We start from the raw sequence: 57,671 nt of genomic DNA on the forward strand, positions 1-57,671 counted from the left end.
GGTAGCCGAAAGTGTACAAAAAGAGTGTCTTGGAATACCCGATATTTAAACCTTGTCGAGAAAAACTTGACACATACATCCATCACGTCCCGTTTTACAACCTTTTTAAATTATGTTATAAAGAGGGTATTCAAAGTTTCTTATTTGGCTACTTCAAAAAGACGGGAGCATAAAAAGATGGAGACGACAACGGAAAAAAAACCGTACGGCACGGTGCTGATCCGTGCGAAAGATATACTGGACTATCTGGAATACCGGGTGGACCCGGTGAGCCTGCAGGAAATTTGCACGGCTTTAAATACGAGCAAATCCACGGTCTTAAAAATTTTAAATACCCTTTGCTCGATTGATTTTGTGAAACGGGATGAAGAGACAAAGAAATATACGCTCGGTACCGCGCTTATCCGTTACGGGGAAACCGCCCGCAAATCTTTTAATATTGTAAACGTGGCGGAAGCGGTGCTCGAAGAACTGAATGACACCATTGGCGAAACCGTCCACCTTGGTATTTATGAACAGGATCATGTGGTGTACGTGAAAAAGCTGAACGGAAAAGGGCAAATCATTTTAAGCTCGCAGGTCGGGCATACGCTGCCGCTGTATTGTTCTGCGATGGGAAAAGCGTACTTGGCTGAACAGAGCGAGAAAGATGTGCGTGATTATTTGTCCCGGATTACGATTGAAAAAAGGACTGAAAACACGATTACGGACCCGGAAAAACTGATTCAAGATCTCCAGGAAGTCAAACAGCGTGGGTATGCAATTGACAACCAAGAAAATGAAAAAGATATTTACTGTATTGCGGTGGTTATCAAGCGGAACGGAAAGATCGAAGGCATGATGAGCGTTAGTGCCCCGCGGTTCCGGATCACAGAAGAAAAGAAGCAAAAAATGATTACAAGCATCTTAGAGGCACGACAAAAAATTGAAAGCAAATTGAATGGCTAATGGAAAAAACTTGTTCCGACACGGGGCAAGTTTTTTATTTTCTCTTTCATGAAATGGTTTACATAGGAGAGAGTGTGTTGTAAAATGAAATTGAATTTATTATTCATAAATAAAGTTTATTATATAGAAATTAAAAGGAGCGTGCACCATGAAAAAAATGCAGACTTTGCAGGCGTTAGAAAAAAATGGAATTGTGGCCGTGCTGCGTGCAGACTCCGTTGAAAAAGCTTTGCGTATTACGGATGCACTGATTGCCGGCGGGATCAAAAGCATCGAACTAACTTTTACCGTTCCGAATGCGGATGTTGCCATCAAAAAATTGACGGAACTGTACCAAGACCGTGATGATGTCCTCGTTGGAGCTGGCACTGTCCTGGATGCCCAGACCGCCCAGACCGCGCAAATGGCCGGGGCAAAATTCATCGTCGCGCCGACATTTGATCCGGAAACGGCTGCTTTTTGTAACCTTTATCAAATCCCTTATATCCCGGGCTGTATGACGGTAAATGAAATGAAAGCGGCCATGCAGGCAGGGGCAGAAGTGATTAAACTGTTCCCGAGCAATATTGTCGGGCCGGCATTTGTAAAAGACGTAAAAGCTCCGCTGCCGCAACTTGAAATCATGCCTTCAGGCGGAATCAGTCTGGACAATATGGGAAATTGGATCAAAGCAGGCTGTAAAATCCTTGGCGTAGGCGGAAGCTTATTGAAACCTGCCGAAACCAATGATTTTGCGAAAGTGACCGAGACAGCAAGAGCGTTTGTGGACAAATATCAGCAACTAACAGAAGCCGTGCATCAGCAATCGAGGGGTCAATATGCCTAAAATTTTAACACTTGGAGAGATTTTGCTGCGCCTTTCCACCTCCCCGGGAGATCTTTTATCCTGCAGCCATTCTTTCAATGTAAACTACGGCGGGGCGGAGGCGAATGTTGCCACAACGCTTGCCAGTTTCGGGCATGACGTTGCGTTTGCGAGCAAAGTGCCGGATTCCCCTTTGGGAGCGGCTGCAGTGAGAAGCCTCCGGGCAAGCGGTATTGATACTTCCCGTCTTCTAATGGGCGGCAACCGGCTCGGCATCTATTTTTTGGAACAGGGGGGCACATTGCGCAATTCCAAAGTGATCTATGACAGGGAAAGTTCCAGCTTTTCACAGATGGATATTGGCGAGTGGGATTTTGACCGGCTTTTTGCGGATGTGGCCCTTTTCCACCTGACTGGCATTACCTTTGCTGTGTCCGAATCATGGAAATATTATGGGCAAATTCTCGTTAAAGCGGCTTTTGATCGCGGCATTCCGGTCAGCTACGACATCAATTACCGGCCGGCAATGTGGACGATGGAAGAGGCGAGGGCAGCCATTATCCCGATCTTGCCGATGCTCACTTACTGCTGTGCCAACTATCTTGATGCCCGAAACTTTTTTGGCATTGATGCATCGGTGGCTGTGCCCGGCAATATGGAAGCATGTTACCGGGAAATCAGCCGCAAGTACCCGAATCTCCGCGCACTCTATGCGACAGACCGGAACGTCATCTCCCCGACCTGCCATGAATTGCAGGGCATGCTCTGGACTGGCGGTGTTTTTATACAATCCAGGCGTTACCGTATGGAGCAGATCGTAGACCGGATCGGCGGCGGGGATGCCTATGCGGCGGGGATGCTCCACGGCTTCTTAACCGGGATGGATCCGGAAGAAACCGTACAATTTGCGACTGCCACCTCTGTGTTGAAACATTCTGTGAACGGGGATGCGCTGCCGCTTTCAGCAGACGAAGTCCGATCATGGGAAGGCGCTTCCGGCCGGGAAGTCGTTCGGTAAACAAGTGCTCAAAAAAACCAAAAAAACTATTGAATAAATTTGAAAGCGGATTATAATAAGGAGTGTAAGAACAAATAAGAAACTTGATTTCCAAATAGGAAATAAAGGAGGGGCGAATTTGAAAAAATTATCTTATTCATACGTGAAAGACCTGCAACGGTATCCAACCAAAGCCATCCAGTTTGGAGAAGGAAATTTTCTTCGGGCTTTTGTCGACTGGCAGATTGAGCAAATGAACAAACGCGGACTTTTTCAAGGTGGGGTGACAATTGTACAATCATTGCCACGCGGTAGAGTAGGGCAACTTGCTGGACAGGACTTTTTATTCACAGTCATGCTGGAAGGAATGCAAAATGGAAAAGCAGTCCAGTCCCATGAGATTATTTCATCTGTAAATAGCGGGATCAATCCTTATGAAGATTATGACGCCTATTTACAACTGGCCCATGATGACAACATCCGGTTTATTTTTTCCAATACGACGGAAGCCGGCATCGTCTATCGTGAAGGAGATGCATTAACCGACCGGCCTCCTGTCAGTTTCCCGGCAAAACTTACGGCACTGCTCTATGAAAGATATAAGGCCGGAAAAAAGGGGTTTTACATCATTCCTTGCGAGCTCATTGAAAATAACGGCAAGGCACTGAAAGAAATTGTGCACCGCTATGCGGATGAGTGGAAGCTTGGCGAAGATTTCAGCAGCTGGCTTGAATCAGAAAATACTTTCTGCTCCAGCCTGGTCGACCGGATTGTCCCGGGCTACCCGAAAGACCGCGCAGAAAAACTTTGGGAAGAATGGGGCTATGAAGATACGTTAATTGCAAAAGCAGAACCATTTCTCATTTGGGTGATTGAAGGGCCCAAGGAGCTGGAAGAAGAACTGCCGCTCAAAAAAGTGGGGCTGAATGTCGTGGTCACCGATCATTTAAAACCGTACCGCGACAGGAAAGTATACTTACTAAACGCCCCCCATACAACAATGGCCTGCCTGGCGCGACTTGTCGGCATTAAAACAGTCGGCGGGGTAATGGAAGATCCCGATTTTTACCGGTTGATTGACCGCGAAATGTTTGCGGAAATCATCCCGTCATTGGATTTGCCAAAAGAAGAGTTGACAAGTTACGCGGCGGGAATTCAGGAACGTTTCAGAAACCCGTATATGGAACACCAGCTGGACGCGATTGCTTTAAACAGCGTTTCAAAATTTAAGGCACGCCTCCTGCCCATATTGGCGGAGCATGTAAAAAGGTTCCACAAAATCCCGTCAAGAATTGCGTTAGCTTTATCCGGGCTGTTGAAAATTTATGGAGAGCAGAATCCTGCCTCTGCTAAAGCAATTGATTTGCCGGATGTTTTGAAAGAGTTTTCAATGGCGTATCACTCCGATCGCTATGTTTGGGACATTTTAAGCAACGAAACCTTATGGGGAATGGATTTGACAAAAATTGACGGCCTGCCCGCTCAAGTTGAAAAAGGCTTGCAGTTGATAGAAAAAGAGGGCGTTCGCAGGGCAGTGCAGCAGGCCAACGAGGAGGCATTACCGATTGAAAAATAAAACCATTCAGCTAAACCCCCGGGATAATGTACTCGTTGCTCTTCAGGATTTAGAGCCGGGTGATGTCCTTACATCAGGGGATAGGGCGATCACCGTAAATGAGGCAATAAAAAGAGGACACAAAATTGCTTTAGAAGATATCGAGGAGAACGCGGACATTATAAAATACGGGTCACCCATTGGACATGCGACAAAAAAGATTGAACAAGGCAGCTGGGTCCATACCCATAACGTGAGCACCAATCTTTCCGGAAAAGTGGAATACGAGTACAAGCCGGAACTGCATCCCCGCATCTTTCCGAAAGACAGCCGCACTTTTAAAGGTTATTTGCGGAAAAACGGAAAAGCCGGGATACGCAATGATTTATACATCATTCCGACTGTTGGGTGCATCAATATGATCGGTGATCTCCTCGTTGACCAATTTAAGGCGAATCACCCTGATAACGGCGCATTTGATGAAATTATATTGTTTAAACATCCATACGGCTGTTCCCAGCTGGGGGATGATTTGCAGAACACCCGCAAGATTTTAATGGATGCGGCCGCCCATCCAAATGCCGGCGGTGTGCTCATCTTCGGGCTTGGCTGTGAAAACAACCAGCTAGATGAAATGAAGGCACAAATGGGAGAGTTTGATGAAAAGCGCGTAAAGTTTATGATTTGCCAGGATGTTGAAGATGAAGTGGAAACAGGCTTCCAACTACTGGAAGAATTGAATGAAGCTGCAAAAGAGGACAAGCGGATCGATCTGCCTCTATCAGAATTGAAAATTGGATTAAAATGCGGCGGCTCAGACGGATTTTCGGGCATTACCGGCAATCCACTGCTTGGAAGATTTTCAGATTTTGTCATTTCTCAAGGCGGCTCCACTGTTTTAACGGAAGTCCCGGAAATGTTCGGTGCCGAAAAAATGTTAATGGCACGAGCAAAAGATGAAATCGTATTCAATAAAATTGTGAAGCTCATTAATCAATTTAAAGATTATTTTGCTTCTTACGGGCAGCCAATCTATGAAAATCCTTCTCCGGGCAATAAGGCCGGCGGGATCACCACTTTGGAAGACAAATCGCTCGGCTGCACGCAAAAAGCGGGGACATCGGCAGTGGTCGATGTGCTGGAATACGGAGAAAAACTAAAGGAAAAAGGGTTATCCCTACTTCAGGCACCCGGAAATGATCTTGTTTCCTCAACAGCGCTTGCAGCGGCGGATTGCCAGATGGTCCTGTTCACAACCGGCAGGGGCACACCGTTTGGAACCTTTGTGCCAACTGTGAAAGTATCGACGAACACCGAACTTTATGAAAAGAAAAAGCAGTGGATTGATTTCAACGCGGGACGGCTGCTTGATGAAGAAATGGACGAAGTAGTAGAACAATTTATTTCTTTTATTCTTGAAGTCGCGAGCGGGAAGAAGACGAAAAATGAGATCCGCCATCTGCATGAGATTGCGATATTTAAGAACGGCGTTACTGAATAAACCATTATTCCATTCCAAAAAGAAGGTATAGAACATGTTCTTAAATCAAGATTTTCTTTTAACAACAGATTTTGCCAAGAAATTATTTCACAACCATGCCGAAAAAATGCCGATTATTGATTACCATTGCCACCTGAACCCGAAGGAAATCTACGAAAATAAAAATTTCAGAGATTTGGCACAAGTGTGGATCAATGAAGGGCATTACGGTGACCATTATAAATGGCGTTTAATGCGCGCAAACGGTGTCCCGGAAAAATATATTACGGGTGATGCTGACCCTTACGAAAAGTTTTTAAAATGGGCGGAAACGATTGAAAAATCAGTGGGCAATCCACTTTATGAATGGACGCATTTGGAGTTGCGGCGTTTCTTTGAAATTGATACGATTTTAAACCGCAAAACGGCACCGGCTATTTGGGAAAAGGCAAATCAATTGCTGGCGACAGATGATTTTAAACCACGGAATTTAATTAAAAACAGCAATGTGAAAGTGGTTTGCACAACAGATGACCCGGTGGATGACCTTCAATACCATAAATTGTTACAGGAATCCGAGACGGAAAATGGTTTTAAGGTGCTGCCGGCTTTCCGGCCCGATAAGGTGCTGAACATCCAGAATAAAGAATACGCTGATTATGTCCACAAATTAGCAACTGTTTCAGGCGTTTCAATCCAAAATTTCTCGGATCTCGTTTCGGCTGTTCGAAACCGAATTGAATATTTCCATGAAAGAGGCGGACGGTTATCCGACCATGCCCTGGATACTTTTACGTATGCAGAGGCGGCGCCGCAACAATTGGATGCGATCGTTGAGAAAGCGTTATCACAAGAAGCGTTGAGTTTAAATGAAATCAATCAATATCACACAGCGCTGTTAATAGAACTTATGCACATTTATCACGAAAAAGGCTGGGTCATGCAATATCACATTCATGCTTACAGGAACTTAAATGGGCCCATGTTTGAAAAACTGGGGCCTGATACGGGGTATGATGCATTGAATGATCGATGTATTGCAGAATCTTACGGGAAATTATTTGCCCGTGCAGAAAATGAAGATATCATTCCAAAAACGATTCTTTATTCTTTAAACCCGAACGACTGGCTCCCGCTTGTCACAATGATGGGCTGTTTCCAAAAAGATACGGTTCAGAAATTGCAGCTGGGATGCGCCTGGTGGTTTAACGATACAAGAAGCGGGATGCGCAGGCAATTGGAAATGTTTGCAGAAGAAAGCCTCCTGCCAAATTTTGTCGGCATGTTAACCGATTCACGCAGTTTCCTGTCATACCCGCGCCACGAATATTTCCGCAGGGTACTATGCGAGCTATTTGGCGAATGGGCAGAACGGGGACAAATCCCCGAGGATGAAGAACAGATCGGGAAAATCATTGAAGATATTGCTTACCATAATGCTTATCGATATTTTGGTTTTTTTGAGTAATAAGGCTTTTGTATGTTCCGGAATTGGAGGATTTCGCACTTTTTAATAAAAATAGGTGGTGCAGAAACATGGCTGAAAGCGTTGTAAAAACGACCGCGGAAAAGATAATTGATCCGCAGCATGCATCCAAGCGTATTTCGTTAAAAGAAAAAGTGAGTTACGGTTTTGGTGATTTTGGGAATGGTTTTATGTTTGATTTGGGGCAATCTTATTTGACCAATTTCTATACGGATGTCGCAGGCATTAGCGCTGCGGCAGCCGCCGGTGTTTTTTCGATTACAAAAATCTTTGATGCATTTATGGACCCATTAGCCGGATCCATCATTGATTCGAGAACCCCCGGAAAGCGCGGTAAGTTTCGTCCAGTTATGATGGTTTCTTCTGTATTGCTAGCGATTATGACAGTCATTATCTTTATAATGCCGTCCGGTTTATCACCAACGATGAAGATCGTTTACGCATATGCAACATATATGGCTTGGGGTGTTTTGTATTCGTTTACAAATGTGCCATACGGGTCTTTGGCTTCTGTCATGACAAGAAATGTAGATGACCGATCCTTCATGGCTTCTACACGGCAGGCCGGCTCAATTGGCGCCCAATTGGTAACTGGTGTTGCTTTTGTTCCAATTATGCTGTTGTTCTCAAATACAAAAGTAGGTTATGCCGTTACTGCAGCTATTATGGCTTTCATTGGTATATGCGGTTTCTTTATATGCTATATCAATACAAAAGAACATATTCATGCTGAAAATTCACGAAGCAAAGAACGCGAAACGATGAAAGATTATCTTCGGGTCGTATTTACGAACAGGCCGCTGTGGAGCCTGATTTTAATGACATTATTTACAATTTCTGCTATGAATACAAACAACCAAATGATGATTTATTTCTGTAAATACAATCTGAATAACATCGGTTTGCAACCAATTATTAATTTTATCATGATGGGCTGCTCTGTTGCAGGGATTACACTCATCCCATTTTTGGTAAAAAAGTTTGGCAAGAAAAAAACAGCAATTGGCGGGCTTATCATTGGAGTCGTTGCGGACGCATTGAATTTTGTCATTCCAACAAACATTGTAACATTCATTATTTTAGTTACGATCGGGTATGTGGCTTTAGCCATTCCGAACGGTGTTACCTGGGCTTTTGTATCTGATACGATTGACTACGGCCACTGGCATACAGGTGTACGTAAAGAAGGGATTACCTATGCTGCCTTTAACTTCTCGAGAAAAATTGCCCAATCTATTGCAGCATTGGTTTCAGCAGGTATTCTTGCTGCAACGGGATATATTGCGAATGCCCATCAATCATCAACAACATTGCTTGGAATTAAAGGGGCAATGACGATTTATCCGGCTGTCGCTTTACTACTTGCTGCAATTATTATCACCCTTTTATATAATTTGCCTGATGATAAATTTAAACAAATTGCAAATGATTTGGAAAACGGTCGTTGGGAAAAGGGTACATTTATTCAAGGATAAAAAGAAACAGGGGATAGAAAACACAGCAGTTTACTTGGTATAATCATAAAATTTTGATAAGCGGCTGCTTTCTTAAAATTCAAGAAGGCAGCTCTGTTCATTTAGTAATGAGGTTTTATAGGTGTATTTATTGGTTCCATTTAGATCATCTTTCGCTGTGTTTCGACGAATAAGCTGTGAATGCAAGTGTACTATTCTGTCATACTCTGCCGCATGTCGTTTTACAGGGCTTCCTTTTAGGAACGGGAGATCGGGATAAGGAACGGCTGTCATGATTTATCTTTCTATATTGCTCTAAGTTATTGTTGCGTCCAGCATAGCGCGGGAAATGACAGATGATCGTGAATTCGCGGGGCAGATTGTACTGTCGGCATTCAGTTTTTTTTATAATTTCAATTATTAGGAGGCTTTCACATGGATCTAGACGATTTCACCCTTGACTTTTTCAGTTTAAAAGGCAAAGTGGCGGTGGTAACCGGGTCGGCGACAGGGCTTGGGCAGGCATATGCCGTTGCGCTGGCGAAAGCGGGGGCCGATTTGTATTTGCCGGTGCACCGGTCGAGCGGCGAGGAGACGAAGTCTCTCATTGAAAAACAGGGCAGGAAAGCCGTGCTCGTAAAGGCAGATTTGAGCGGGAAAGAAGCAGCAAAGAAAGTGATTGATGGCTGCATTGAAACGTACGGCAAGATTGATATTCTTGTGAACAACGCTGGCATTATTAAACGGGCGCCGCTGTTGGAGTATAAAGATGAAGACTGGGAGAACGTTCTTGATGTGAATTTAAATGGCGTCTACTACTTAAGCCAGGCAGCCGCAAAAGAAATGGCGAAACAAAAAAGCGGGAAAATCATCAATGTTGCTTCTATGCTTTCTTTTCAGGGCGGGAAGTTCGTTCCGTCCTACACGGCCAGCAAGCATGGTGTTGCAGGCCTTACGAAAGCGTTTGCCAATGAATTAAGCACGTTCAATATCCAGGTCAATGCGATTGCCCCAGGATATATTGAGACTGCTAATACTGCCCCGATTCGTGCGGACGAAAACCGGAATGAAGAAATTTTAAGCAGAATACCGGCGGGCAGATGGGGACAACCTTTCGATTTAATGGGCGCCATCATTTTTTTAGCAAGCCCTGCATCTGACTATGTGACCGGCCATATTCTTGCAGTAGACGGTGGCTGGCTCGTGCGGTAAATCAACTTTGATTTATAAAAAATTCACAAGGAGTGATTGAAATGTCCCAAACCATGGAAACAAGATATACCCACAGCCCGGAAGACATCCGGCATTACACTACAGAACAGTTACGGAAAGAGTTTTTAGTGGAAAAGATTTTTGTTCCCGGCGAAATCATGCTGACTTATACCCATAATGATCGGCAGATTTTCGGTGGGGTTACACCGACAAATGAGCCGCTAGAGATCCGGCTTTCAAAAGAACTTGGTGTAGACTACTTTCTGGAAAGAAGGGAACTGGGCGTCATCAATATCGGAGGGCCCGGCAGTATCACGATAGAAGACAAAAAAGACCCGATGAAAAAACAGGACGGCTATTACATAGGAAAAGGGACAAAAGACGTCGTGTTTGAATCGGACGACCCCACTAACCCGGCGAAGTTTTATGTTGTTTCAGTGCCCGCGCATCACAAATATCCAAATGTGAAGATCAGCATTGACCAGATTACGCCGCGTGAAACAGGCGAAGATCTGTCTATGAACAAGCGGAAAATCTATCAATATATTCATCCGAATATTTGCGAGTCCTGCCAGCTGCAAATGGGTTACACTGTGCTTGAACCGGGCAATGCCTGGAACACCATGCCAAGCCATACGCATGATCGGCGTATGGAAACGTATTTGTACTTTGACATGGAACCGGATACACGGGTATTCCATTTTATGGGCAAACCGGATGAAACCAAGCACCTTATCCTATCTTCAGAACAGGCGGTGATTTCCCCGAGTTGGTCGATCCATTGCGGGGTAGCGACGAGCAATTACACGTTCATCTGGGCAATGTGCGGGGAAAATATCACCTATGATGATATGGATTTTGTCCCAATGGAAGAGTTGAAATAGAATGTATAGCAATAAGCTTCTCTTCTCCAAAGAGGAGCTTTCTTTTTTTACAAAAACAATACCGGAATTTCTTGACCAATCGCCATAATCCTCTATAATGAAATTGTAATACAAATAGTAAACTTAATTTCTTATTTAGAAATTATATGGAGGCGAATCAAATGAGCGAGATCATCACTGCCGGTGAGCCGCTTGTGTTGTTTATTGCGGATGAAAAGGGGCCGCTCCATGCTGTCCGGCATTATACCCGTTATATGGCCGGTGCGGATGTGAATGTATCTGTCGGGGTTTCCAGGCTCGGGCACACGGTTTCGTTTTTGACTCAGATTGGGGAAGACCCTTTCGGCGTATATGTGAAAAATTTCTTAAACAATGAGAACATTGATACCACCTATGTTTTTTCAACACCAACATATCCAACGGGTTTCATGTTAAAAGGGCTGTCGGAGATTGGCGATCCGGAAACCGTTTATTTCAGGAAGAACAGTGCTGCTTCTAAACTAACAAAAGAAGCTGTTCGCCAGGTTGATTTTTCAGAAGCAAAGATCCTCCATCTTGGCGGTATTTTGGCGGGATTAAGCGATAGTGGTTACGAGACAACTTTGGCGCTGATTGAAAAAGCCCGGAAATACGGCCTTACGATTACGTTTGATCCGAATTTGCGTCCGGTAATTTGGGAATCGGAAGAAAAGATGATGGAACGGACAAATGAAATCGCTTGCCTTTGTGATGTCGTCATGCCAAATGCAAAAGAAGCACAGATTTTAACCGGCGAGCATGAAAAAGAAAAGATGGCGGATTTTTACTTATCCAGAGGTGTGCGGCAGGTGATCATCAATTTAGTGGAAAAAGGTTCGTATTCAAAGAAAAAATTCGAAGATGGTTCATTTGCTGAAGCGGCAGTGCCAAAATATGAAGTGAAACATTTGGTTGACCGCATTGGGGCAGGTGATGGTTTTGTATCTGGCATTCTGGCCGGCATGCTGGAGCATCTTGACGATCAGGCGCTTTTAATGCAGGGCAATGCGATTTGCTCCATCCAGATGCAAAGCCTCGGGGACAATGACGGCCTGCCGACGCGGGCAGCATTGGATGCGTTTATGAAATCGGCCGCCTTAGTAGCCACACGGTAAAAAGCCTAGCATTCCTGTTTCAGGAGCCTCATAGAATAGAAATCGTCCGGCACTCTTGTTTTTTCCTGGAGTGCCGGGCTTTTTCCCTTTTCAAACCCTTTTGTGTGAGAAATACAAAAAGTACTTGACCAAAAATGAAACTGTCATATAATTTTTAATGTAAACCATAAATTATTTTAGGTTGACATATAAAAAGGGGTGACGGTAGTGGATTGGTCGAAATTGGCAGAAAAGGTGATTGAAGGGTATGTGATAAGGGAAGAAGAGGCCAAGGAAATTTTAATGGTTCGTGATCATGAAGTATTGGCACTTGTCCATGGAGCCTATCAGATTCGCCGGCATTTTTATGGAAAAAAGGTAAAGTTGAATTTGATTATTAACGCCAAAAGCGGACTTTGCCCTGAGGATTGCGGCTACTGTGCACAATCGATTAAGGCAGCAACAAAAATCGACCGGTATCCTTTGGTCAACAAACAAACGATTGTGGAAGGGGCAAAGGAAGCGAAAAAGAATAAAATTGGTACATATTGCATTGTGATGAGTGGGCGCAGACCAACCAACCGTGAAGTGGATGCAGTGATTGCGGCAGTTGAGGAAATTAAACGTGATGTGGAACCATTAAAAATTTGTGCCTGTTTGGGACTCGTTACTGAAGAGCAGGCGTTTAAGCTGAAGGCAGCGGGTGTGGACCGATTTAATCACAATATTAATACGAGTGCAAATCACCATCCGAATATTACAACCACACATTGTTATGAAGATAGGGTCAACACCATTGAAAACGTAAAAAAAGCAGGAATCTCCCCGTGTTCCGGTGTGATTTGTGGCATGGGGGAAACGGATCAGGACATAATTGATATGGCATTCGCGCTCAAGGATTTGGACGCTGATTCCATTCCGGTCAACTTTCTGCATCCTGTTAAGGGAACAAAACTTGAAAATATGGACGAATTGACACCGATTCGTTGTTTAAAGAATTTGTCCTTGTTCCGGTTTATCAATCCCACAAAGGAAATTCGGATTGCTGGCGGGCGGGAATATCATTTGCGCTCTTTGCAGAATTTAGGGCTATTTATTGCCAACTCCATTTTTATTGGTGATTATTTAACGACAGAGGGCCAGGACGCAAAAGAAGATTACCAGTTAATTGAAGATCTCGGATTTGAAATAGAAGAAAATCCGTTCGAAACAGAAGGCCAGCAGTTCACTTTGTATCATTCGTAGATACGCTTCACTCTTAAACACCCCTAATTCACGCTTGGCGACCTTTTTTCATAGCAAATGAAAAGCATTCTTTTTTTGGTACTGATCCACTTGCCAAAGGAAAGGAATGCTTTTTAGCTATGGAATGGTAAAAACTGTGGCGCCCCCCAAACCATTCTTTTTATCATTCTCTCGTGATCTCGCGGAAATATTTCAGTCTAAATGGTTTAAATCTCAGTTGCTGCGGATAAATTTCTTCTCTCAATCCAGGCAATTCTCCGTTTTGGAGTGGTTTTTGCAATTTTTTTGATCGATCCCCTTTCAAATAGGCAAAATGTAACCCTGTATAGGTATATAGACTCATTTAGAATGATTGTTCACTATTTTTTTCAAATTCGGGATAAAATTTACGAGATTTATTGATTATAATGGTGTTTGATACATAGAACAAAAGGAGGAGACAGATTGCGAAGATTGATTTTTTTGGGGGGTGCGGGTTTTTTATTGCTGTTTGCGCTAAGTTTTGTGAAGCCTGCTTCAGCCGCCTCGTCTACCATGTATACGTGGACACCGTCGAAGCTTTATAAAACGGCGTCCGGCGCGGCTTACTCCAGAAATGTGAACAGCGGGACAGCGGTAACCGTCTACAGCAAGTCAGGCAAGCGCTATAAGGTGAAAGCAGGTGGGAAAACAGGTTACATTTATGCTGATAACCTGACAAGGAGCAAAGTGAAAAAAGAGGACTATTTTGGTTCGAAAATTTATAAGCAGGCGGCAGGCGGCCCGTATGTTGCTTCCGTACCGGCGGGGAAGATGATGTATATCAAAATGGAAGCAACGAAAAACGGCATGTATCTGGCCCACGTGATCGGAACCGGGTACAGCGGCTATGTTGACAAAACCCATTTTATTAAACCGGTTGTAAAATATACGTGGATGCCGTCTAAATTATACACATCCGCAACCGGAAATTCGTATAACAAGACGATTAAAGATGGGCAAAAGGTGTCGGTTTTTAATGGGTCGCACGGTCGTTACCAAGTGAAAGCAGGCAATAGCTCCGGATATATTTATGCGAACAACTTAACCGGCTTGCTCGCGAAAAAAACGGTCTATGCTTCTTCCAAACTGTATACATCTGCATCCCATACAAAATATACGGCTGTTATTAGACCGAATCAGCAGGTGTATGTGAAAGAAAGCACCCAAAATATGTCCCATATCTGCGTCGTTGGGACAACCCAAAGTGGCTGGATTTATACGAGCCACTTCACAAAACCTGCACCGGCAGCGGGTGGAACAACAAGCACAACGACGGGAACAAGCCAAACGGGGTCTTCCACAGCGGGTGGGAAAACGACGGGAACGGCAACCGGCAGCACGTCCGGATCTACAGGGTCTGCCGCAGCAACAAGTGGCACGACCACAACGGGCAACACTGGATCAGGTTCTGCATCCGGAACGACTACAACGGGAAACACCGGATCGGGTTCTACGTCCGGAACGACCACAACGGGCAACACTGGATCAGGTTCTGCATCCGGGACAGCTGCAACAGGCAACACCGGATCAGGTTCTGCATCCGGAACGACCGCAACGGGCAACACTGGATCAGGTTCTGCATCCGGAACGACCGCAACGGGCAACACCGGATCAGGTTCTGCATCCGGAACGACCACAACGGGCAGTACCGGATCAGCCACTGCATCCGCCACGACGACAAAGGGACTGGATGTCAGCCATTATCAAACTCTGACACAAGACAGTTTTAACCTTATGAAGAGCCAGGGCTACAATTTTGTCATTCTGAAAGCAACAGAAGGAAGCGGATATACGGATTCGAAGTTTTATACCTATTATAAGTATGCCAGAAACGCCGGCTTGTCGGTCCATGCTTATCATATGATCGGCAATTCCACCACCACTTCCGCACAGCATATTGCAGAAGCCAAGCATTTTTATCAAGTGCTGGCCCAAGCAAAGGCGAAAACCGGCTATGCGTTTACGGGCTACGCTTTCGAAGATATAGAACCTACCGGGACGAATAGCATTACAACAACTTGGTGGGCAAATGCGGCCCCGGCTTGTGCTGGCTATTTCTTAAATGAAATGCAGACGCTCGGGCAGGCGAAAGTGGGCATTTATGCCGGCTACTTTAATTGGAAAAGCTATCTTGAGGGCCATACAGATTCTTGGCCTAGCAATACCAAAATCTGGCTGGCACGATATAACATCACGCTCGGTACGAATGCAGACGTTTGGCAGTACACCGAAACCGGAACGATCGATGGCATCACCGGCCATTTTGACCTTGATATCAGCTATGATCCTGATTTTTAAAAGATGTTCTCAAAAAAAAACGGCGAGAAACTGCTCTCGCCGTTTTGATTTGGCTTCCATCAGCATTGGAACATCCGGGCCAGCGCGCGGTATGATCGCAGAAATTTTCCCCGCCCGCTGGTTCAGGCCTCCACAAGCTTCCCGTTTGTTGCCGGCTCAGGTCTTTCGCATCTGCCAACTTTTCTATTGGTCAAGCGCCGGGCTGCCAAACGGCTCAGGCGGGGAGATTTTGATCAGGCATCCGCAAATTCGCGGATTTTTTTAGCTGCTTTTCTGCTTGCCCCTCCCGGCAGGACAGTAAGCCCATAGAGTAAAAGCATAAAGAAAGCACATCCAAACAGCCATCTGTACAGGTGCCGGTTTATATGGGGACCGGTAATCTGTTTTGATACGGTAAACGTAAGGTCTGTTTTTGCCATCGGTTTGCCGTTTTGGTAAAATTGGCCCCCTCCGTACAAATCCATCTGCTCAAAATGTCCGCTTGGGCCGTTCGCATGAAGGAACATCCGGGCATGCGCCGGTCCGTAGAGTTGTTCGACCCGGAGTGCATAATGCCTGTTTTCACCGGGCAAGGCTTTTTTCAAAAGAAATGCCTTATAGCCGTTTGTTTTTCGCTTATGGTTTGTAAATTTTCGTTCAAACACCATTTTTTGCCGCCCGCCGCTTTTATGCCATAAAGAAACGCGGTATGCGGCTTTACCGTGGAATCGGGCAGGCATAAAAGCGACCCGGTCGAAAGCTTTGTCTGCGATAAACGTTTGGGTAACGGTATGATGCCGGTCAACAAGCGCAACAGGTTTTCCTCTGGCCGCCTGCTGGTTGACGATATAATCCTCGTATTTTTCGGTTGTTCCTGTGAATGCTTTTTCATTCCATTTGGCGCAAACGGCGAGCAGGACAATAAGGCTTAAAACGAGCAGCCAGTTTCCTGCTGTTTGCAGTTTCCATCTTTTTTGTGCCGGCAGCCATTTTTTTGCTTCCAAGAACTGATGCATCTTTTCAAGACCCCGTGCAGCGCAAAAAATCATCAATGGCGTGAACAGGAGGGAGTAGCGCGGTTCTGCTTCCCAAATAAAAATGAAAAACAAGTAGCTGCCAAATAAGCAAATTTGCATGAGTAATTGAACATCAAATCTTATTTTACGGAAGAACGTTAAGCCCGAAACGGCCAGCAAAAAGAGCGTTGCGATATGAAATACCTGGATGATAAACAACAGCACTTGATTCTGGTCTCCGTAAACATAACGGTATGCGGCGTTGTAATGGTCCATCCGCTGATTGTACTTGGCGTAGGCCTGATCGCCTTGTGAAAATGTGCGGAAGGCTTTTACCGCCCAAAGCTTGAGCAGACCGGATGTACCCCTCGTTTCGATCCGCTGTTTGATCAGTGCATAATCCGCCTGTTTTTTTGCCTGTTGGGTGGGAAGACTTTCTGACAATCTCGTATCCGCGACATTGTATCGGCCTTCATTTGAAAGGCCAAGCGCCAGCCAGTGGGTTACCGGTGCCTTGATGGTCGCGTTTTCCCGGTAGCCGAGATGATGGTAATACGCCTCTGCCCCAAAAGTGACAGGCAAAAAAACAAGCATAATGAACGCTATTCGCAGCACGGTTTGTTTCAGCCGGAGCGTGTAGAGCATGTAGATCAAAAGGGCAGGCAAAAGCAATACCATATTTTCCCTTAATTGGCATCCAACAGCAAGCACTGCACCAAGCAGAAAAAGGTATACCGGGCGCCCCGTACGGCTGTGGCAGTACCAAAAATACACCGCCATGGACGGAAAGGCGATCGCAAGGCTTTCTGTATAAAAATACGGGATATAAAGAAAGAGCGGCAGCCATGTGATTGTGAAAACAAGCAGTAAATTTCCCGTTTTGCGGCCGGATGTTTTCACCGCTAGCAGCCAGAGAAAAAAGATCCCAATATTCAGGAACAAAGCCGCTGCCAGCTTATCAACAATCAAAAACCAGTCCGGATTTCCAAACGCAGCATAACGGTAAAGCAGGTAACGGGCAATGGTAATCGGTACATTGTTCGGGTACAGCTGTAAATAGTACTCATTTCCGAGCAATGTCCCGTGCTTTAATAAATACAAAGCTTCCAGATAAATATGGCCACCATCCACCTTGGGCGGCTGCACCCCGTGAAACAGGATAAGAATCGCCGTTTCAATAGACAAAATAACGGCAAACAAAAAGGCTGCCATTCTTTTCAGCCCTTTGTCTGAAAGCCTTGCAAAAATGCGGCAACAGCCAAGATAAAACAGGATGGCCACTACGGAAAAGAGGAACAGCGCTGCCATCTGCCCCGTTGAAATATTCCATTTTCCATCAAGCAGCACGAAATGCGGGTCATCTTTTTTGGCCCACAGCGGTGCGATAAAGAAACTGCCGATTGTGATAAGAGCGCATGACACCGTAAATATGATACTAAAAAGACTAATGGTTATCTTCTTCACGAACATGGAGGACTCACCTCATGTAATGTTCTTTACGCATAGAATCCATTCTCTGGCATGTAATGGGTTGGTGGTGCATGAAAACAGTCTTTTTTATCATGCCCCGCCGCCTGCACTTCGTATTCTTGCATAATTTTCCAGATTTCTCAAGGGACCAGTATAGCGACTTATTCTGAATAAACCGTGAGAATTCAATGAAAAAACCCACAGTTTTTCAGCGACCAATGCGGCACGCGGGAAACTGGCGACAAGCCGGCCGGTGATTTACGTGAAAGGTTTTCCGAGCGAAATACCGCGCAGCACGGTTCTATATAAGTTTTTACATCAAGCCCGAGCACCAAATTGCACGATGACTGTTTTTTACAGCAGGCAACAGAACTGTGATATATTCAGAAAAAATTATCGGCTGATTTCCATCCTTTTGCCAGGCTTGCATACAAAACAGCAAGGTGATGAAATGCTGGTCAAAACGCCCTTTAAAAGCCGTGCAGGCGGCTGCTGCTCAAAATACGGCCAATATTGGCAAAATACTTGTTGTAAGACATCCATCCGGTATACAATTCAATTGTTTAAAATCTGCTTTTTTGGTAAAAAACAGAATGAACTTCCCGGCAATTGCGGAAGTCTATTTATTGTAAAAAGAACAGGCTTCCGGAAAAGGAGGAAGACAGCTTGGCTAAAGTGCTCATTTTACCGCTTTTAAAAATGCCGTCCGGCCATCATCAGGTCGCAGAGGCGTTAATGCATAAATTGAAATGTATGGACAGTACCATTGAAATGAAAAAAGTTGATTTGATTTCCTATACGAGCGGGACGCTGGAGAAAATCGTCACGAAAATGTATTTGAAATGGATCCAGAAAGCACCGCGGACATACCAATGGGTGTACAAACATTTTATTTATGCGGATGCCGACCAGACCGCATTAATGAAACTCTATGAACTCTCTTTTATTAAGCAAATGGAAAAACTGATTGCCGAGGAAAATCCGGATCTTGTCATTTGCACGCACAGTTTTCCGTCGATGCTGCTCAGCCGGCTGAAGTCAAAAGGAAAAATTGATGTCCCGGTTATCAATGCGTACACTGATTTTTTCGTCAACGGCTTGTGGGGAAAGAAAGAAATTGACATCCATTTTGTGCCGAACCAAACGATCAAAACGACGCTCATCTGTAACGGCGTTCCCGAACAAAACATTTTTGTCACCGGCATTCCGATTCATGAAGCGTTTAAAGAAAGAACGGTTTTGCGCCATACATCACGGAAAAAAATCTTAATATCCGGTGGCAGTAGCGGCCTCGGCGATCTGTACCGCCTTCTGAAGGCATTAAAACGGGAACAGCCGGGCAGGGCCGATTATTATGTGTTATGCGGAAAAAACGAAAAGCTGTATAACAAGCTGAATGGATGGGGGATGAAACATATCATCCCGGTTCCCTATATCCAGTCCAGAAAGGAAATGAGCCGGCTGTACGATGAAGCGGATGCGATCATTACAAAGCCGGGCGGTGTCACGATCAGCGAAGTGATTCAAAAAAAGTTGCCGATTTTTATCCACTCCGTCCTCCCCGGTCAGGAAGAAATCAATCTTGCTTTTTTGAAACAACACGGGCTTGTCTTTGAACTGGACTTCACCAAACCGGTGGAGGAACAGGTGATGGAAATTTTGGAAGACGGGAAGCAACTGGCCCGGTTTTACCGGCGGCTGCGCCAATACGGGAGCGAAATCGAACTCAGGGGGAAAGAATTTGATGTATTGATCCGCGGTCTGCTCGGCCGCAAAGCAAACCAAACGCCGGATAAAGTGCTGAAGGACCAGTACTATGTTTCAACCTCTTATTGATTTTTTTGCGGGGCGTCTATGGGGCCGTATTGCTGGAAAGGACTTGTCGTTTTTGTTTCCGGGTACTTTTACCATCTTCCTGCCGTGGAGTTCGGGCGCATGTTTCAGGCCGGCCCAACGCTTGCATCGGCTTTTTGCCGCCCGTTTTCCGGCCGGTATGGGGTACTCCTATCCAAATGAGGCGCTAAGCGGATGAAAAAAACTTCCTGATGGCGGAAAGGAAAATATGCCATAATGAACATGGAATGAAATGGGCAAGTGCACCTGCAATTTCCCGGCCGCTTTTGCACATGCCCGGGCAACGACAAAAGATCGCGTTGCTTAAGCAGGGAGTTGAAAATGGTGGAGCAGGATTTAACACAGTTGATCCGGCAGGCAAAAGCAGGAGATACAGATGCGTTTGCCGTGCTGGTGGCCCGGTTTAAAGGGGAGGTGTTCCGGCATGCATATGCCATGACAGGCGACCGGATGGAAGCGGAAGATATCTCCCAGGAAGCATTTGTGAAAGCCTGGTACGCCCTGGATAAACTGGAACATGCCTATGCTTTTGCCTCCTGGATGTCGAAGATCGTCTCTCATTTATGCTACGACCGGCTGAAAAAAATGCGAAAAAAAGTGGATCTTCAGGCGGAAATAGAAGAGGAGCCACTTAGGAGGCCAACTTCCAATATCGACAACGCCAATTTGAGATTTGACATCCGCAGCGCGATGGAAAAATTGTCGCCGGAACACCGGGCAGCGATCGTATTGCGCGATATCCAGGGCTATTCCTATGAAGAGATCGCAGACATCTTGAACATCCCGCTTGGTACCGTCAAGTCGCGCATCAACACAGCGAGAAATATTTTGAAAAAAGAACTTTCAAGAGGGTGATCACATGGAAACACACGTCCGGGATTTATTGCCGGCCTTCATGGATGATGCGTTAAGTGAAACGGACCGAAAAAAGGTTGAAGCCCATCTTGCCCTTTGCCCGGATTGCCGCCGCGAACTGGAAGAATTGGAGGCGGTCCAGGCGGAAATCAGCCGTTTTTACCATTCGGTTGAGGTGCCGGGAATCCAGTTTGAAAAGGCGGTTCTGGCTAAAATTATGCCGCAGGAAAAATTGGCGATGCATTACCGCGTGTTTGTCTGGTTCTTTGCGGTTTGCTGTGCCGCTTCTGTGCTTGCCACCTACCCGGTGATGAGAAAACCGTTTTATGTCGGCATGAATATTTTTCAGGCCCTCTTCAATATTCTTTCAAGCGGCTTTCATATTGCGCTTTCCATTCTTTCCGCGCTCCCGGCTTTGTCTGCGGGGATTATGGTGGTGATAGCGGTGATTTTGGCCGTTTGTATCTGGATTTTGTTTGGCCTTCTCACCATGAAGCCGGTGAAGGAGTAGGGGATGGAGAAAAAAATGAAAGCCGCAAAAATATTGATTTGCTTATTGTCCTTGCTCCTGCTTTTTCTGAGCGCAGGGGCGGGTTTCCACCCTGCGTTTGCAAAGGAAAAAAGAATGAGAATCATCATCCACGACCGGCATACGGTCATCCCGAAAAATGAAAAAGTCGAAAATGTCGTTGTGATCGGGAATAACGCGACCGTCAGCGGATATGTCAAAACAGCCGTCATTGTGATCAACGGGAATTTGAATATTCGTAAGTCAGCGGATATTCGCGGCTCTGTCTTTGTGCTCGGCGGCAATATCAAACAGCAGCCGGGTGCCCGTGTAACGGAACATGTCCTATCTATCAATATGAACAATAAAACGCTTGACAGTATGATTTTTGCCGCTGTCATGCTTCTTGCCCTCTGGTTTTTCCGGCTTTCCGCAAGTCTATTGTTGATTGTGTGCACTGTTTTGTTCGGCTTAGTCGCGAAAAAACCGTTTTTTTCCGGGATCCGGTCCTTTTACACGCGGCCCGGAAGGATGATCATCACCGGCTGCCTGCTGTCGCTTGTCGTCCTTGCGCTCAGCCTGTTTTTGACGATTACAGTGGTATTAATACCGGTTGTCCTTCTGTTATGCCTTGCTGTTTTTGTATCCCTCCTGGCAGGACTCGTGTTTCTTGGCCGGGAAATCGGTAGCACCTTTGCCGTTTTAAACGGCAGGCAGGAATGGCTGAAACTGTTAACGGGTGTGACGATCCTGATTGCCCTTTGCAGCATCCCGCTCGTCGGGGAAGTCATTTTCCTGATTTTGTTCTGGTACTCGCTCGGGCTTTCGGTCACATGGCTATTTCAAAAATGGAGAAACAGGAAAAAACATGCGGCCGCAAAATAAGGAGCCGCATGTTTTTTTGTGAGTACCCAGTTGCGTTTTTTTACCTGTCCTCGTTTAGAAAAAAATTCCAAACGGGGTTTTTGTTTCCGAAAAAAGCCTTGCCTGTTTCTTTTTTTCGAAGCAAATTTTTACAGTGTTTTCCATAATTCGTTTAAATGGAAGAGCAGGAAAACAATGACCGCAAATTTTTATCGCCTATAAATGAACTTTTCTTTTACCCTCAAAGTCTATTGTATTGTATCGAAAGAGGCCGCATGAGAAAGAGAAGCGGCGCGTTTTCTGTAAACAGACCGAAAAGCAGGGGGGAAAAGAGAATGGCCAACAAGAAAAAAGACAAAGTGTTGATATTAACAGGCGCTTTTGGGGAAGGGCATTTGCAGGCCGCCCGGGCAATTGAACAGGCGATGAAAATTCGTTCCCCAAAAGCAGACCCGGTTGTCGTCGATTTCATGGAATGGGTCCATCCCACCTTATTCCCGGTCAGCCACTATGTTTATATGAAAGGTATTGAAAAGTTCCCGAATCTTTACGGGTATTTGTATCGTAAAACGTATGGAAGGAATGCCCTGTCAAAAACATTGACCGGCTTATTTTCAACGGGGATGAGAAAGACGCTGCGGATGCTCGAAACGATACGCCCATCCGTTATTGTCAGCACCTATCCTTTTGCGTCTTCTATGATTTCAAAATTAAAGGAATACGGGCTTACGGATATTCCGCTCGTTACCGTCATTACCGACCATACGCACCACAGTTCATGGCTGCACCCGTACACAGATCACTATGTCGTTGGTTCGCATATGTTGCGCCGGCAGTTGATCAGGCTCGGCATTCCCGGCCGAAAAATTTCCTGTACAGGGATCCCGATTAAACCGAGTTTCCTGAAACCGGTGAACAAGCAGGCTTTGTACAAAAAATACGGCCTCGATCCGGCGTTACCGGCCGTGCTTGTCATGGGCGGCGGGGAAGGCCTGTTCGGGGACGGGCTGTTCACGGCTGAAAAACTGGACGAGGTACCTTTCCGCATGCAGCTGTTGATCGTGTGCGGGCATAATGAAAAACTACGCGCCCGCCTGATGGATGATCTGAAAGGGACGAAGCACAAGGTTTTCGTGCTCGGCTATATTGATTATGTGCGTGATTTAATGGCTGTCTCGGACGTGATGATTACGAAACCGGGCGGCGTGACAACAGCGGAAGCATTGGCCATGGAACTGCCGATGATTTTATACAAAGCGCTGCCGGGCCAGGAAGAAGATAACGCAGCCTTTTTAACACAAGCGGGCGCAGCAGTTGAGGCAGCAGATGAAGGCACGTTAATCCGGTGTTTAGCCCGCCTGAATGAAAACAGGGCACAGCTTGCGAAGATGAAAAGAAACACGCTATCGATTCAAAACAGAGAGGCCGCTTTTCGGGTGCTTTCCGTTATTGACCAGGCGAAATATGCACGGCTCATTCATGCGTCTGATCCGGAAATGCCGGATACCGCGCACGGAAAGTATGCAAGGATGCGAAAAAAGGCTTTGCTTGTGCATCACCCGCATGAATCTTTGGATGAAAGGAGCGGCACGGTTTGGAAGTCATCATCTGGGTATTGATTTTATTCATTCTCATATATGCTATTATTCCATATGTTTTAGCGGCCAAACTCGGTTTTTGGGTATGTTGGAAAGGAAAAAAAGATGCGGAGATTGCGCTCACCTTTGATGACGGGCCGGACCCGGTCTATACGCCGGTACTGCTTGATCTTTTAAAGCGGGAAAGAATTAAGGCCACTTTCTTTCTCGTCGGGGAAAGGGCGGCCCGGTATCCGGAACTCGTTTTGCGCATGTCGCGTGAAGGGCATTGTATCGGCCTTCATAATTATAAGCACCAGTGCAACTGGCTGATCAGCCCTTGGAAAAATGCGCGCACGCTTGAGCAGTCGGCACGGATTATTGAAAACATCACCGGCGAGAGACCGGTTTTTTACCGCCCGCCGTGGGGAATGATGCATCTGCTGGACTTTTTTCTGCACAAGCAGTTCCGCATGGTGCACTGGTCGAAAATGTTCCGCGATTGGAAGAGAAAAGGCGGTTCGGAAAAGGTTTCAAACGGCCTGATCACCCGGGTGGAAAGCGGCGATGTGATTTTGCTGCATGATTGCGGCGTCACGCCGGGCGCAGATGAGGATGCCCCGCAGTATACAATTGAAGGTTTGCGGGTTGCGATTCCGGCATTAAAAGCGCGCGGCTTCCGGTTCGTGCGGATGGACGAGATGTTTGACAAACATTTTTCTATCAAAACCAGCCATAGAAGAAAGGAAATAGAGCCATGAATGAGAACGCCAGATTGTTTTTTATGGTCCACAACTTGTCAGGGCATGAAAAATTACTGGATGACATCATGATTTTTTTTACACAGGATGCCTTGCCGCTTTTTGCCGCTGTTTTATTGATTGTGTGGTTTTTAGGCAATGATAAAATGAAAAACATGGTGCTTTATGCCGGCATTGCCGGTGTTGCCGCTTTGCTGGTCAATTATGTGATTACGCTTGTTTATTATGAACCGCGGCCATTTGTCACGTATCATACCAGCATTTTAATTCCGCATGCGGCCGACGACTCATTTCCGAGCGACCATGCGACAGGCACGTTTGCCATGGCTTTCGCCTTATGGGTGCGGAACCGGAAACTCGGATTAGCGATGATGCTCTGTGCCGTTTTGACCGGCATTTCCCGTGTATGGGTCGGGCACCATTATCCGGGGGATATTGCGGCAAGCATTATTGTTGCCTTGTTCACAGTATGGACCATCCAAAAAATGAAAGGGTTGTTTGACCCGGCTTTTAGCACGCTGATCGGCTGGTATCATGACATATGGGCGAAAATTACAAAAAAAGGATATAAATGACCCGGCAAAATCTATCGAAAAGAGGGCGGGACACCATCTAGCACTGTGCCCTGTCACTCTAAATCAATTTAAAAGACGTTGCGGCACGAATCGAAATGGTGCCTCAACGTCTTTTGTATTTTATATCTATATAGGGCTTGCTGAATAAGCGAAATTCCTAGATTTGGAAAGGATGCTGACAGCTTTGGCAACCATTTAAATGCAAAGGTTTTACAACAAATCCAGGGAAATGCCTGCACGCGAAAGCCGATTCAACGTATGGAGAAGACAAACTCACGCATTTTCGCATATATTTTGCGATGGAGTTTGCAGACAAATTGGGTACAAATTCAGAACCGGATTCGTTCAGCAAGCCCTATATAAAGTGAACAAAATGTTGCCGCTCTTTTGCCTGCCGCAAAAAGTCATCATCCGGCAAATTGGTGCGCGGGCTTGATGCAAAAACTGAAGAGCATTTTATAAATGTGCATTTAGCGGCACCGCAAACCTTCATCCGCCAGTTATTTCCTCGAAACAGCCGCCTCTACTTCGCTCATCGGAATGCCGAGTGCGCGCGCGACGCCCTCGCCGTATGCCGGATCTGCATAATAACAGTTCGTAATATGGCGGAGCTGGACTTCTCTTGTCGTTCCCTGCATATTGCGGGCGGTGTTTGCAAACAGTCGTTGCTGTTCTTCCGGCGCCATCAGCCTGAACAGTTTGCCGGGCTGTTCATAATAGTTGTCGTCATCTTCACGGAAATTGTGATAGTCAGCCGTACCTAAAATATCGAGTGCCGGTTCTGCGTGCTCCTTGCTGTCTTCCCATTCGCCGTAACTGTTCGGGCTGTATGAAACGGAACCGCCTTCAGCCGGATTGAAAACCCGCATTGCGCCATCGCGGTGGTACGGATGGAAGTGTTCCGCTTTTTTCGGATAGTTGACAGGAATTTGCCAGTGGTTGACGCCTAACCGGTAACGCTGCGCATCGCCGTAAGAGAAAAGGCGGCCCTGCAGCATTTTATCCGGCGAGAACCCGATGCCCGGCACAATATTGGTCGGGGCGAACGCGGCCTGTTCGACTTCTGCAAAATAGTTTTCCGGGTTGCGGTTCAGTTCCACGATACCCACTTCAATCAACGGAAAATCTTTATGGTACCATACCTTTGTTAAATCGAACGGATTATACGGAAGGTTTTTCGCCTCTTCTTCCGTCATCACCTGGATGTACATCGTCCAGCGCGGATAGTCGCCGCTTTCAATCGCTTCGTACAAATCGCGCTGATGGCTGTCGCGGTCGCGGCCGATGATTTCCTGTGCTTCTTCATCCGTCAGGTTTTTGATGCCCTGTTGTGTTTTAAAGTGGAATTTGACCCAGACGCGTTCATTGTTTGCGTTGAACATGCTGTACGTATGGCTGCCGAACATATGCATATTCCGGTAGCTTGCCGGAATGCCACGGTCGCTCATCGTAATCGTTACTTGGTGGAGCGCTTCAGGAAGCAGCGTCCAAAAATCCCAGTTTGCCTGTGCACTGTGCATATTGGTGCGCGGGTTGCGTTTGACGACATGGTTCAAATCCGGGAAACGTTTCGGGTCTCTGAGGAAAAATACAGGCGTGTTGTTCCCGACAAGGTCCCAATTGCCTTCTTCTGTGTAAAATTTCATGGCCGTTCCGCGGATATCGCGTTCGGCATCCGCCGCGCCGCGTTCGCCGGCAACGGTTGAGAAACGGATGAACATATCGGTTTTTTTGCCGACTTTTGAGAAAAGTTTTGCCTTCGTATATTTCGTTATATCGTTTGTCACCGTGAATGTCCCGTAGGCGCCGGAACCTTTTGCATGCATCCGCCGCTCCGGGATCACTTCTCGGTCGAAGTGGGCCAGCTTTTCAATAAACCAGACATCCTCCATCAATAACGGCCCTCTTTTGCCGGCGGTTTTTGAATCTGTGTCATTCGGAACCGGGGCACCGAATGCAGTTGTCATTTTTTTGTTGTCTTTTTGATCACTCATCATTTTCCCACCTTTTGCTATTTTGATGTCTATATTATAACTGATTCATTATAAAAATCAATATTTATTTATAATAAATTTAAAGTAAAGTTTTTTATATCAAAAGAAAAGGGGTGGAAATAGAAGTGAGATAGAAATTTTCTATTTTCATTTTCGATATTTAATTCTCAATTGCGGAATAGGAAAGGGAGAAAAAGCGCTTTTGGACGCTTTTTCCGGCCGGGATGATGCCGCCTGCTTTTAATAGTGGCTTTGCCGGGCATTTTTTGGTATAAATAAGTTAAACGACTGGATAAGGATGAATCATATGCTGAATGAGAAGCCAAACCTGGAGAACGATGCATCTTTTTATATTCCGGAAAGCGGTTTATTATACATACAAAAAACACAGGCTGTCATTGAATATATGACGCAGAAATCCTGTGTATACGAAGTCCTTTCCGAGCATTTAATGGTTCCGTTTGAAGAAAAGGATACTTTATTTGATATCATAAAAGATATGCCCGAAACGGTTGATCTGTTCACCAGTGTCCATCCGTCCGGGTCCGGATTTTCGGTGCTCTCCCTGCCGCTTTCTCAATTAAAAGAGCGCATCCGCTATGAGATGCTTGTAAAAGTGATTATTTCCGGCAGCCTGACGAGTTATTTTCAGCCGATCATCCGCATTCAGGACAACCAAATATACGGCTATGAATCTTTGCTGCGCACCCGTTTGCCGAACCGGAACATTCCCCCGGGCCTATTATTTGATGTCGCCCATAAAACCGGACTGCATTCGTTATTGGATTTGCGCGCCAGGGAAGCGGCACTGAAAGCCCGTGCTGAGAAACTTCCCCGCGGCGTGAAGAGCTTTATCAATTTTTTGCCCGCTTCGATTTATGATTACAAGTTTTGCTTGCGGCATACGTTTACTTTGATCGAACAGTACGATATTTCCCCGGAGGACCTTGTCTTTGAGGTTGTGGAAACCGAGAAGATCAATGATGTCCACTTTTTAAAAAAGATACTCGGGATCTACCGTGATCTTGGCGTCGGCGTGGCGCTTGATGATCTCGGTTCAGGGTACGCAACGCTTGAAACTTTGAAAATTTTAAATCCGAACTATGTGAAAATCGACCGTTTTTTCATTTCCCATTGCGACGAGAATAAGGTCAAACAGCGCTTTTTGCAGGAAGTCATGGAAATTGCGGGAGAAACCGGTATTTATGTGCTAGCGGAAGGAATTGAACGCGAAGAAGAACTGCTCTATTGCAAATCGATCGGCATGCATTTGGCGCAAGGGTACTATATTGGAAAACCCGCTCCCGAACCCGCTGCGATCATTCTTGGGGGAAATTAGGGGCTTTCGGGTTTTGCAATGGCCGTTTTTGTAGCGTTTGCTAAAAAATGAATCTTCATTGCGTTTACGAGGCTGGACCTGAAAGATAGGTCGGCTTTTTTAATTTCTTCAGCAAGGATGCGAATCAGCGGACCTGGCAAAAAAAGAGAAACTAGCCGTACAGTGAGGTCAAATTGTTCTTTTGCGTGATGTAAAAGGACCAAAAGGAGTCGCGTTTGGGTCCGAAATGTCTTTTTGAAGCTGTCAAAAGGACAAAACACGTTGCATCCGAGCCCGAAATGTCCTTTTGAATCTGCCAAAAGGACAAAAGGAGCTGCATCCTGGCTCGAAATGTCCTACTTGGGGCTTGGTGAACGAATCCGATTCTGAATTTGTACCCAATTTGTCAGCAAGCTCTTTTTCAAAATATAGAAGAATCCATCTTTAACCCTTGCACATTGTATTAAGTTTTTCCAAATCTAGGAAGTTTGGTGATTCAGCAAGCCCTATGTTAAGGAAGCGTGGAAAAAAGAAGACCTTCCTTCACATAGAGCACGTCTACGTTAAGGAAGCGTGGAAAAAAGAAGACCTTCCTTCACATAGAGCGCGTCTACGTTAAAGAAGCACGAAAAAAACCGGCCTCCAGCATTCTTACCAAATCAAAGAATTTTGCTTATTCAGCCCTACTTGAAAGAAGCTAAATCGAACAGGAACCGGGGTTTGCAGATAAATCCCGGCTTTCCCAAGTTTTGCCGGATCCGAACGCAAGCGCCGGTGCAGCTTCCATTGATGCAAAAAAAAGAGGTTGCCCCCCGGCAACCTCTTTTTTCATACTTCTTCCGGATGTTTTTCTTTTTTCCTGAACTTCATTAAAAATTCGTAAACAACCGGGACGATGATAAGTGTCAGTAAAGTGGAGCTGGTCAAGCCGCCGATTACTGTGATGCCGACCCCTTTCGAAATGAGCCCGCCGCCGCCGTAGCCCAGAGCAAGCGGGATCAGTGCAAAGATTGTTGCAAAAGCGGTCATTAAAATCGGGCGCAGCCTTGTCGCGCCTGCTTCAAGCAATGCTTCGCGTGTGGACAGCCCCGCCTTTTCTTTATGCACCACCCGGTCGATTAGCACAATGGCATTCGTCACCACGATGCCGATCAGCATCAGGGCGCCGATCATGGCGGTGACGCTGATCGTTTCATGCGCCAGGTACAGGGCGACCAGTGCACCAATTACGGCAAATGGCAGTGAGAAAAGAATGGTAAACGGCGCGAGGGCCCCGCCGAATGTAATCACGAGCACAAGATAAACGATCGCAACAGCAGCCAGCATCGCATAACCGAGCTTTGTAAACGAGTCATTGATGTCTTCCGTTACGCCGCCGGTTTCGACATGGATGTATTTTGGAATATCGAGTTTATCCACTTTGTTTTGAACTTGTTGTGTCACTTTCGCAACGTCAGCTGTCTTGATCTTGCCGGTTACACTGGCATAGATTTTGCCGTCCCGTTTCGAGACTGCATCCGGTGTTTCGCCTTTTTTCACGTCCACGACATCTTTTAGCGCTACTTTTGTGCCGAGGGGCGACGTGACTTTTTGATTGGTCAGATCGCCAATATTGTCGTAATGCCCGGTTTTGTTCTGTTCGTAAACATTTAATTCTTCTCCGCCTTTTTCAACGGTTGTAAGCACGGTCCGGTTGCCGGTTTGCGCAAGGCCGGTTCCGAGCTGGCCGGCTGTTAACCCGAGAGCAGCCAGTTTGTTCTGGTTGGCGACAAGCGTGTATTGCTGATAAGTTTCGGAAAGGCTGGTTTCAACATTTTTCAAGTTGTCGTTGTTTTTCATGACTTTTTCAATTTTATGGATGACCGGTTTGATTTCATCCAGATTGTTGCCATAGACATACATCGTTAAATCATCATTCGACATAGATGCGAAGTCCTGTGATTTCCATGTACCCTGGTCCGTCCTTTGTTGCAGGGCTTTAATGACTTTTTCCGGTTCGCGGTCGAAATTTTTGGTATCCTGGTCATATTCGACAACAAAGATGGCGGAGTTGCTGTTGGTGCTGAAAGCCGACTCCCCAATGGAATATTGCACATTTTTTACATTTTTACGGTGGATTAAGTAATCCTCCGCTTTTCCTGCTATCTTCTTCACATCGGAAAGGGTTTCCCCTGGTTCCGGCGCATAGGTGGCATACACGACTTTCTGGCCTTCGTTTTCAATAAAGCTGACGCCGATAAGCGGGATTAAAAACAAACTACCGATAAGAAGCAGGCATGCGATGCCGAACGTGACCAGCTTATGGTTGAGCGACCAGTTCAGAATCTTTTTGTAAAATAAAGCGATCCGGCCGTGCCCTTCGTTCGTAGTCCGCGTGTTTTTCTTCAACCCGTTCTTAAATAACGAATGGGCAAACATCGGCACCACCGTGATCGCCACAAGAAGCGATGCTAGCAAGGCAAAAATTAGCGTCAGGGCAAACGGCATGAACAGTTCCCCGACCATCCCTCTCACAAGTGCAAGCGGGACAAAGACGATGACGGTTACGATCGTGGAAGACATAACCGGTTTAAAAACTTCAACCGTCGCTTCACGAATCAGCGCTTTTCCGCGCAGTTTTTCTTCCCGCAACGTCAGGCGTCTGTAGATATTTTCAATGACGACAATCGAGTCATCAATAACGCGCCCGATTGCCACCGTCATGGCTCCGAGTGTCATCACGTTTAATGTGATGTCAAGCTGGTGCAAAATAATAAAAGCAATCAGCACCGAGAGCGGGATCGAGATGACCGCGATAATGGTGGAACGCACATTCCGCAAAGACAGCAGGATGACCACAATCGCAAATACGGCCCCGATGATTGCTTTTTCGAACATCGTTTTGACGGAGTCTTTGATAGGTGTTGCCTGGTCCAGAATGGTGGAAATTTGTGTGCCTTTATAGTCCGCTTTAAACTGTGCGGCTTTTTTATTTACTGCATCGGCAACATCCACCGTGTTTGCATCCGGAGCTTTTGTAATTTGGATGCCGATTGAATCTTTCCCGTTCGTTTTAGAAATCGATTCATGCTTGCCGACAACTTTGATATCGGCAATCTCTTTTAACGCAACGGTTGGCATACCGACGTTGGCTTGCGTCGCTTGCGTTCCGGCATTCGCCGGTTGCTGCGCCCCTGAAGCGTGCGCACCCGAGGCCTGCGTTCCTGAAGTCTGCGCCGCATTTGGGGATTGTGCCCCTGAAGCCTGCGCGGCTGCGGACGAAGCGGAAGCTGCACCCGTTTTCGGGGTGTACGGGATTTTCAGATTCTCAAAATGCTTCAGCGATTTCACGTTTCCATCGATTTCTACCGATTTGTTTTCTTTTCCGAAGTTGATGAGGCCGAGCGGTACCGAAACGTTTGCGCCCTGGATCGCTTTTTTGACAGTGTCCTCATCGAGCCCCAGTGCATTCAACTTGTCCTGTTTAAAGGTCAGCTGGACTTCCTGCACGTACTGGCCGGAAGCCTGCACATCGGACACGCCGTCAATGCTCTGCAGTTTTGGAACAAGATCCTCTTCGACAATTTTCGTTAAGTGCTGAAAAGACCGGCTTTTATCCGACACACTTAAAGACAGGATCGGAAAATCATTGATGCTGATCCTTGTTACGGACGGCTTGTCAATATTATCCGGCAGGTCCACTTTTTCGAGCGCATCCTGGATGTCTTTTTTCGCTTGATCCATATCCGTGCCATATTTATACTCAAGCTGGATCTGGGAATTGCTTTCCGTCGAGGAAGTGGAGACCGTATTGACGCCGGTGAGGTTTTTCAGCCGTTGTTCGATCGGTTGCGTAATTTTATTTTCGACTTCTTCCGGTGTGGCACCCGGATCAGAGGCTGTCACCAGCATGTATGGCGCGTCGATATTCGGAATGGTTTCCATTTTCATATTCATGCCGGCATAAATCCCAGCACCCGCCACAATGAGGGTCATCAGCCAAATGGCAAATTTGTTGTTTAGGCAAAACTGGATGATCTTCTTCACAGTGTTTACAACACTCCTTTGTCTTTTCGTTCTAGAGCCGGATAGAAATGGGCTAGCCTATCTCCATTATAGTTATACCTTTAAGCCCAAAAATGCGCCAGTATTTTCCGGCATCTTCTATAGATACAGGATAGAATTGCAGTACTTGATGGATCGCTTAGAAAAAGAGCGGAGCTTTCGGAAGGAATATTGGATAAAGAAAGGGTTGCCTAAAAAAAGAAGGTTAAAGCCTTTGGTGCGGCTCAACCTTCTATATAAAATGAACAAAATTTCTTTAGCTCTGTTGCCTACTGTAAAAAGTAGTCATGATGCAAATTGGTGCTCGGGCTTGAGTAAAAACTTAAGTTTATTTTATATATCTATACCCTCAGCCTCTATCGGCTGTTATTTCCGCGCATGCCTGAAAAAATTTTAAACAGCAGCACAATGGCGGCGATGACAAGCAGAAGGTGCACAAAAGCGCCGGCGATGTGAAAAACAATGCCTAAAATCCAAAGTACGAGCAAAATCCCAATAATTGTCCAGATCATATAGCCTTTTCCTTTCTAAATTAAAGTACTTTTATGTTACCCGTTCCGTTGCTTTTCAAACGCTTGCCTGCATGTTTGCCAGGCGTGGTGTAAGGGAAAGATACAGGAAAACGGGAGGGTTATAATGAAAAAAAGCGGAAAGAAATGGCTGTCTTATGGGTTGCTTGTCTTAATTGCCATTTATGCGGCTGTCATGCTGTACCATACATATAAGCCGCTGCCAAAAGGGATTTCCTATGAAGGCAGAACATATAACGTTCACGATCAAGACATCCGTTTTCTTTCGGATTTAACATACCGGGAAAAGGGGACAGGAAAAAGAAAGGTGGAGCAGACCGTCTATCCTGAAATTTACCGGATGATTGACCAAGCCCATCAATATATCGTCGCCGATCTCTTCCTTTTTAACGGCTACCATGATCAAAAGATGAAAGTGCCGCCGCTTGCTGAGAGGCTTGCAGACCGGCTGATTGCCAAAAAAGAAAAAGAACCTGGTATCCGCATCATCGTCATCACCGATCCGATCAATACTTCTTACGGGTCCCATGAAGCTGGCATTTTAAAACGGCTAAAGGAACATGGCATCCGTGTGGTCTTTACGCATTTGGACTCGCTGCGTGACCCGACGCCGCTTTATTCCGGGATTTGGCATATGTTTTTCCAGTGGTTCGGCCAGGGCGGGACCGGCTGGCTGCCAAATGCTTTCGGGGACAATGCGCCGAAGATGACGCTCCGCTCGTATCTTGAACTTTTTAATATTAAAGCGAACCACCGCAAAACGTTTACGACTGAAAACGGCACGGTCATTGCATCCGGCAACCCGCATGACGCAAGCGGCTGGCATTCCAATATCGCTTTTCTTGTAAAAGGGCCGGTCATTCGGGATGTTCTGGAATCGGAGCAGGCGGCTTCCGATATGTCGGACGGCCCGGAGCTGCCGCAATACAAAGGGAAAGAGAGGGGAAAAGGCAGGATTGCCGTCCAGCTGTTAACGGAGGGGAAAGTTTACGACCGGATGATGAAAGAAATCAAGGCGACAAAAAAAGGCGATTCGATTTCGATGGCGATGTTTTATTTGGCTGACCGGAAAGTGGTCCGTGCGCTTGAGAAGGCATCTTCCCGCGGCGTCCGCATCCGGCTTATCCTCGACCCGAATTTAAACGCGTTCGGGCATAAAAAAATCGGGCTTCCCAACCAGCCTGTTGCACAGGAACTCGTAAAGAAAACGGATGGAAAGATCAAAATCCGCTGGTATAATACCGGGCTCGAGCAATTCCATCCGAAGCTGGTCTGGATTGAAAAGCCCGGCCGCTCGCTCTTTTTCGGCGGGTCGACCAATTTAACGCTTCGCAACCTGGACGATTATAATTTGGAGACCGATTTATTTGTGAAGGCACCGAATGATGCGGCCATCACAAAAGAGATCCGCCGGTACTTCGGGCGGCTGTGGAACAATGAAGACGGCGCTTTTACCGTCCCGTACAAAAAACACGAAGGCTTCTCCACTTATTTGTTAAAAGTCCTTTACCGCCTCCAGGAAGTGCTGAAACTGACAACGTATTAAAAAAGACCCGGAACGCCTTCCCCGGCTCCGGGTCCTTTTTTTACAATACGACATGATTTAAAAATTCGCGTACTTCTTCCGGCGACTTTGCATTTGCACTGTGCAGATGCGCTTTTTTCTCGCCGTTTTGGAAAACGAGCAGGCTCGGAATCCCCATCACCTGGTTTTCATCCGCAATCGCTTGGAACGCGTCGCTGTTGATTTCATACCATTTATATTGCGGATAGTCCTTGATCACATCACCAATAAACAGATTCATCACTTTGCAATCCGGACACCAATCTGCATAAAATTTCACGATAACCGGTGCTTCTCCTCCCGTTACCGTTTTAAATTCTTCCGCACTTTTAATCGCTTCCACTCCAGACCATCTCCATCCTTTCATCATTCTTTCTTATTGTATATAGAGCGGCAGAGGAATTTCAACATTTTTCAACCTGCCAAAGAAATATTTCCAAAACGAAAAGGATTGTGCTTCTTCACGTATGATGTATAATAAAGCTTGTATGAAAAAATGATGGGGGTCAGTTGTTTTGAAGGATCCGTATCATTTATTTTATTTTACGGCCGGCGGTTCCGGCATTGAGAAGTCAGGTGATGGAATTGTCTTCGCGGGATGAAGGTTCTAAAATTGATTACGGGCTGGTTTTAACGCTGATGTTGTTCTGCATTGTCAGCCTTGTTGCCATTTATACGGCTGACAGCAGCTTTCTGATAAAACAAGTCATCAACTATGTGGTCGGCGCGATCATTATCGCATTGGTGATCCGCCTTGACTCCGACCAGCTGAAAAAAATATCGTGGTACGGTTACGGGTTCGGGATTTTGCTGTTGATTTTGCTGATCCTGGCACCAGCCAGCATTGCCCCGGAGCGTAATGGGGCGAAAAACTGGTTTGTGTTTCCGGTAATTGGGACATTCCAGCCTTCTGAAATCATGAAGCCATTTTTAATTTTAGCAATGGCGCGCCTTATTTCCGATCATAATGAAAAAGTGCTGAACCGGTCAGTAAAATCGGATTTCTGGCTGTTTGTGAAACTCGGCATCTGCTTGTTTGTGCCGCTCATGTTGACCATTGGGCAGGATTTGGGAACGTCACTTGTGTTTATTGCGATATTTTTCGGGCTTGTATTTGTGTCAGGCATCACATGGAAACTATTGCTTCCGATTTTTAGCAGCGGCGCGGCACTGGCAGGATTGATTTTTTATCTCGTCCTCTGGCAGCCGGCACTTCTCGAAAAATATCTTGGCGTCCGTTCGTACCAGTTTGGCCGGATCTATGCCTGGATTGATCCTTATAACTATTCCAATACAGACGGCTACCACCTGATTCAGTCCCTTTTGGCCATTGGTTCCGGCCAGACGTTTGGAAAGGGGCTTGGCACAACTGAAGTGAGCCTTCCGGAAAACCAGACGGACTTTATTTTCAGCGTGATCGGCGAGCAGTTCGGCTTTATCGGCGGGAGCATTGTTATTGGCCTGTTTTTTATGCTTATTTACCATATTATAAAAGCAGGGCTTGAGACGAAAAATGATTTTTATTCCTACATTTGCGCAGGCGTCATTGCGATGATTACGTTCCATGTGTTTGAAAATATCGGCATGACGATCCAGGTGCTGCCGATTACCGGGATCCCGCTGCCGTTTATCAGCTACGGTGGGAGTTCGCTGATGGGGAATATGCTTGCGGTCGGATTTATTTTTTCAATCCGTTACCATTACAGAAAATATATGTTTTCTAACGAAAAATAAAAAACAGGCGGCCCCGTGCCGCCTGTTTTTTGCGGCTATTGCACCTGCCCGCCGTACGGGAATTGCGAAGCGTAGCCTTGGTGCTGCTGGAAAGACTGTTGCAGTTTTTGCTGTTCTGCCGCTTCCATACTGTACCAGCCTTTTTGGAACATCGTCTCATACAATTTGCGCTGCTCATTCTGCGTTTCCGTAAAAATGGTCAGAAGATCGCGATACAGTTTTTCGTGGCTCGCTTCGTTCATAGCAGTATTATAAGAAGCGGTCATATATTTTTCCATCGAAAGCAGGTCATTGGCAAGATCGCGGTCGTTCATTTCTGGTGTTTCAGGAAATTGTGTCTTCGGGTTTTGAATTTTTTGCTGCTGCTGTTGTTGGGAATCCAAATGTTGTACCTCCTTTTTTAAAATGGTCGTATTATGCGCGTTCCGCATTTAGGTATCTCTGCCGCGAGACACGTGCAGATTCGCCTGCCAGGGCTCGGACGGGGCAGCGCCCGTTTTCCGTTAATCACGGTTGCCGGGGCGGCCAATTCAGGCCGGGAAGTGCGGTTGCCCCGGACGGACAGCCTGCTTTTTTCTTTGGCCCGAGCTGTGCGCGCATTCCGGAGCGGGGTGCCTGCCCCTTTCCGGGTGCGAACGCATGCCCTTTATGAACGGGAAAAGCAGGGTTCGCTTTTTGTGGCAGGCTGGCATTCATTTTTGTTATTGCAAGTGGCTTTTCAAATGCCCCAAAATCTGGTTGTAGTGGCGCTGGTGCATTTGCCCGCATGCTTCAAAAACAGCTTTCAATTCATTGTCCTGGCAGCGCGTTGCCGCATCATGCGCTTTTTTCATCGCCAGCAGATTCCAGGCCAGCATATCATCCACATAGGCCAAATCTTTTGTTGACATGACATCGGGTGGGGCGTTGTAAACCGTTTGCCCGTTTTGCTGCTGTGAAAAAGGCTGTTGTTGCATTCCATTTCCTCCTTTATCCAAGTCTTCCTTTATTGTTTGAATGAGCTGCGGATCCTATGCAGCCGCCTGCTTATTTTTTGTACTGGTTGTTTTGGCTGTTTACTTTTCCGCCGCCGTCACGCTCCACTGTCGGGCCGGCATTGCCTTTTACGCTTGCCGCGCTCACACCCGCTTTTGACGGATTTTTCTTTAGCTTTGCCATTGGTTCACCTCCCCACGCTTTTCGTTTAGCTTGCCCAAAACGGCTAGACATATAAAAAATTTTAAAAAATGGCGATTTTTTGAGATGAAGTGATTGATAGAATGAAAAAATTCGTATATATTATTATTAAAGATGAAAGCGTTATTTTTTTAAGCGCTTAATGAATGAGCATTCATTCAAAAAGAAAGGGGATGCACTATGCGGTATACCATTCAAAAAGCGGCTGTCATCGGTTCCGGTGTAATGGGATCGGGCATCGCCGCACATCTGGCAAACATCGGGATTCCGGTACTTTTGCTCGACATCGTCCCGAATGCACTCACGGAAGCAGAGAAAGCAAAGGGGTACACATTGGAGGACAAAGCCGTCCGAAACCGCTTCAGCCAGTCTGCACTGCAGAAGCTTTTAAAACAGAAACCGGCCCCGCTCACATCGAAAAAGAGCCTGGCGCTTATTGAAGCGGGCAACCTGGAAGACGATCTTGAACGGCTGAAAGAAGCCGACTGGATTATTGAAGTGGTAACAGAACGTTTGGATATTAAAAAATCAGTATTCGAAAAAGTGGAACGCTTCCGCCGGCCGGGAACCATTGTAAGCTCAAACACGTCCGGCATTTCGATCGAAGCGATGGCGGAAGGGCGGAGCGAAGATTTCAGAAAGCATTTTCTCGGGACCCACTTTTTTAACCCGCCGCGCTATTTGAAATTGCTCGAAGTGATTCCGACCGCTGACACCGACCCGGACGTCACTTCATTTATGAAACAGTTCGGCGAAGATGTGCTCGGAAAAGGTGTCGTGCTTGCAAAAGATACGCCAAACTTTATTGGCAACCGCATCGGTACATACGGCCTGCTTGTCACCGTGCGGGAGATGATGAAAGGCGGCTACACGGTCGGCGAAGTCGATTCCGTGACAGGCCCGGTGATCGGCCGGCCAAAAAGCGCAACGTTCCGGACGCTCGATGTGGTCGGGATCGATACGTTCGTCCATGTTGCGAATAACGTGTATGAAAAAACGGAAGGCGAAGAAAAAGAAGTTTTTAAAGTGCCGGCATTCATGCACAAGCTCGTTGAAAACGGCTGGCTTGGCAGCAAAACCGGCAAAGGCTTTTATGAAAAAAAGGGAAAAGAAATCTATGAATTAAATCCGGAAACGCTGGAATACGGCGAACGCACGAAAATGAAAGCGGCTTCTTTGGAAGCGGCCCGGCAGGCAAAAGGAACTGCCAATAAAATCAAAACGATTGTGTATGCGGATGACCGTGCCGGACGGCTGCTCTGGAATATTCTCGCGCCTTGCCTTGTGTATTCGGCAGAACTTTCAGGCGTGATTGCCGATGATATTCTCGCCATCGACCAGGCGATGAAATGGGGCTTCGGCTGGAAATTCGGCCCGTTTGAAACATGGGATGCAATCGGCGTTGAAAAATCCGTGCAAAAAATGGAAGAGGACGGCCTTCAAGTGCCCGGCTGGGTGAAAGGCATGCTGGAAAAAGGCTTCACGTCTTTTTACAAAGAAGAAAACGGCGTTGTCTCGTACTATGACAACGGAGCATACAAGCCGCTTCCAGCCAATCCGAAAGAAATCAATCTCAAAGCTTTGAAAACGCAGGGCAAAGTGCTGAAAGAAAATGCCGGCGCAAGCTTAATCGACATCGGCGACGGGGTGCTGCTGCTTGAATTCCACTCAAAGAGTAACACAATCGGGCTCGACATTTTGCAAATGATCAATTATGCCGTGGACGAAGCAGAAAAGCATTACAAAGGAATTGTGATCGGCAACCAGGGCAAAAACTTCTGTGTCGGCGCAAACCTTGCTTTGATGCTGATGGAAGCGCAGGATGACAATATTTTTGAACTTGACATGGTCGTCCGCCAGTTCCAGAACACGATGATGAAGATCAAATACAGCCAAAAACCGGTTGTCGCGGCACCGTTTGCGATGACTTTGGGCGGCGGCGCGGAGGTGTGCCTGCATACGGCGCATATCCAGGCGGCAAGCGAAACGTATATGGGCCTTGTCGAAACCGGTGTCGGCCTGCTTCCGGGCGGCGGCGGTAACAAAGAGCTGTACATCAAGCATTTGAAAAACATTCCGGAAGGCGTACAGTTTGACTTGCAAAATGTCGTGAACAAGGTATTTGAAACGATTGCAATGGCGAAAGTGTCCACTTCTGCTGAAGAAGCGCGCGAGTCCGGCTTCCTTGACCGGACGGACGGCGTCAGCTTTAACCAGGACCATTTGATTTATGATGCAAAACAGGCTGTGCTACGCCTTGCTGACGCAGGGTACAAACCGCCTGTCCGCGAAAAAGTGCCGGTCACAGGTGAATCCGGTTATGCGGCGCTGTTGCTCGGGGCACAGCAAATGCATCTGTCGGGCTATATTTCCGACTATGACCTTGAAATCGCGAAAAAGATCGCCTTTGTGCTTTCAGGCGGGAAAGTGCCGTTCGGGACAAAAGTGGATGAACAATACTTGCTCGATTTGGAAAGGGAAGCGTTCCTGAGCCTGATTGCACAGCCGAAAACACAGCAGCGGATGCAACACATGCTGTTAAAAGGAAAACCGTTACGGAATTAAAGCCACACGGATTGGCGAATGCCGATCCTCTGGCAGGAAAAGATTCCGTCCAAATTTTTCGCATACAACATAAAGGGGTTCTCCCAAGGAAAGCGGCTGTATATGGGAAAACCCCGATTCATCACCCCATGCGGTGATGAAGGGGCCTTTTACAAAAACACGGAAAGAGGGGAATGTGATGAGGGAAGCTGTCATTGTTGCAGGGGCGAGAACACCGGTCGGCAAAGCAAAAAAAGGGACGCTCGCACAAACACGGCCGGATGATTTAGGTGCACTTGTCGTAAAAGAAACGTTAAAACGCGCCGGCAACTATGAAGGAAATATTGATGATTTGATTATCGGCTGCGCCATGCCGGAAGCGGAACAGGGGCTCAATATGGCACGCAATATCGGGGCCCTAGCAGGATTGCCGGATACGGTGCCGGCGATTACGATCAACCGCTACTGCTCATCCGGGCTGCAGGCGATTGCTTACGGCGCCGAAAGGATCATGCTCGGCCACGCTGACACGATCATTGCCGGCGGTGCGGAATCGATGAGCCTTGTCCCGATGATGGGGCATGTCGTCCGCCCGAATGTACGACTTGCAGAAACTGCGCCGGAATATTATATGGGCATGGGGCATACGGCCGAAGAAGTCGCCAAAAAATTCGGCGTCAGCCGCGAAGACCAGGATGCCTTCAGCGTGCGCAGCCACCAAAAAGCGGCAAAAGCGATTGCAGAAGGCAAATTCAAAGACGAAATTGTGCCGGTTGAGGTCACATTACGTTCGGTCGGCGAAGACAACAAACTTGTTGAAAAGAAAGTCGTCTTTTCGCAGGATGAAGGGGTCCGGCCGGATACAAATGTAGAAACGCTCGGAAAACTGCGCCCGGCATTCTCGGTAACCGGAACCGTAACGGCCGGGAACTCGTCGCAAACAAGCGACGGCGCGGCTGCAGTAATGCTCATGGATAAAGAAAAGGCTGAATCACTCGGGCTTAAGCCGCTGTTGAAATTCCGCTCGTTCGCCGTTGCCGGGGTGCCGCCTGAAATCATGGGGATCGGCCCGGTGGAAGCCGTGCCGAAAGCTTTGAAACTGGCAGGGTTGAGCCTTGAGGATATCGGGTTGTTCGAACTGAATGAAGCTTTTGCTTCCCAGTCCATCCAGGTTATCCGCCAGCTCGGCCTTAATGAAGACATCGTCAATGTTAACGGCGGCGCAATTGCCCTCGGCCATCCGCTCGGCTGCACAGGCGCCAAGCTGACTTTGACGCTTGCCCATGAAATGAAGCGCAGAAACGTGCAGTTCGGCGTCGTCACGATGTGTATCGGCGGCGGCATGGGTGCAGCAGGTGTGTTTGAGCTCGTGTCCTGATTGCAGTGAGCCGAACCAGGCGGCTAGCCGGTTTCAAATGGCAACGTCAGATACCGGATCATGAAATGGATAGATGCCGGGGCCAAAAGCAGAGCAGCCGGTTCCGAACGGCAAAACACCGGACCATGGTAAAAAGCGGATCAGCTGTTTCTAAAGGCAAAACGCCGGAGCCGGATCCGCCTGTTGAATCGTTATTAATGGAAATAAGAGCCGCGGAGCACATCTGCGGCCGATCATTATAGATAAAAAGGAGAGGAATTGTAAATGGCAAACAAAACGGATGCATTTGTAAAAGGCGGCAGTTTTTTAATTGAGGACATCACACCGGACCAAGTGTTTACGCTGGAAGAGCTGACAGAAGAACAAAAAATGATCGCCAAAACGGCGGAAGACTATACGAACAATGAAGTGGTCCCGCAAATTGAATATCTGGAAAACCATGAATTTGACCGCTCTGTCAAATTGTTGAAAAAAGCAGGCGAACTCGGGCTTTTGAGCGCCGATGTCCCGGAAGAATACGGCGGTCTCGCCCTTGATAAAGTAAGCTCCGCCCTGATTTCCGAAAAGCTCGCAAAAGTCGGCGGTTTTGCCATTTCCCACGGCGCGCACGTCGGCATCGGTTCGCTTCCGATCGTTTTGTTCGGCAACGAGGAACAAAAGAAAAAATATTTGCCGAAACTCGCAACCGGCGAATGGCTTGCGGCTTATGCCTTAACGGAACCAAGCTCGGGCTCGGACGCACGGAGCGCCAAAACGGTTGCAAGATTAAACGAAGCCGGCACGCATTATATTTTAAACGGAGAAAAACAGTGGATCACGAACGCCGGATTTGCTGATGTTTTCACCGTGTATGCGCAGGTTGACGGCGACAAGTTCACGGCCTTTATCGTGGAACGCACATTCCCGGGCGTTTCAACGGGAGCGGAAGAAAAGAAAATGGGGATCAAATCTTCTTCCACAAGAACGCTTATCCTGGAAGACGTACCGGTTCCGGTTGAAAACGTGCTTGGGGAAATCGGCAAAGGGCATAAAATCGCGTTTAACATTTTAAACATCGGTCGTTATAAATTAGGCGTCGGCGCGGTCGGCTCCAGCAAACACGTGCTTGAAATCGCCTTAAAATATGCGAACGGCCGCCAGCAGTTCAAAACACCGATCTCGCAGTTTAACCTGACAAAAGAAAAATTCGGCACGATGGCATCGAAACTGTATGCAGCCGAAAGCTCCGTCTACCGGACAGTCGGATTGTTCGATGAAAGAATGAGCCACTTTACACCGGAAGAAGAAAAAGACGGGCGGGCAGTGGCCAATGCGATCGCCGAATATGCGATTGAATGCTCGCTGAACAAATTCTTCGCTTCTGAAGTGCTGGATTATGTCGTCGATGAAGCGGTGCAAATCCACGGTGGTTACGGCTTTATGGACGAATACGAAGTCTCGCGTGCCTATCGCGATTCCCGGATTAACCGCATTTTTGAAGGAACAAACGAAATCAACCGCCTGATCGTACCGGGCACATACGTGAAAAAAGCGTTCAGCGGGGAACTGCCGCTGTTACAAAAAGCGCAAAGCCTGCAGGAAGAACTCATGATGATGATGCCGGAACAAGTCGGCGACGCGCCGCTTGAACAGGAAAAATACCTCGTCCGCAACATGAAGAAGATCGCCCTGCTCGTCGCAGGCACTGCGTTGCAAACGTACGGCAAAAAATTCGAAAACGAACAGGAACTGCTTGCCAACGTGGCAGATCTCGTTTCGAATATATATGCGGCAGAATCGTGCGTGCTTCGGACGGAAAAAGCAATCAACAAAGATGGTGCCGAAAAACAGAACCAAAAACTGCTGTATACCCAAATTTTCACACAGGAAGCGTTCAATCAATGCGAACAAATTGCAAAAGAATCGCTCGCAGCCTGCCTTGAAGGCGACCAGCTGCAAATGACGCTTTCCGCCCTCCGCAAGCTGACGCGCCATACGCCAACCAATGTCATTGCGAAAAAACGCGAAGCCGCGGATAAATTGATCGATGCAGAACGCTATGTGCTGTAATAAAAGAAGGGATTTCCGGCCCGGCCGGAGTCCCTTTTCTTTTGCATCGCCGGGAAAAATCAGCTAACATACAGATAAGACAAGATGACAGGAGTGGACAAAAATGGCCCTTACTTTCTATTGGTATCCGAAATGCGGGACTTGCCGGAAAGCGAAAAAATGGTTGGACGAACATGACGTTGCCTATGAAGCGGTGCACATTGTCGAAAATCCCCCTTCAAAAGCACTTCTTAAGGACTTTTATGAAAAAAGCGGGCTGCCGATCAAAAGGCTGTTCAACACGAGCGGGCAGAAGTACCGCGAACTCGGTTTGAAAGACAAGATCCCGGAAATGAGCGAAGAAGAAGCGCTTGAACTGCTGGCTTCCGACGGCATGCTGATCAAACGGCCGATTCTTGCAGGCGATGCCTTTGCCGTGTTCGGATTTAAAGAGGATGCGTATGAAAAATTGCTGAAAAAGTGATTGATTTAAGCGCTGTTTTTCGGTAATTTAAAACTGAAGGCTATTACGGATACATAACGGAGGGATTGAGATGGCGGTACCTGAGGAACTGCGGTATACGGAAGATCATGAGTGGGTGAAAGAAGAAGACGGCCATGTCCGGATCGGCATCACCGATTTTGCCCAGGCCGAACTCGGCGATATCGTATTTGTTGAGCTGCCGGAAGAAGGCGATGAAGTCACGGCAAAAGAACCGTTTGGCAGTGTCGAATCCGTGAAAACGGTATCGGAACTGTATGCGCCGGTCAGCGGCAAAGTCGTTGCGGTCAACGCAGATTTAAGCGATAGCCCGGAATTCGTTAATGAATCCCCGTACGAAAAAGCGTGGATGATTGTCGTTGAACCGTCCGACCCGGCTGAATTGGATGATTTGCTGACGGCGGAACAGTACGAGGAAATGATCAACGAAGCATAAAAATAACAGGCACTGCACACCAAGCTGCGGTGCCTTTTTGTGTAAAGGATGGATTACGATGCAAGACTGGACAAAGGAAAAACAACTGGAGGAACGGATTTTGCAGGAAGAAAAACTTGCCCTGTACTTTTACACGCCATTATGCGGTACATGCCAGCTGGCGGGGAGGATGCTGGAGATTGCAGAACAGGCTGTCCCCCGATTTCCTTATGCCAAAGCCAATCTGAATTACGTGCCGCAAATGGCGGAAAAATACCAGATCGAAAGCGTGCCGTGCCTGCTCCTGCTCAAAAACGGGAAAGTAATAGACAAAGTGTACGCTTTTCAATCCGTCCCGTCACTATTTGAAAAATTGTCTTCTTTTTAATGAGACAACAGCGCAAACCAATCCGGTGTGGGCATTCATAAACGGAAACCTCGCTTGAATGGCGAAAAAAATGGCAGGGCTTTTGCGCGGAAACGCCGTTCAACCGCAGAAAAAACTTTTTTCAGACACCGTTCGAGCATGGCCGCCAAAATCAGCCGGGAAAGCGCACGATTTGTTGAACGATTTCAGCAGGATCAGCAGCGTCTGTGCAGAATAGGGAAAGGAAATAATGATTGGAGCGTGTTGCCATGAAACAGACCATCCAATTTTTCCTGAATAGCCTGGCACGGAAAAAACAATTGCGAATGCTGCTGCCGGCGGTGCCTGTTACCGTATTATTCCGTGATGGGGACGAATGCTGCCTCGTTGCTTTTTCCAAGGAGCGATGCGTGCAGCTTGAAACCGGCAATGCCGATTTTGAACTGGAAATGGCGCTCCGGCAATTCGAACAGCTCCTTTCCCGCCGCGCGCGCCTCGGCACATTTCTGAAAATGGGCGAACTCCGGTACAGGGGCACGTACCGCCATTTTTTGCTGCTGGAATCTTTGTTTTGGCTTTCAGGAACCCCGCAACCTGCACCAAAAAGTAAGGCCAAATCCGCCTGATTATCAAATAACAGGCTGAAAATGAGAATCACAGCATAACCGGGATTGCAAAACAAATCCCGGCTTTTTTTATGCTGTTTCAGGCAGCTTGCCGGATTTCCAATGTGCAATACAGGGAAATTCAAGAAATCTGTATCAGGAATTTTATGCCGGGTACATTTTGTGCTATGATTAATGAATAAGCAAGGCCGGAAAACCGCGGAAAAAAGATGGCATGCCATGGTTATCCACAGGTTTTTACTAGTTGCGCATAGTTTTCATTTGTTATAAAATAATAATGAGAATAAATTGAGAATAAATTGGAACTGAATATACAAATAACGGAGGAATTTTTTATGGCAGGATCAAAACTCGTAATAAAAGATCTTCACGTCGAAGTAGAGGGAAAAGAAATTCTAAAAGGGGTCAATCTTGAAGTAAACAGCGGTGAATTCCATGCGATCATGGGCCCGAACGGAACAGGGAAATCGACGCTGTCTTCTGCCATTATGGGGCATCCGAAATACATCGTCACCCAGGGGACCATCACGCTTGACGGAAAAAATGTGCTGGAAATGGAAGTGGATGAACGTGCGAAAGCCGGCCTGTTTCTCGCCATGCAATACCCAAGCGAAATCAGCGGCGTGACGAATGCGGAATTTTTACGCTCGGCGGTTAACGTGCGCCGCGGCGAAGGCAATGAAATTCCACTGATGAAATTTATCCGCGAACTCGACAAAAAAATGGAATATCTTGAAATGGATACGAACATGGCGCAACGCTATTTGAATGAAGGCTTTTCCGGCGGTGAGAAAAAACGGAACGAAATTTTACAGCTCATGATGATCGAACCGAAAATTGCGATTCTCGATGAAATCGACTCCGGCCTTGACATCGATGCATTGAAGGTTGTCGCAAAAGGGATCAACTCGATGCGCAGCGAAGATTTCGGATGCATCATCATTACCCACTATCAACGTTTGTTAGACTATATTACACCGGATGCTGTCCACATCATGATGCAGGGGCGCATCGTCAAATCGGGCGGTCCTGAACTGGCAAACCGCCTTGAAGCGGAAGGCTACGAATGGATTAAACAGGAACTTGGCATCGAAGACGAAACGGTCGGCCAGGAAGCTTAAGCAGGGGGCGAGAGACTTGATGACAGAAACGAAATTAGCAATGAACGAGCAAGATGTCCGCACCTTTTCCGAACAAAACGGTGAACCGGAATGGCTGAAGGAGTTCCGCCTCCAGGCATTCGCCCGGGCCCAGGTCCTGCCGCTTCCGGAAGTGGACAAGACAAAACTGAACAAGTGGAACTTTACACAATTTACCGATTTTAGCGTGGAAAGCACAACCTACAGCGCTTTGAACGAATTGCCGGAAAAAGTGAAGGCACTCGTGGATCTCGAAAACGCGAAGCAAAATTTGTATATCCAGCATAACCAGACACCGGCTTATCTGTCCTTGTCGGAAAGCGCAAAAGCACAAGGCGTCATTTTGACCGATATATTGACAGCGGTCAAAGTACATCCGGAGCTTGTCCAAAAATTTTTCATGACAGAGGCGGTTAAAGTCGATGAACACCGTTTGACGGCACTACATGCTGCACTCATGAACGGCGGGACATTCTTATATGTGCCAAAAAATGTTGTGCTTGAAGAACCGGTTCAGGCCATTTATGTGCACGACCATGAAACGGCACCGCTTTTCAACCATGTGCTGGTGGTTGCCGAAGAAAACAGTGCCGTCACCTATGTGGAGAACTATATTTCGGCAAACGATGGCGCGAAAGGCATTGTGAACATCATAACGGAAGTCATTGCCGGCGCCAATGCAAAGATCGAATACGGCGCGGTTGATACGCTTGCAAAAGGGGTCACCACATATGTGAACCGCCGCGGTTACACCGGGCGCGATGCCCAAATTGAATGGGCGCTCGGCATGATGAACGACGGCAATACGATTTCAGATAATACGACCAACCTTGTCGGCGACGGATCCGTTTCCCATTCCAAAACGGTTGTGGTCAGCCGCGGCAAGCAGACGCAAAACTTTACGACGCGCATTACCCACTTCGGGAAAAATACAGAAAGCTTTATTTTAAAACATGGCGTTGTCAAAGACGCGTCGACGATGATTTTTAACGGGATCGGCAAAATCGAGCACGGCGCGAGCAAATCGGACGCTGAGCAGGAATCGCGCGTGCTCATGCTAAGCGAAAAAGCGCGCGGCGATGCAAACCCGATGTTGCTCATTGATGAAGATGATGTGATGGCCGGTCACGCCGCATCTGTCGGCCGTGTCGATCCGGTTCAGCTTTACTATTTGATGAGCCGCGGGATTTCGAAAAATGAAGCGGAAAGGCTGATCATCCACGGCTTTCTTGCACCGGTTGTCACACAGCTCCCGATCGAAAGTGTAAAAAAACAATTGACGGAAGTCATTGAAAGGAAAGTCAGATAATGGATATCAATGAAGTTCGCCGGCAGTTTCCCATATTGGACCAGGAAGTAAACGGCCACCCGCTTGTTTATTTAGACAGTGCTGCGACTTCACAAAAGCCGCTCCGTGTCATTGAAGCCGTCAACCAATACTACCGTGAATATAATTCGAACGTTCACCGCGGCGTCCATACGCTTGGGACAAAAGCGACTGACCATTACGAAGGCGCGCGCGAAAAAGTCCGCAAATTTATCGGTGCCGAATCAACGGAAGAAATCATTTTTACAAAAGGGACGACAGCCGGGCTGAACCTTGTTGCCCACAGTTTCGGCGATGCACAAGTGCAGGAAGGCGATGAGATCGTCATTACCTACATGGAGCATCACAGCAACCTCATCCCGTGGCAGCAGCTCGCCAAAAGAAAAGGCGCCGTTTTGAAATATGTGCCGATGCAAAAAAACGGTACGCTGCGACTTGAAGATGTGGAAAAAACGGTTACGGAGCGGACGAAAATCGTGGCTGCAGCGCTTGTCTCAAACGTGCTTGGCACCATTAACCCGGTAAAAGACATAGCGAAAATCGCACACAGCCATGGTGCTTACATGGTCGTCGATGCCGCCCAAGGTGCGCCGCATATGCAAGTGGACGTAAGGGATCTTGACTGCGACTTTCTTGCTTTCTCCGGTCACAAAATGTGCGGTCCGACCGGCGTCGGCGTCCTGTACGGCAAAAAGGCGCTGCTTGAAGAGATGGAACCGCTCGAATACGGCGGCGAAATGATTGATTTTGTCGGCCTGTACGATTCCACCTGGAAAGAACTTCCGTGGAAGTTTGAAGGCGGCACTCCGGTGATTGCCGGTGCAATCGGGCTCGGGGAAGCCATCGATTTTCTCGAAGAAATCGGGCTTGATGAAATTACGGCGCATGAACAGGATTTAAGTGCCTATTGCCTCAGTCAGTTTTCTGAAATAGAAGGGATTACGGTGTACGGCCCGGAAAGCGCAGACGAACGCGCCGGCCTTGTGACGTTTAATTTAGAAAACGTGCATCCGCATGATGCCGCGACCATCCTCGATGCGGAAGGCATTGCGATCCGCGCGGGCCACCATTGCGCACAGCCGTTGATGAAATGGCTGGACGTGACAGCGACCGCACGTGCAAGCTTTTATTTATACAATACGAAAGAAGATATTGACAAACTTGTTGCCGGTATCGTGAAAGCAAAGGAGTATTTTACAAATGTCTTCTAATCTTGATGCGCTTTACCGCAGTGTGATTATGGACCATTATAAAAATCCGCGGAATAGGGGCAGTTTGGAAGATGGAAGCCTGACAGTCGATATGAATAACCCAACTTGCGGCGACCGGATTCATTTGACATTGAAAGTGGAGGGCGGCCTCATCCAAGATGCGAAATTTACTGGTGAAGGTTGTTCCATCTCGATGGCATCGGCCTCCATGATGACGCAGGCCGTAAAGGGAAAAACAGTAGACGAAGCGCTGAAACTTTCCCACATTTTCTCGGAAATGGTGCAGGGAAAAGACTATGAAGAGGCTGAAGATCTTGGCGATATTGAAGCGTTACACGGCGTATCCAAATTCCCTGCCCGGATCAAATGTGCAACTTTGGCATGGAAAGCAATGGAAAAAGGGGTAAGAAGCGAAAAAGGATTGGAGGAATGATGGCTGATGGCTAAAAAAATGCCGGAAATCGGTGATTACAAGTACGGCTTTCATGATAAAGATGTTTCCATTTTCCGTGCAAAACGCGGATTGACGAAAGAAATTGTGGAAGAAATTTCAAAAATGAAAGAAGAACCGCAATGGATGCTTGATTTTCGTCTGAAGTCTCTTGAACACTTTTACAATAAACCGATGCCGCAATGGGGCGGCGATCTCTCCGCGTTAAATTTCGACGACATTACGTATTACGTCAAACCGACGGAACATGCCGGCCGTTCGTGGGATGAAGTACCACAGGAAATCAAAAATACATTTGATAAACTTGGCATTCCGGAAGCGGAACAAAAATACCTGGCCGGCGTTTCCGCACAGTATGAATCGGAAGTCGTTTATCATAACATGAAGCAGGATCTCGAAAAACTCGGGATTGTGTTCAAAGACACGGACTCCGCTTTAAAAGAAAATGAAGATATTTTCCGCAAATACTGGGCAACCGTCATTCCGCCGACGGACAATAAATTTGCGGCTTTAAACTCGGCTGTCTGGTCGGGAGGATCTTTCATTTACGTTCCGCCGGGTGTAAAAGTGGATACCCCGCTGCAAGCTTATTTCCGGATCAATTCGGAAAATATGGGGCAGTTTGAACGGACCCTTATCATCGTTGACGAAGGTGCCTCCGTCCACTATGTCGAAGGTTGCACGGCGCCGGTTTACTCGACAAACTCGCTCCACAGCGCAGTCGTTGAAATCATCGTTAAGAAAAATGCGTATTGCCGTTATACGACGATCCAAAACTGGGCGAACAACGTTTATAATCTTGTAACGAAACGCGCCGTATGTGAAGAGAATGCGACAATGGAATGGATTGACGGCAACATCGGTTCAAAACTGACGATGAAGTATCCTTCCGTGCTGCTGAAAGGCGAAGGGGCGCGCGGTATGACGCTGTCGATCGCGATCGCCGGAAAAGGCCAGCACCAGGATGCCGGCGCGAAAATGTACCATCTTGCGCCGAATACGTCGTCCACGATCGTATCCAAATCGATTTCAAAACACGGCGGAAAAGTCACATACCGCGGCATGGTGCATTTCGGCCGGAAAGCGGACGGCGCGCGTTCCAATGTCGAATGCGACACGCTGATTATGGATCACCTGTCCACATCAGATACCGTGCCTTATAACGAAATTTTAAACAACAATATTTCTTTGGAACACGAAGCAAAAGTATCAAAAGTGTCGGAAGAACAGCTCTTTTACTTGATGAGCCGCGGCATTTCCGAACAGGAAGCAACGGAAATGATCGTTATGGGCTTCATCGAACCGTTCACAAAAGAACTCCCGATGGAATACGCCGTCGAAATGAACCGTTTGATTAAGTTTGAAATGGAAGGTTCGATTGGATAACCTTGATATATCAACGGTTATAGAGAGTTTTTGAACGTAGGGGTGCGATTTACCCACAAATCACCCCTCATATATTGCTGTAAAGCCTAGTTTTAGACGGTGATGGCAGAAAAAACAGCCGCTTGCGGATTCCGCACGGCTGTTTTTTCATGGGGCGCCAATTTGAAAATCGTGGTAAAATAAACTGCATAAGCATAAAGGATAAAAAGCGGCCGTATGAAACGGCATGACGAGATTACCCTCATGATGATAAGGGGACCAAATATGAACGAAATTTTACATATATACCATACAAATGATATCCACAGCCATTTTGAAAACTGGCCGAAAATCCGGCATTTTCTTGAGAGGAAACAGGCGCAGCATGCCCGGCAAAATGAAGAGATGCTGCTGTTTGACCTCGGCGACCACGTCGACAGATGGCATCCGTATACAGAAGGGACCATGGGCAAGGCAAATGTCCGGCTTTTAAATCAACTGGGGTACTTGGCTGCGACCATTGGAAATAATGAAGGGATTACGATGCCGCACGAGGCGCTAGACACATTGTATGAGGAAGCACAATTTGACGTGATTCTTGCCAACCTGTTCGATGAAAACGGGAAACGGCCGCAGTGGGCAGTGCCGCGGAAACTGTACACGACAAAAAGCGGTGTCAAAATCGGGGTAACCGGTGTGACAGCAGGATTTTATAAACTGTACCGGCTGCTGGGTTGGCAGCTTTCTAATCCACTGGAAGAACTAGGGAAACAAATGAATATTTTAAAAAAAGAGGCGGATATCCTCATCGTCTTATCGCATCTCGGCATTCATGAAGACCGCCTTATTGCAAAGCTGTACCCGGAAGTGGACCTTGTGTTGGGCGGGCATACGCACCATGTGTTGGCAAAAGGTGAACTGGACGGGCGGACGCTTCTTGCGGCAGCCGGCAAATACGGCTATTATATCGGGCATGTCAAGCTTGAAATCGATCCGGCTGCCAAAAAAATCGTCTATCAGTCAGCCCGTGCTTTACCGACCGGGAACTTCCAGGAACCGCCCGGAGAAGCGGCCGAGATTGAACATTATTATTTTGAAGGAAAAAAATTATTGAATCAAAAACTCGTGTATTTACCGGAAAAACTGGAATCGGACTGGTTCAAGGAAAACCGGCTTGCGGGCCTGCTTTGTGATGCGGTCATGGAATGGTGCGATGCCGATTGCGCATTTTTGAATGCCGGCCTTGTGCTTGACAGTCTGGAACACGGGCCGGTCACGAAATTTGATCTCCACCGGATTCTCCCGCATCCGATTAACCCGTGTCTGATCGAGCTGACGGGCGAAAAACTTCAGGAAGTACTTCTTTCAACGCTCGACCCGAAATGGCCGCATCTGGAGCTGAAGGGGCTCGGCTTCCGCGGGAAAATCATGGGCCGGTTTATTTACCGGAATATCGGTTTCAATCATGCTTTGCGGAAAATAGAGGTGGGGGGCAGGCCGCTGGAACCGGATCGTATCTACAGGCTTGGTACGATTGATATGTATACATTTGGCGACTTTTTCCCGCATATCCGGGAGGCGAAAATCCATTATTTTATGCCGGAATTTTTGCGTGATGTGATGGAATGGAAGTTATTGCAGGAATATGGTCAGTAGGATGAAATGCCCATGCGCAAAGCAATGTAGCAATGAATCAATGGCAGTTTCCTGACTTCTTAGAAGCAGCGACGGTCAATGGAGTTTCCAAAGATCGAATTTGGGATGTAATATGGCAGCACATTGGCTGGCAGGCACTTTTCACCGCTCTTTTCATAAAATATGAAAGAAAGGGGCGGATGGAAATGGTAACCGTAACACCTGTTGAGATCGGGGGACATACGTTTATCGCGACAACTGTCCGGCTGCCGAAAACAACCTTGCTGGCCGTATCGTGCGACAAAGGCTATATTATGTGCGGCGCGCTCGATGTGGGCTTGTTGAATGATCAACTAAAGGACCGCCATATTATCGCCGGCAGGGCAGTCGGTGTGAAGACGATTGAACAATTGCTGGAAGCACCGCTCGAGTCGGTCACCCATGAAGCGGAAAAGATCGGGGTTACCGCCGGCATGATCGGGAAACAAGCATTGTTAAAAATGATTTAAACGTTCGATTAGGTTGAAGCACAAAAGATGATGTTGCATTCGTCCTTCCCGTGTGATGAAGGACAAAACGGAGTGCGAGGAGTGGCGAAATGTCCTTCATCGAGGTAATGAAAGACAAAACGCGTGCCGAGAACCGGCGAAATGTCCTTCATCAGGGCGATGAAAGACAAAACATGAGCCGAGAACCAGCGAAATGTCCTTCATCCAGATCATGAAAGACAAACCACTGTGCCTGAAAGCATAAAATGTCCTTCAGCACAACAATCCGGACCCACGCTTTTTAATATGATCATAATCCCCCTTATGCAGACATACATTTGCTTGCAGGGGGGATTTTTTATGCGAAAATTCCGCACCTCAAAACGGCGGGGACCCTTGCCGACGCGGTACGTGCTTTTGCTTTCCATCGCATTTTTTACGGTTACCACCATTATCAGCATTGTTATTATTGATGAAGGCATAAAACCTACTTTAATGCGGTACGCCGAGTCAGAAATGAAAAAAATCGCCTCATATGTCACGAACGAAGCGATCAAAGACCATGTGAGCGGCGGAAAAAACAGCAAGTTGGATACGATTGACCCGCGGGAATTGGCCGCCACCCAGTCTGAAATTGAAAACCAGATTACCCGCCAGTTTAAAGAAGTGGAAGAAGGAGACATTACGTCTCTTGAAGAAATATCAAACGACGGCATGCTCGGGAAAAAGAAAAAATCAGAACCTGAAATTTTTTCCGTTCCGCTCGGGAAAGTGACCAATATTGCTCTGCTCGGAAACATGGGTCCGGATATTCCCGTGACCTTTCAAATGGTGGGGGATGTTGAAAGCTCCAATATTAAAGTGAAAAAAGAAGAATATGGCATTAACAACGCATTTTTTTATATTTATGTTGAAATCAAAATCAAAATGCAGGTCATTATCCCGTTTGCATCGGATGTCATCACCTATACACATGATGTCCCGCTTGCAATGGGTAACTATAATGGCGATGTCCCGCAATTTTATAATGGAAACGGTGGCGGAGCGCAGCCGCTCATCGAACTGCCAAAAAACACGAAATAAAAAGCGCTGCGCTCGCTCCAGCGTTCCTTATTTCCGCTGTTTCTCAAGTAATTCCCATCTCTTTAAGGACGGGTAAGGATCAAAAGACCATTCGCTTCGGCCGTTGTCTTTGTATATGCCATAATGCAAATGCGGCGGAAATTTTCCGGATGTGCCGGGCGGGCCGTAACCGGTGCTGCCAACGCTGCCGATCAACATGCCCGGTTTGACGACTTGGCCGACATGTAAATTTTTTGCATAACCGCTTAAATGGGCAAAATAATGATACGAATTGTTTAAATCACGAATGCCAATGCGCCAGCCGCCGTACTTGTTCCACCCTTTCAATTCAATCACCCCGTAACAAGTCGCGCGTACCGGGACGCCATAATCGGCAAAAATATCCGTCCCTTCGTGGATACGGCGGCCACCCCAGCCGCGCCGGTCGCCCCATGTGCTCCGGTAGCTGTAATTGTATCCGGGCGGGATCGGGAACGCCTTGTCTGTCAGCTGAATGGTGCCGAATGTCTTGTAAATCTTCGCCTTTTCCGTGATCAGCTGTACGGCTTTATCCCGTTTGTAATAATGCCACAGCGCAATTTCAAAGTCATCATCATCCGTTCCATACCGCAACAAATACTCGCTCAGTGTAAAAAGCACGTCAAGATCATCGTTGCGGTCAGCTTTCCCATCCCCGTTCCCGTCCTTTCCGATCCCGCCGAAAAACGCAATCGAAAGCGGATGGGTATCATTGTGGTTCGGATTGGCAAGCCCGGACCATTTTTCAGGGGGAAAATAAATGGAAATAAGGCCGGCTGGTTTCGGTAGGTCGGAACGGACAAACCGGATGCTCCGTTCATACTGGTCGATGGCTGCCAAATTGTACCACGGAATCTGGGTAAATGCCTCCATATGCTGATAAAGTTCCATCCGTTTTTTGTACATTTCTTTATCGGATATTTCTTTTGCTTGGGCATGAAGGGCAGAAAATGAAAGCCCTGTTACAAGGCAGAAAAGCAAAACAAACCGCAATGCGAAAACCCTCTTTCTATCAATGTTGTCGAAACAGAAAAACCGCAATATGAAAATCCTCTTACGCTTATTGTGGAAAGAGAAGCGGATTTTCATCAATATTAAATATTGGAAAAACCGGTGGCGTTTTCTTTTCAAAAAAGGGACGAATGTGGTAAAGTGAGAGAGAACGAACCCGGTGGGAGAGATGGAAAATGAACAAACAGGAAGAGATTTTGCGGAAACCCGAATGGCTGAAAATCAAACTCAATACGAATGAAAATTATACCGGACTGAAGAAATTAATGCGTACGGAAAACTTACATACGGTTTGCGAAGAAGCGAGATGCCCGAATATCCATGAATGCTGGGGAACAAGGCGGACTGCGACTTTCATGATTCTGGGCGATACGTGCACACGCGCCTGCCGTTTTTGCGCCGTAAAAACCGGGCTGCCGTCCGAACTCGACTGGCAGGAACCGGAACGGGTTGCTGAATCGGTGAAAAAAATGAACTTAAAGCATGTGGTTGTGACGATGGTGGCTCGTGATGATTTGAAAGACGGCGGTGCAGCGGTGATGGCTGAAACGATCCGAGCGATCCGCCGCATGAACCCGTTTACCACCATTGAAGTGCTGCCTTCCGATTTGCAGGGCCGGTACGAAAGTTTAAAAACATTGATGGATGCAAAACCGGATATTTTAAACCACAATATTGAAACCGTCCGGAGGCTGACAAGAAGGGTCCGCGCCCGCGCCACGTACGACAGGTCGCTTGAATTTTTGCGGCGGGCAAAGGAAATGCAGCCGGAGATTCCGACTAAATCAAGCATTATGGTCGGCCTCGGCGAAACGATGGAAGAATTGGCGGAAGCGATGGATGACCTGCGCGCCAACGATGTGGACATCGTGACGTTCGGGCAATATTTACAGCCGACGAAAAAACATATGAAAGTGGTCAAATATTACCATCCAGATGAATTTGCCGAATTAAAAAGAATTGCACTTGAAAAAGGATTCAGCCACTGCGAATCCGGTCCGCTTGTCCGCTCTTCATACCATGCGGATGAACAGGTCAGTGCCGCTGCAAAAGCAAAGCATATTTTAGGGAACGTGGAACAGACGCAAAAAATTTGAGAAACGGGCTGCGCACTTTAATGGGCGCAGTTTTTCCGTTCAATGGGGCTGAAAAAATTTTTCGCGTTCCGCTTAGAATTTGGGCGGTTTTTCGTTATAATAAAATAAGGCAGGAAGGCACACGGGGAAAATGGAGGAATTGAAATTGGTCACCATCCACCGCCATACGTACGAGATTATTGCCAATTACCGGAATGGCTACAATGAAGAAGCATTCCGAAGCAGATATAGTGAAATACTGGAAAAGTACGACTATATTGTCGGCGACTGGGGTTACGGACAGCTGCGGCTGCGCGGTTTTTTTGATGACCGAAATCCGAAATCCACTTTTGACACCAGAATCAGTACACTCACGGAATATCTTTATGAATACTGCAATTTCGGCTGTGCCTATTTTGTCGCAAAGAAAATCGTTGCCAAATAAGTTTTGCCCGGCACCGCCATTTGATAAATTTTAGGCAGAAGGTGACAGGATGTATTTTGTCGATCGTGAAAAAATAAACGGGATATTGTCATTTATGGAAAAACGGCTTGCCTCGTTTCAAGCGCAGCCGGCCTGGCAGACGGAAATCGAAAAGGCTGCTTTGGAAAGAATTGCAGAAACCGTCATCGAATCGGTTCTGGATGTCGGAAACGCGATCATTGACGGGTTTATTATGCGCGATCCGGGGAGCTACGAAGACATCATTGACATTTTGGAAGATGAAAATGTGGTTTCCGCTGAATCGGCAAAGCAGCTGACGGCTGTCATCGCGCTCAGGAAGCAGCTTGTCCGGGGGTATATGGATCTGGATTACGGCACCCTTCAGGAAGTGCTTGCGGCTAATTTCAAGGCGCTTGAACGGTTTCCGGAAGATGTGCGCACTTACCTGGCAAACGAACTCGGCCCGGTCAACGCTTTTAAAGGGGAATAAGCAACGAAACAGAGAGGAATTTCAGCATGAAAAAGTATAAAGCCTATTTGATTGATTTGGACGGTACCATGTATCGCGGAACGGAAAAAATAGAAGAAGCCGGCGATTTTGTCAGCCGGTTGCAGGAAAAAGGGATTCCGTATTTATTTGTTACAAACAATTCTTCGAGAACACCGGCACAGGTTGCCGAAAAACTGCGCGGATTCGATATCCCGGCAAAAACGGAGCAGGTCTTTACGACATCCATGGCGACCGCCCGGTTTATTTATGATGAAAAGCCGGATGCTTCTGTATATGTGATTGGCGAAGAAGGCATCAAAACGGCCATCAAAGAAAAAGGTTTTACGATCACATCCGATCACCCCGATTATGTCGTGCTCGGCATTGACCGGGAGATTACTTACGAAAAGCTCGCCCTCGGCGCCATTGCGATCCGGAACGGGGCCAAATTTATTTCCACTAACGCCGATATTGCGCTTCCGACTGAACGCGGTCTGCTACCAGGAAACGGGGCTTTAACCTCGGTGCTTGCGGTTGCGACCCAAACCAAGCCGGTCTTTATCGGCAAACCGGAACCGATCATTACCGAGCAGGCGCTTGAATACCTCGGTTCGAAAAAAGAAGAGACGATCATGGTTGGGGACAATTACGATACCGATATTCTGGCGGGCATCCGCACGGGCATTGACACCCTGCTCGTCCATACCGGCATAACGACGAAGGAAATGTTGAAGACAAAAGAAATCCTGCCGACCT

At 47.1% G+C, this 57,671-nt stretch carries 49 protein-coding genes and 1 pseudogene (1 of these 50 running past the window's edge); 41 read left to right on the forward strand and 9 right to left on the reverse strand.

The features are described 5' to 3' along the window. Window positions 1-177 precede the first annotated feature (177 nt). The 12 genes from NFR98_RS04990 to NFR98_RS05045 all read left to right on the forward strand — a co-directional run bounded on the left by NFR98_RS04990 (window position 178) and on the right by NFR98_RS05045 (window position 15,497). Window positions 178-948 (forward strand): IclR family transcriptional regulator, encoded by a 771-nt coding sequence (locus NFR98_RS04990; RefSeq protein ID WP_014097490.1) that lies wholly within the window; start codon window positions 178-180, stop codon window positions 946-948. Between the two features lie 148 nt (window positions 949-1,096). Further along, window positions 1,097-1,774, forward strand: coding sequence for a bifunctional 2-keto-4-hydroxyglutarate aldolase/2-keto-3-deoxy-6-phosphogluconate aldolase (locus NFR98_RS04995; RefSeq protein ID WP_014097491.1), 678 nt, complete (start codon window positions 1,097-1,099; stop codon window positions 1,772-1,774). Beyond that, window positions 1,767-2,771, forward strand: a complete 1,005-nt coding sequence (locus NFR98_RS05000) for a sugar kinase (RefSeq protein ID WP_014097492.1) — start codon at window positions 1,767-1,769, stop codon at window positions 2,769-2,771. The genes NFR98_RS04995 and NFR98_RS05000 overlap by 8 nt, the downstream gene beginning before the upstream one ends. Window positions 2,772-2,889: 118 nt before the next feature. Then, window positions 2,890-4,326: a tagaturonate reductase gene (locus tag NFR98_RS05005; protein WP_014097493.1), complete on the forward strand. Its 1,437-nt coding sequence runs from the start codon at window positions 2,890-2,892 to the stop codon at window positions 4,324-4,326. Next, window positions 4,316-5,806 carry a UxaA family hydrolase gene (locus NFR98_RS05010; protein ID WP_014097494.1) on the forward strand — a complete coding sequence of 497 codons (1,491 nt, stop codon included), beginning with the start codon at window positions 4,316-4,318 and terminating at the stop codon, window positions 5,804-5,806. Before NFR98_RS05005 ends, NFR98_RS05010 begins: the two co-directional genes overlap by 11 nt. A 34-nt stretch (window positions 5,807-5,840) precedes the next feature. After that, window positions 5,841-7,253 (forward strand): glucuronate isomerase, encoded by a 1,413-nt coding sequence (uxaC, locus tag NFR98_RS05015; RefSeq protein ID WP_251459783.1) that lies wholly within the window; start codon window positions 5,841-5,843, stop codon window positions 7,251-7,253. 68 nt (window positions 7,254-7,321) lie between these two features. Continuing rightward, the gene (locus NFR98_RS05020; protein ID WP_014097496.1) at window positions 7,322-8,746 is read left to right on the forward strand and encodes a glycoside-pentoside-hexuronide (GPH):cation symporter; all 1,425 of its coding nucleotides are present in this window, start codon (window positions 7,322-7,324) and stop codon (window positions 8,744-8,746) included. Window positions 8,747-9,160: 414 nt separating this feature from the next. Next, window positions 9,161-9,937, forward strand: a complete 777-nt coding sequence (kduD, locus tag NFR98_RS05025) for a 2-dehydro-3-deoxy-D-gluconate 5-dehydrogenase KduD (protein WP_014097497.1) — start codon at window positions 9,161-9,163, stop codon at window positions 9,935-9,937. A gap of 53 nt (window positions 9,938-9,990) precedes the next feature. Next, the gene (gene kduI, locus NFR98_RS05030; protein ID WP_026104668.1) at window positions 9,991-10,821 is read left to right on the forward strand and encodes a 5-dehydro-4-deoxy-D-glucuronate isomerase; all 831 of its coding nucleotides are present in this window, start codon (window positions 9,991-9,993) and stop codon (window positions 10,819-10,821) included. A gap of 161 nt (window positions 10,822-10,982) precedes the next feature. Beyond that, on the forward strand, window positions 10,983-11,954 hold the full coding sequence (locus tag NFR98_RS05035) for a sugar kinase (RefSeq protein WP_251459786.1): 972 nt from the start codon (window positions 10,983-10,985) through the stop codon (window positions 11,952-11,954). Window positions 11,955-12,161: 207 nt separating this feature from the next. Then, window positions 12,162-13,178 (forward strand): biotin synthase BioB, encoded by a 1,017-nt coding sequence (gene bioB, locus NFR98_RS05040; RefSeq protein ID WP_035184106.1) that lies wholly within the window; start codon window positions 12,162-12,164, stop codon window positions 13,176-13,178. A 444-nt stretch (window positions 13,179-13,622) separates the two neighbouring features. Further along, complete coding sequence (locus NFR98_RS05045) at window positions 13,623-15,497, forward strand: glycoside hydrolase family 25 protein (protein WP_110134125.1); 1,875 nt, start codon at window positions 13,623-13,625, stop codon at window positions 15,495-15,497. Between the two features lie 233 nt (window positions 15,498-15,730). Here NFR98_RS05045 and NFR98_RS05050 read toward each other — a convergent pair whose 3' ends face one another. Beyond that, a complete protein-coding gene (locus tag NFR98_RS05050) occupies window positions 15,731-17,962 on the reverse strand; it encodes a glycosyltransferase-like membrane protein (protein ID WP_014097502.1) in 2,232 nt (743 codons plus the stop codon). A 675-nt stretch (window positions 17,963-18,637) separates the two neighbouring features. Here NFR98_RS05050 and NFR98_RS05055 point away from each other — a divergent pair. From NFR98_RS05055 to NFR98_RS05085, 7 genes are all read left to right on the forward strand, one after another. After that, on the forward strand, window positions 18,638-19,798 hold the full coding sequence (locus NFR98_RS05055) for an MGDG synthase family glycosyltransferase (protein WP_235801597.1): 1,161 nt from the start codon (window positions 18,638-18,640) through the stop codon (window positions 19,796-19,798). Window positions 19,799-20,137: 339 nt separating this feature from the next. Then, complete coding sequence (locus NFR98_RS05060; protein ID WP_017552008.1) at window positions 20,138-20,671, forward strand: RNA polymerase sigma factor; 534 nt, start codon at window positions 20,138-20,140, stop codon at window positions 20,669-20,671. A gap of 4 nt (window positions 20,672-20,675) precedes the next feature. Continuing rightward, window positions 20,676-21,182 carry an anti-sigma factor family protein gene (locus NFR98_RS05065; protein ID WP_017552009.1) on the forward strand — a complete coding sequence of 169 codons (507 nt, stop codon included), beginning with the start codon at window positions 20,676-20,678 and terminating at the stop codon, window positions 21,180-21,182. Between the two features lie 3 nt (window positions 21,183-21,185). Further along, window positions 21,186-22,064, forward strand: coding sequence for a hypothetical protein (locus tag NFR98_RS05070; protein ID WP_013860166.1), 879 nt, complete (start codon window positions 21,186-21,188; stop codon window positions 22,062-22,064). A gap of 314 nt (window positions 22,065-22,378) precedes the next feature. Beyond that, the gene (locus NFR98_RS05075; protein ID WP_014097506.1) at window positions 22,379-23,662 is read left to right on the forward strand and encodes an MGDG synthase family glycosyltransferase; all 1,284 of its coding nucleotides are present in this window, start codon (window positions 22,379-22,381) and stop codon (window positions 23,660-23,662) included. After that, entirely contained in the window at window positions 23,638-24,381 is a 744-nt protein-coding gene (locus NFR98_RS05080; protein WP_017552011.1) for a polysaccharide deacetylase family protein, read from the forward strand. The genes NFR98_RS05075 and NFR98_RS05080 overlap by 25 nt, the downstream gene beginning before the upstream one ends. Next, window positions 24,378-24,956: an undecaprenyl-diphosphatase gene (locus NFR98_RS05085; RefSeq protein WP_014097508.1), complete on the forward strand. Its 579-nt coding sequence runs from the start codon at window positions 24,378-24,380 to the stop codon at window positions 24,954-24,956. Before NFR98_RS05080 ends, NFR98_RS05085 begins: the two co-directional genes overlap by 4 nt. A 500-nt stretch (window positions 24,957-25,456) precedes the next feature. Here the strand turns inward: NFR98_RS05085 and NFR98_RS05090 are convergent, their stop codons facing one another. Continuing rightward, on the reverse strand, window positions 25,457-26,950 hold the full coding sequence (locus tag NFR98_RS05090) for a catalase (protein ID WP_014097509.1): 1,494 nt from the start codon (window positions 26,948-26,950) through the stop codon (window positions 25,457-25,459). Window positions 26,951-27,257: 307 nt separating this feature from the next. On the opposite strand from NFR98_RS05090, the gene NFR98_RS05095 reads away from it, so the two are divergent. Beyond that, window positions 27,258-28,289, forward strand: coding sequence for an EAL domain-containing protein (locus NFR98_RS05095; RefSeq protein WP_014097510.1), 1,032 nt, complete (start codon window positions 27,258-27,260; stop codon window positions 28,287-28,289). A gap of 807 nt (window positions 28,290-29,096) precedes the next feature. Here the strand turns inward: NFR98_RS05095 and NFR98_RS05100 are convergent. Together NFR98_RS05100 and NFR98_RS05105 are read right to left on the reverse strand one after the other, a co-directional pair. Further along, entirely contained in the window at window positions 29,097-32,294 is a 3,198-nt protein-coding gene (locus NFR98_RS05100; protein ID WP_017552014.1) for an efflux RND transporter permease subunit, read from the reverse strand. A gap of 374 nt (window positions 32,295-32,668) precedes the next feature. Continuing rightward, window positions 32,669-32,824: a lmo0937 family membrane protein gene (locus NFR98_RS05105; RefSeq protein ID WP_014097513.1), complete on the reverse strand. Its 156-nt coding sequence runs from the start codon at window positions 32,822-32,824 to the stop codon at window positions 32,669-32,671. Between the two features lie 124 nt (window positions 32,825-32,948). Here NFR98_RS05105 and NFR98_RS05110 point away from each other — a divergent pair, with 124 nt between their 5' ends. Further along, window positions 32,949-34,388 (forward strand): phospholipase D family protein, encoded by a 1,440-nt coding sequence (locus tag NFR98_RS05110; RefSeq protein WP_014097514.1) that lies wholly within the window; start codon window positions 32,949-32,951, stop codon window positions 34,386-34,388. Window positions 34,389-34,428: 40 nt separating this feature from the next. Here NFR98_RS05110 and NFR98_RS05115 read toward each other — a convergent pair whose 3' ends face one another. Further along, window positions 34,429-34,749, reverse strand: coding sequence for a thioredoxin family protein (locus NFR98_RS05115; protein ID WP_014097515.1), 321 nt, complete (start codon window positions 34,747-34,749; stop codon window positions 34,429-34,431). A 236-nt stretch (window positions 34,750-34,985) separates the two neighbouring features. Here NFR98_RS05115 and NFR98_RS05120 point away from each other — a divergent pair, with 236 nt between their 5' ends. Beyond that, the gene (locus tag NFR98_RS05120; RefSeq protein WP_014097516.1) at window positions 34,986-36,140 is read left to right on the forward strand and encodes an FtsW/RodA/SpoVE family cell cycle protein; all 1,155 of its coding nucleotides are present in this window, start codon (window positions 34,986-34,988) and stop codon (window positions 36,138-36,140) included. A 35-nt stretch (window positions 36,141-36,175) separates the two neighbouring features. Here the strand turns inward: NFR98_RS05120 and NFR98_RS05125 are convergent, their stop codons facing one another. From NFR98_RS05125 to NFR98_RS05135, 3 genes are all read right to left on the reverse strand, one after another. Continuing rightward, window positions 36,176-36,523, reverse strand: a complete 348-nt coding sequence (locus tag NFR98_RS05125) for a spore coat protein (protein ID WP_014097517.1) — start codon at window positions 36,521-36,523, stop codon at window positions 36,176-36,178. 318 nt (window positions 36,524-36,841) lie between these two features. Continuing rightward, a complete protein-coding gene (locus NFR98_RS05130) occupies window positions 36,842-37,096 on the reverse strand; it encodes a hypothetical protein (RefSeq protein WP_014097518.1) in 255 nt (84 codons plus the stop codon). A 70-nt stretch (window positions 37,097-37,166) separates the two neighbouring features. Further along, entirely contained in the window at window positions 37,167-37,298 is a 132-nt protein-coding gene (locus NFR98_RS05135) for a YuzL family protein (protein WP_013860151.1), read from the reverse strand. Window positions 37,299-37,496: 198 nt separating this feature from the next. On the opposite strand from NFR98_RS05135, the gene NFR98_RS05140 reads away from it, so the two are divergent. The 15 genes from NFR98_RS05140 (at window position 37,497) to yunB (ending at window position 53,875) form a co-directional block, all read left to right on the forward strand. Beyond that, window positions 37,497-39,881: a 3-hydroxyacyl-CoA dehydrogenase/enoyl-CoA hydratase family protein gene (locus NFR98_RS05140; RefSeq protein ID WP_014097519.1), complete on the forward strand. Its 2,385-nt coding sequence runs from the start codon at window positions 37,497-37,499 to the stop codon at window positions 39,879-39,881. Between the two features lie 178 nt (window positions 39,882-40,059). Continuing rightward, window positions 40,060-41,238 carry an acetyl-CoA C-acetyltransferase gene (locus NFR98_RS05145; protein ID WP_014097520.1) on the forward strand — a complete coding sequence of 393 codons (1,179 nt, stop codon included), beginning with the start codon at window positions 40,060-40,062 and terminating at the stop codon, window positions 41,236-41,238. Between the two features lie 264 nt (window positions 41,239-41,502). Further along, window positions 41,503-43,287 carry an acyl-CoA dehydrogenase FadE gene (locus tag NFR98_RS05150; protein ID WP_014097521.1) on the forward strand — a complete coding sequence of 595 codons (1,785 nt, stop codon included), beginning with the start codon at window positions 41,503-41,505 and terminating at the stop codon, window positions 43,285-43,287. 103 nt (window positions 43,288-43,390) lie between these two features. After that, a complete protein-coding gene (locus NFR98_RS05155; RefSeq protein WP_014097522.1) occupies window positions 43,391-43,750 on the forward strand; it encodes an arsenate reductase family protein in 360 nt (119 codons plus the stop codon). Between the two features lie 70 nt (window positions 43,751-43,820). Next, on the forward strand, window positions 43,821-44,204 hold the full coding sequence (gene gcvH, locus NFR98_RS05160) for a glycine cleavage system protein GcvH (protein WP_014097523.1): 384 nt from the start codon (window positions 43,821-43,823) through the stop codon (window positions 44,202-44,204). 58 nt (window positions 44,205-44,262) lie between these two features. Next, a complete protein-coding gene (locus NFR98_RS05165; RefSeq protein ID WP_014097524.1) occupies window positions 44,263-44,571 on the forward strand; it encodes a thioredoxin family protein in 309 nt (102 codons plus the stop codon). 248 nt (window positions 44,572-44,819) lie between these two features. Further along, window positions 44,820-45,176 carry a hypothetical protein gene (locus NFR98_RS05170; RefSeq protein ID WP_014097525.1) on the forward strand — a complete coding sequence of 119 codons (357 nt, stop codon included), beginning with the start codon at window positions 44,820-44,822 and terminating at the stop codon, window positions 45,174-45,176. A 335-nt stretch (window positions 45,177-45,511) separates the two neighbouring features. Beyond that, window positions 45,512-46,297: a Fe-S cluster assembly ATPase SufC gene (gene sufC / locus NFR98_RS05175; protein ID WP_014097526.1), complete on the forward strand. Its 786-nt coding sequence runs from the start codon at window positions 45,512-45,514 to the stop codon at window positions 46,295-46,297. 16 nt (window positions 46,298-46,313) lie between these two features. After that, window positions 46,314-47,624, forward strand: coding sequence for a Fe-S cluster assembly protein SufD (gene sufD, locus NFR98_RS05180; RefSeq protein WP_017552017.1), 1,311 nt, complete (start codon window positions 46,314-46,316; stop codon window positions 47,622-47,624). Further along, complete coding sequence (locus NFR98_RS05185; RefSeq protein WP_014097528.1) at window positions 47,624-48,853, forward strand: cysteine desulfurase; 1,230 nt, start codon at window positions 47,624-47,626, stop codon at window positions 48,851-48,853. The genes sufD and NFR98_RS05185 overlap by 1 nt, the downstream gene beginning before the upstream one ends. Continuing rightward, the gene (gene sufU, locus NFR98_RS05190) at window positions 48,843-49,286 is read left to right on the forward strand and encodes a Fe-S cluster assembly sulfur transfer protein SufU (RefSeq protein WP_014097529.1); all 444 of its coding nucleotides are present in this window, start codon (window positions 48,843-48,845) and stop codon (window positions 49,284-49,286) included. Before NFR98_RS05185 ends, sufU begins: the two co-directional genes overlap by 11 nt. A 6-nt stretch (window positions 49,287-49,292) precedes the next feature. Beyond that, window positions 49,293-50,690, forward strand: coding sequence for a Fe-S cluster assembly protein SufB (sufB, locus tag NFR98_RS05195; protein WP_014097530.1), 1,398 nt, complete (start codon window positions 49,293-49,295; stop codon window positions 50,688-50,690). A gap of 264 nt (window positions 50,691-50,954) precedes the next feature. Beyond that, window positions 50,955-52,325, forward strand: a complete 1,371-nt coding sequence (locus NFR98_RS05200) for a bifunctional metallophosphatase/5'-nucleotidase (protein WP_026104669.1) — start codon at window positions 50,955-50,957, stop codon at window positions 52,323-52,325. 185 nt (window positions 52,326-52,510) lie between these two features. Further along, window positions 52,511-52,813, forward strand: coding sequence for a YunC family protein (locus tag NFR98_RS05205; RefSeq protein WP_014097532.1), 303 nt, complete (start codon window positions 52,511-52,513; stop codon window positions 52,811-52,813). A gap of 339 nt (window positions 52,814-53,152) precedes the next feature. Further along, entirely contained in the window at window positions 53,153-53,875 is a 723-nt protein-coding gene (gene yunB / locus NFR98_RS05210; protein ID WP_014097533.1) for a sporulation protein YunB, read from the forward strand. A gap of 27 nt (window positions 53,876-53,902) precedes the next feature. On the opposite strand, the gene NFR98_RS05215 is transcribed toward yunB, so the two are convergent. Further along, entirely contained in the window at window positions 53,903-54,886 is a 984-nt protein-coding gene (locus NFR98_RS05215; RefSeq protein WP_014097534.1) for a M23 family metallopeptidase, read from the reverse strand. A gap of 191 nt (window positions 54,887-55,077) precedes the next feature. Between NFR98_RS05215 and lipA the strand changes: the two are divergent. The 4 genes and pseudogenes from lipA to NFR98_RS05235 all read left to right on the forward strand — a co-directional run. Then, window positions 55,078-56,001, forward strand: a pseudogene (gene lipA, locus NFR98_RS05220) (lipoyl synthase); the annotation flags it as partial. Window positions 56,002-56,131: 130 nt separating this feature from the next. Beyond that, window positions 56,132-56,425, forward strand: a complete 294-nt coding sequence (locus tag NFR98_RS05225; protein WP_017552020.1) for a YutD family protein — start codon at window positions 56,132-56,134, stop codon at window positions 56,423-56,425. A 49-nt stretch (window positions 56,426-56,474) separates the two neighbouring features. After that, window positions 56,475-56,915, forward strand: a complete 441-nt coding sequence (locus tag NFR98_RS05230; RefSeq protein WP_014097537.1) for a DUF86 domain-containing protein — start codon at window positions 56,475-56,477, stop codon at window positions 56,913-56,915. Between the two features lie 26 nt (window positions 56,916-56,941). Further along, window positions 56,942-57,671, forward strand: partial view of a TIGR01457 family HAD-type hydrolase gene (locus tag NFR98_RS05235; RefSeq protein ID WP_014097538.1) — the 5' portion only. The gene runs 35 nt beyond the window's last position; 730 of the gene's 765 nt are visible here — the first part of the coding sequence; the start codon lies at window positions 56,942-56,944; its stop codon lies off the right edge, out of view.

The organism is Weizmannia agrestimuris (assembly GCF_943193165.1).
Classification (GTDB): Bacteria; Bacillota; Bacilli; order Bacillales; family Bacillaceae_C; genus Weizmannia; species Weizmannia faecalis.

Excerpts from the sequence above, each read along its gene's own strand:
- kduD (WP_014097497.1), top strand. The coding sequence starts at position 9,161 with ATGGATCTAGACGATTTCACCCTTGACTTTTTCAGTTTAAAAGGCAAA.
- sufC (WP_014097526.1), top strand. The coding sequence starts at position 45,512 with ATGGCAGGATCAAAACTCGTAATAAAAGATCTTCACGTCGAAGTAGAG.
- NFR98_RS05070 (WP_013860166.1), top strand. The coding sequence starts at position 21,186 with ATGGAGAAAAAAATGAAAGCCGCAAAAATATTGATTTGCTTATTGTCC.
- NFR98_RS05225 (WP_017552020.1), top strand. The coding sequence starts at position 56,132 with ATGGAGGAATTGAAATTGGTCACCATCCACCGCCATACGTACGAGATT.
- NFR98_RS05120 (WP_014097516.1), top strand. The coding sequence starts at position 34,986 with ATGGAATTGTCTTCGCGGGATGAAGGTTCTAAAATTGATTACGGGCTG.
- sufU (WP_014097529.1), top strand. The coding sequence starts at position 48,843 with ATGTCTTCTAATCTTGATGCGCTTTACCGCAGTGTGATTATGGACCAT.
- NFR98_RS05185 (WP_014097528.1), top strand. The coding sequence starts at position 47,624 with ATGGATATCAATGAAGTTCGCCGGCAGTTTCCCATATTGGACCAGGAA.
- NFR98_RS05205 (WP_014097532.1), top strand. The coding sequence starts at position 52,511 with ATGGTAACCGTAACACCTGTTGAGATCGGGGGACATACGTTTATCGCG.
- NFR98_RS05065 (WP_017552009.1), top strand. The coding sequence starts at position 20,676 with ATGGAAACACACGTCCGGGATTTATTGCCGGCCTTCATGGATGATGCG.
- NFR98_RS05140 (WP_014097519.1), top strand. The coding sequence starts at position 37,497 with ATGCGGTATACCATTCAAAAAGCGGCTGTCATCGGTTCCGGTGTAATG.
- NFR98_RS05060 (WP_017552008.1), top strand. The coding sequence starts at position 20,138 with ATGGTGGAGCAGGATTTAACACAGTTGATCCGGCAGGCAAAAGCAGGA.
- NFR98_RS05075 (WP_014097506.1), top strand. The coding sequence starts at position 22,379 with ATGGCCAACAAGAAAAAAGACAAAGTGTTGATATTAACAGGCGCTTTT.
- NFR98_RS05230 (WP_014097537.1), top strand. The coding sequence starts at position 56,475 with ATGTATTTTGTCGATCGTGAAAAAATAAACGGGATATTGTCATTTATG.
- yunB (WP_014097533.1), top strand. The coding sequence starts at position 53,153 with ATGCGAAAATTCCGCACCTCAAAACGGCGGGGACCCTTGCCGACGCGG.
- NFR98_RS05110 (WP_014097514.1), top strand. The coding sequence starts at position 32,949 with ATGAAAAAAAGCGGAAAGAAATGGCTGTCTTATGGGTTGCTTGTCTTA.
- NFR98_RS05145 (WP_014097520.1), top strand. The coding sequence starts at position 40,060 with ATGAGGGAAGCTGTCATTGTTGCAGGGGCGAGAACACCGGTCGGCAAA.
- NFR98_RS05105 (WP_014097513.1), bottom strand. The coding sequence starts at position 32,824 with ATGATCTGGACAATTATTGGGATTTTGCTCGTACTTTGGATTTTAGGC.
- uxaC (WP_251459783.1), top strand. The coding sequence starts at position 5,841 with ATGTTCTTAAATCAAGATTTTCTTTTAACAACAGATTTTGCCAAGAAA.
- NFR98_RS05085 (WP_014097508.1), top strand. The coding sequence starts at position 24,378 with ATGAATGAGAACGCCAGATTGTTTTTTATGGTCCACAACTTGTCAGGG.
- NFR98_RS05155 (WP_014097522.1), top strand. The coding sequence starts at position 43,391 with ATGGCCCTTACTTTCTATTGGTATCCGAAATGCGGGACTTGCCGGAAA.
- NFR98_RS04990 (WP_014097490.1), top strand. The coding sequence starts at position 178 with ATGGAGACGACAACGGAAAAAAAACCGTACGGCACGGTGCTGATCCGT.
- NFR98_RS05095 (WP_014097510.1), top strand. The coding sequence starts at position 27,258 with ATGCTGAATGAGAAGCCAAACCTGGAGAACGATGCATCTTTTTATATT.
- sufB (WP_014097530.1), top strand. The coding sequence starts at position 49,293 with ATGGCTAAAAAAATGCCGGAAATCGGTGATTACAAGTACGGCTTTCAT.
- NFR98_RS05050 (WP_014097502.1), bottom strand. The coding sequence starts at position 17,962 with ATGTTCGTGAAGAAGATAACCATTAGTCTTTTTAGTATCATATTTACG.
- gcvH (WP_014097523.1), top strand. The coding sequence starts at position 43,821 with ATGGCGGTACCTGAGGAACTGCGGTATACGGAAGATCATGAGTGGGTG.
- NFR98_RS05200 (WP_026104669.1), top strand. The coding sequence starts at position 50,955 with ATGAACGAAATTTTACATATATACCATACAAATGATATCCACAGCCAT.
- NFR98_RS05165 (WP_014097524.1), top strand. The coding sequence starts at position 44,263 with ATGCAAGACTGGACAAAGGAAAAACAACTGGAGGAACGGATTTTGCAG.
- NFR98_RS04995 (WP_014097491.1), top strand. The coding sequence starts at position 1,097 with ATGAAAAAAATGCAGACTTTGCAGGCGTTAGAAAAAAATGGAATTGTG.
- NFR98_RS05020 (WP_014097496.1), top strand. The coding sequence starts at position 7,322 with ATGGCTGAAAGCGTTGTAAAAACGACCGCGGAAAAGATAATTGATCCG.
- NFR98_RS05000 (WP_014097492.1), top strand. The coding sequence starts at position 1,767 with ATGCCTAAAATTTTAACACTTGGAGAGATTTTGCTGCGCCTTTCCACC.
- NFR98_RS05035 (WP_251459786.1), top strand. The coding sequence starts at position 10,983 with ATGAGCGAGATCATCACTGCCGGTGAGCCGCTTGTGTTGTTTATTGCG.
- NFR98_RS05170 (WP_014097525.1), top strand. The coding sequence starts at position 44,820 with ATGAAACAGACCATCCAATTTTTCCTGAATAGCCTGGCACGGAAAAAA.
- NFR98_RS05150 (WP_014097521.1), top strand. The coding sequence starts at position 41,503 with ATGGCAAACAAAACGGATGCATTTGTAAAAGGCGGCAGTTTTTTAATT.
- kduI (WP_026104668.1), top strand. The coding sequence starts at position 9,991 with ATGGAAACAAGATATACCCACAGCCCGGAAGACATCCGGCATTACACT.
- NFR98_RS05090 (WP_014097509.1), bottom strand. The coding sequence starts at position 26,950 with ATGAGTGATCAAAAAGACAACAAAAAAATGACAACTGCATTCGGTGCC.
- NFR98_RS05130 (WP_014097518.1), bottom strand. The coding sequence starts at position 37,096 with ATGCAACAACAGCCTTTTTCACAGCAGCAAAACGGGCAAACGGTTTAC.
- NFR98_RS05135 (WP_013860151.1), bottom strand. The coding sequence starts at position 37,298 with ATGGCAAAGCTAAAGAAAAATCCGTCAAAAGCGGGTGTGAGCGCGGCA.